45 protein-coding genes and 2 tRNA genes are annotated in these 49128 nt (G+C 46.6%); 26 read left to right on the top strand and 21 right to left on the bottom strand.

Annotation, left to right across the window (positions count from 1 at the left end):
- Nucleotides 1-10: 10 nt before the first annotated feature.
- Together ACWIP2_RS13375 and ACWIP2_RS13380 are read right to left on the bottom strand one after the other, a co-directional pair.
- Nucleotides 11-697 (bottom strand): GNAT family N-acetyltransferase, encoded by a 687-nt coding sequence (locus ACWIP2_RS13375; RefSeq protein ID WP_448520447.1) that lies wholly within the window; start codon nt 695-697, stop codon nt 11-13.
- Nucleotides 694-1632, bottom strand: a complete 939-nt coding sequence (locus tag ACWIP2_RS13380; RefSeq protein WP_448520448.1) for a glycosyltransferase family 2 protein — start codon at nt 1630-1632, stop codon at nt 694-696. Before ACWIP2_RS13380 ends, ACWIP2_RS13375 begins: the two co-directional genes overlap by 4 nt.
- A 67-nt stretch (nt 1633-1699) precedes the next feature.
- Between ACWIP2_RS13380 and ACWIP2_RS13385 the strand changes: the two genes are divergently transcribed.
- Genes ACWIP2_RS13385 through ACWIP2_RS13395 form a run of 3 tightly spaced genes read left to right on the top strand, consistent with a single transcriptional unit; the run spans nt 1700 to nt 5880 of the window.
- Nucleotides 1700-2434: a glycosyltransferase gene (locus ACWIP2_RS13385; RefSeq protein WP_448520449.1), complete on the top strand. Its 735-nt coding sequence runs from the start codon at nt 1700-1702 to the stop codon at nt 2432-2434.
- Complete coding sequence (locus ACWIP2_RS13390; RefSeq protein WP_448520450.1) at nt 2435-3919, top strand: hypothetical protein; 1485 nt, start codon at nt 2435-2437, stop codon at nt 3917-3919.
- A gap of 2 nt (nt 3920-3921) precedes the next feature.
- On the top strand, nt 3922-5880 hold the full coding sequence (locus ACWIP2_RS13395) for a hypothetical protein (protein ID WP_448520451.1): 1959 nt from the start codon (nt 3922-3924) through the stop codon (nt 5878-5880).
- A gap of 179 nt (nt 5881-6059) precedes the next feature.
- Here ACWIP2_RS13395 and ACWIP2_RS13400 read toward each other — a convergent pair whose 3' ends face one another.
- Complete coding sequence (locus ACWIP2_RS13400) at nt 6060-7196, bottom strand: glycosyltransferase family 2 protein (RefSeq protein ID WP_448520452.1); 1137 nt, start codon at nt 7194-7196, stop codon at nt 6060-6062.
- 283 nt (nt 7197-7479) lie between these two features.
- Here ACWIP2_RS13400 and ACWIP2_RS13405 point away from each other — a divergent pair, with 283 nt between their 5' ends.
- Both ACWIP2_RS13405 and ACWIP2_RS13410 read left to right on the top strand, forming a co-directional pair.
- Complete coding sequence (locus tag ACWIP2_RS13405; RefSeq protein ID WP_448520453.1) at nt 7480-8493, top strand: bifunctional phosphoglucose/phosphomannose isomerase; 1014 nt, start codon at nt 7480-7482, stop codon at nt 8491-8493.
- Nucleotides 8490-9398 (top strand): class I SAM-dependent methyltransferase, encoded by a 909-nt coding sequence (locus ACWIP2_RS13410; RefSeq protein WP_448520454.1) that lies wholly within the window; start codon nt 8490-8492, stop codon nt 9396-9398. Before ACWIP2_RS13405 ends, ACWIP2_RS13410 begins: the two co-directional genes overlap by 4 nt.
- Before the next feature lie 111 nt (nt 9399-9509).
- Here the strand turns inward: ACWIP2_RS13410 and ACWIP2_RS13415 are convergent, their stop codons facing one another.
- Nucleotides 9510-9875 (bottom strand): hypothetical protein, encoded by a 366-nt coding sequence (locus ACWIP2_RS13415; RefSeq protein WP_448520455.1) that lies wholly within the window; start codon nt 9873-9875, stop codon nt 9510-9512.
- A 95-nt stretch (nt 9876-9970) separates the two neighbouring features.
- Nucleotides 9971-10273, bottom strand: a complete 303-nt coding sequence (locus tag ACWIP2_RS13420) for a hypothetical protein (protein ID WP_448520456.1) — start codon at nt 10271-10273, stop codon at nt 9971-9973.
- Nucleotides 10274-10494: 221 nt separating this feature from the next.
- On the opposite strand from ACWIP2_RS13420, the gene ACWIP2_RS13425 reads away from it, so the two are divergent.
- The 3 genes from ACWIP2_RS13425 to ACWIP2_RS13435 all read left to right on the top strand — a co-directional run bounded on the left by ACWIP2_RS13425 (nt 10495) and on the right by ACWIP2_RS13435 (nt 13426).
- Nucleotides 10495-12417, top strand: a complete 1923-nt coding sequence (locus tag ACWIP2_RS13425; protein WP_448520457.1) for an alpha/beta fold hydrolase — start codon at nt 10495-10497, stop codon at nt 12415-12417.
- Between the two features lie 36 nt (nt 12418-12453).
- Nucleotides 12454-13143 (top strand): tRNA (adenosine(37)-N6)-threonylcarbamoyltransferase complex dimerization subunit type 1 TsaB, encoded by a 690-nt coding sequence (tsaB, locus tag ACWIP2_RS13430; RefSeq protein ID WP_448520458.1) that lies wholly within the window; start codon nt 12454-12456, stop codon nt 13141-13143.
- Nucleotides 13144-13237: 94 nt separating this feature from the next.
- Entirely contained in the window at nt 13238-13426 is a 189-nt protein-coding gene (locus ACWIP2_RS13435) for a hypothetical protein (RefSeq protein ID WP_448520459.1), read from the top strand.
- A 12-nt stretch (nt 13427-13438) separates the two neighbouring features.
- Here ACWIP2_RS13435 and ACWIP2_RS13440 read toward each other — a convergent pair whose 3' ends face one another.
- Nucleotides 13439-14758: a dihydrolipoamide acetyltransferase family protein gene (locus ACWIP2_RS13440; RefSeq protein WP_448520460.1), complete on the bottom strand. Its 1320-nt coding sequence runs from the start codon at nt 14756-14758 to the stop codon at nt 13439-13441.
- A gap of 185 nt (nt 14759-14943) precedes the next feature.
- Here ACWIP2_RS13440 and miaA point away from each other — a divergent pair, with 185 nt between their 5' ends.
- The 7 genes from miaA to rfbD all read left to right on the top strand — a co-directional run bounded on the left by miaA (nt 14944) and on the right by rfbD (nt 26089).
- Complete coding sequence (gene miaA, locus ACWIP2_RS13445) at nt 14944-15855, top strand: tRNA (adenosine(37)-N6)-dimethylallyltransferase MiaA (protein WP_448520461.1); 912 nt, start codon at nt 14944-14946, stop codon at nt 15853-15855.
- 319 nt (nt 15856-16174) lie between these two features.
- A complete protein-coding gene (locus tag ACWIP2_RS13450; RefSeq protein ID WP_448520462.1) occupies nt 16175-17518 on the top strand; it encodes a dihydroorotase in 1344 nt (447 codons plus the stop codon).
- A gap of 38 nt (nt 17519-17556) precedes the next feature.
- Nucleotides 17557-17632 (top strand) — tRNA-His (locus tag ACWIP2_RS13455).
- Nucleotides 17633-18045: 413 nt separating this feature from the next.
- Nucleotides 18046-20544, top strand: coding sequence for a M14 family metallopeptidase (locus ACWIP2_RS13460; RefSeq protein WP_448520463.1), 2499 nt, complete (start codon nt 18046-18048; stop codon nt 20542-20544).
- 86 nt (nt 20545-20630) lie between these two features.
- Nucleotides 20631-22076, top strand: a complete 1446-nt coding sequence (hemN, locus tag ACWIP2_RS13465; protein WP_448520464.1) for an oxygen-independent coproporphyrinogen III oxidase — start codon at nt 20631-20633, stop codon at nt 22074-22076.
- 481 nt (nt 22077-22557) lie between these two features.
- Nucleotides 22558-25215 (top strand): M1 family aminopeptidase, encoded by a 2658-nt coding sequence (locus ACWIP2_RS13470; protein WP_448520465.1) that lies wholly within the window; start codon nt 22558-22560, stop codon nt 25213-25215.
- Nucleotides 25208-26089, top strand: coding sequence for a dTDP-4-dehydrorhamnose reductase (gene rfbD, locus ACWIP2_RS13475; RefSeq protein ID WP_448520466.1), 882 nt, complete (start codon nt 25208-25210; stop codon nt 26087-26089). Before ACWIP2_RS13470 ends, rfbD begins: the two co-directional genes overlap by 8 nt.
- Here the strand turns inward: rfbD and ACWIP2_RS13480 are convergent.
- The 3 genes from ACWIP2_RS13480 to ACWIP2_RS13490 all read right to left on the bottom strand — a co-directional run bounded on the left by ACWIP2_RS13480 (nt 26086) and on the right by ACWIP2_RS13490 (nt 28063).
- Nucleotides 26086-27156 (bottom strand): sensor histidine kinase, encoded by a 1071-nt coding sequence (locus ACWIP2_RS13480; RefSeq protein WP_448520467.1) that lies wholly within the window; start codon nt 27154-27156, stop codon nt 26086-26088. The genes rfbD and ACWIP2_RS13480 overlap by 4 nt on opposite strands.
- Nucleotides 27156-27851 carry a response regulator transcription factor gene (locus ACWIP2_RS13485; protein ID WP_448520468.1) on the bottom strand — a complete coding sequence of 232 codons (696 nt, stop codon included), beginning with the start codon at nt 27849-27851 and terminating at the stop codon, nt 27156-27158. The genes ACWIP2_RS13480 and ACWIP2_RS13485 overlap by 1 nt, the downstream gene beginning before the upstream one ends.
- Before the next feature lie 80 nt (nt 27852-27931).
- Nucleotides 27932-28063 (bottom strand): hypothetical protein, encoded by a 132-nt coding sequence (locus ACWIP2_RS13490; protein ID WP_448520469.1) that lies wholly within the window; start codon nt 28061-28063, stop codon nt 27932-27934.
- Nucleotides 28064-28118: 55 nt separating this feature from the next.
- On the opposite strand from ACWIP2_RS13490, the gene ACWIP2_RS13495 reads away from it, so the two are divergent.
- The 8 genes from ACWIP2_RS13495 to dnaK all read left to right on the top strand — a co-directional run bounded on the left by ACWIP2_RS13495 (nt 28119) and on the right by dnaK (nt 34810).
- Nucleotides 28119-28715, top strand: coding sequence for a methyltransferase domain-containing protein (locus ACWIP2_RS13495; protein WP_448520470.1), 597 nt, complete (start codon nt 28119-28121; stop codon nt 28713-28715).
- 74 nt (nt 28716-28789) lie between these two features.
- Nucleotides 28790-29158 (top strand): transmembrane 220 family protein, encoded by a 369-nt coding sequence (locus ACWIP2_RS13500; protein WP_448520471.1) that lies wholly within the window; start codon nt 28790-28792, stop codon nt 29156-29158.
- Nucleotides 29159-29656 (top strand): 5-(carboxyamino)imidazole ribonucleotide mutase, encoded by a 498-nt coding sequence (gene purE / locus ACWIP2_RS13505; protein ID WP_448520472.1) that lies wholly within the window; start codon nt 29159-29161, stop codon nt 29654-29656.
- Nucleotides 29653-30303 (top strand): carboxypeptidase-like regulatory domain-containing protein, encoded by a 651-nt coding sequence (locus tag ACWIP2_RS13510; RefSeq protein ID WP_448520473.1) that lies wholly within the window; start codon nt 29653-29655, stop codon nt 30301-30303. The genes purE and ACWIP2_RS13510 overlap by 4 nt, the downstream gene beginning before the upstream one ends.
- A 72-nt stretch (nt 30304-30375) precedes the next feature.
- Nucleotides 30376-31401 carry a rod shape-determining protein gene (locus tag ACWIP2_RS13515; protein WP_448520474.1) on the top strand — a complete coding sequence of 342 codons (1026 nt, stop codon included), beginning with the start codon at nt 30376-30378 and terminating at the stop codon, nt 31399-31401.
- A gap of 36 nt (nt 31402-31437) precedes the next feature.
- Nucleotides 31438-32271, top strand: a complete 834-nt coding sequence (mreC, locus tag ACWIP2_RS13520) for a rod shape-determining protein MreC (protein WP_448520475.1) — start codon at nt 31438-31440, stop codon at nt 32269-32271.
- A complete protein-coding gene (locus ACWIP2_RS13525; RefSeq protein ID WP_448520476.1) occupies nt 32268-32774 on the top strand; it encodes a Rod shape-determining protein MreD in 507 nt (168 codons plus the stop codon). The genes mreC and ACWIP2_RS13525 overlap by 4 nt, the downstream gene beginning before the upstream one ends.
- 140 nt (nt 32775-32914) lie before the next feature.
- Nucleotides 32915-34810: a molecular chaperone DnaK gene (dnaK, locus tag ACWIP2_RS13530; RefSeq protein ID WP_448520477.1), complete on the top strand. Its 1896-nt coding sequence runs from the start codon at nt 32915-32917 to the stop codon at nt 34808-34810.
- 799 nt (nt 34811-35609) lie between these two features.
- Here dnaK and ACWIP2_RS13535 read toward each other — a convergent pair.
- From ACWIP2_RS13535 to ACWIP2_RS13555, 5 genes are all read right to left on the bottom strand, one after another.
- Nucleotides 35610-36137: a metallophosphoesterase family protein gene (locus ACWIP2_RS13535; RefSeq protein WP_448520478.1), complete on the bottom strand. Its 528-nt coding sequence runs from the start codon at nt 36135-36137 to the stop codon at nt 35610-35612.
- 7 nt (nt 36138-36144) lie between these two features.
- The gene (gene rny, locus ACWIP2_RS13540) at nt 36145-37740 is read right to left on the bottom strand and encodes a ribonuclease Y (RefSeq protein ID WP_448520479.1); all 1596 of its coding nucleotides are present in this window, start codon (nt 37738-37740) and stop codon (nt 36145-36147) included.
- Between the two features lie 98 nt (nt 37741-37838).
- The gene (locus ACWIP2_RS13545) at nt 37839-38111 is read right to left on the bottom strand and encodes a cell division protein ZapA (RefSeq protein ID WP_448520480.1); all 273 of its coding nucleotides are present in this window, start codon (nt 38109-38111) and stop codon (nt 37839-37841) included.
- Between the two features lie 31 nt (nt 38112-38142).
- Nucleotides 38143-38496: a hypothetical protein gene (locus ACWIP2_RS13550; protein WP_448520481.1), complete on the bottom strand. Its 354-nt coding sequence runs from the start codon at nt 38494-38496 to the stop codon at nt 38143-38145.
- Nucleotides 38497-38831: 335 nt separating this feature from the next.
- Nucleotides 38832-40649 (bottom strand): TrkH family potassium uptake protein, encoded by a 1818-nt coding sequence (locus tag ACWIP2_RS13555; protein WP_448520482.1) that lies wholly within the window; start codon nt 40647-40649, stop codon nt 38832-38834.
- Between the two features lie 88 nt (nt 40650-40737).
- Between ACWIP2_RS13555 and ACWIP2_RS13560 the strand changes: the two genes are divergently transcribed.
- Nucleotides 40738-41445, top strand: a complete 708-nt coding sequence (locus ACWIP2_RS13560) for a cell division ATP-binding protein FtsE (protein WP_448520483.1) — start codon at nt 40738-40740, stop codon at nt 41443-41445.
- 90 nt (nt 41446-41535) lie between these two features.
- Here ACWIP2_RS13560 and ACWIP2_RS13565 read toward each other — a convergent pair whose 3' ends face one another.
- Both ACWIP2_RS13565 and ACWIP2_RS13570 read right to left on the bottom strand, forming a co-directional pair.
- Nucleotides 41536-42114, bottom strand: coding sequence for a hypothetical protein (locus ACWIP2_RS13565; protein ID WP_448520484.1), 579 nt, complete (start codon nt 42112-42114; stop codon nt 41536-41538).
- A gap of 179 nt (nt 42115-42293) precedes the next feature.
- Nucleotides 42294-43718 carry a hypothetical protein gene (locus tag ACWIP2_RS13570; protein WP_448520485.1) on the bottom strand — a complete coding sequence of 475 codons (1425 nt, stop codon included), beginning with the start codon at nt 43716-43718 and terminating at the stop codon, nt 42294-42296.
- A gap of 103 nt (nt 43719-43821) precedes the next feature.
- On the opposite strand from ACWIP2_RS13570, the gene ACWIP2_RS13575 reads away from it, so the two are divergent.
- Nucleotides 43822-44439 carry a NifU family protein gene (locus ACWIP2_RS13575; protein WP_448520486.1) on the top strand — a complete coding sequence of 206 codons (618 nt, stop codon included), beginning with the start codon at nt 43822-43824 and terminating at the stop codon, nt 44437-44439.
- Nucleotides 44440-44444: 5 nt separating this feature from the next.
- On the opposite strand, the gene rdgB is transcribed toward ACWIP2_RS13575, so the two are convergent.
- The 4 genes from rdgB to ACWIP2_RS13595 form a co-directional block, all read right to left on the bottom strand.
- Entirely contained in the window at nt 44445-45026 is a 582-nt protein-coding gene (gene rdgB / locus ACWIP2_RS13580; RefSeq protein ID WP_448520487.1) for an RdgB/HAM1 family non-canonical purine NTP pyrophosphatase, read from the bottom strand.
- A complete protein-coding gene (locus ACWIP2_RS13585) occupies nt 45023-45538 on the bottom strand; it encodes an FKBP-type peptidyl-prolyl cis-trans isomerase (protein ID WP_448520488.1) in 516 nt (171 codons plus the stop codon). The genes rdgB and ACWIP2_RS13585 overlap by 4 nt, the downstream gene beginning before the upstream one ends.
- A gap of 123 nt (nt 45539-45661) precedes the next feature.
- Nucleotides 45662-45735, bottom strand: a tRNA-Asp gene (locus ACWIP2_RS13590).
- A gap of 90 nt (nt 45736-45825) precedes the next feature.
- The gene (locus ACWIP2_RS13595; protein ID WP_448520489.1) at nt 45826-47331 is read right to left on the bottom strand and encodes an oligosaccharide flippase family protein; all 1506 of its coding nucleotides are present in this window, start codon (nt 47329-47331) and stop codon (nt 45826-45828) included.
- Nucleotides 47332-47370: 39 nt separating this feature from the next.
- Between ACWIP2_RS13595 and ACWIP2_RS13600 the strand changes: the two genes are divergently transcribed.
- Entirely contained in the window at nt 47371-47907 is a 537-nt protein-coding gene (locus tag ACWIP2_RS13600; RefSeq protein WP_448520490.1) for a GNAT family N-acetyltransferase, read from the top strand.
- Between the two features lie 268 nt (nt 47908-48175).
- On the opposite strand, the gene ACWIP2_RS13605 is transcribed toward ACWIP2_RS13600, so the two are convergent.
- Nucleotides 48176-49066, bottom strand: a complete 891-nt coding sequence (locus ACWIP2_RS13605) for a DUF58 domain-containing protein (protein WP_448520491.1) — start codon at nt 49064-49066, stop codon at nt 48176-48178.
- Between the last annotated feature and the right edge of the window lie 62 nt (nt 49067-49128).

The raw sequence follows: 49128 nt of genomic DNA on the forward strand, positions 1-49128 counted from the left end.
TATTTATAAGTTACAACCAAAAATGATAAATGTACTCTATTTTTTCAATAAGAAAGCCTTGTTTATGATAAAAATTACATGCGTTGCTGTTCTCTTTCTGAGTAGCCACTTGTATGATTGAACAACCTGCATCTTTACTCATTTGCAATGCTTTGACTACCAGACTTTCCCCTATACGCTTACCCCGATAACCTCTATCAACTGCTAAAATACCTATATCAGATCTATCATTAATAAATTTTAGCGTAAGTAATCCGATAATCTTTTCCTTATCATAGCAAACGAGAACATGATCTGCTATTTCTTTTTTTACAGATCGCTCAATCCAAGTATAATATAACTTTTTAAATTCATCCTTTATAAATTTCTTATCTGTAAAAAAACGTGAATGTTCTCCACTCTGATATGCAAGTTCTAATAAATCATTATTAAGAGATAAAGAATCATACGTGTCTACACCAAAAGACAAAGATTTTGTACTATCTGTATTTTTTGTAAAAACTACCTTAATATCAGCTAAGAATCCATGATTAGATATGATTTCTGTTTTATCAAAAATAGTTTCGGATTTCAAATACAAGAGCTTATAATTCTCTTGTTGAGCGATATATATTTTTTTTGATAAATCTGTGCAATTATTTAAAAGCCCTACTTTATATCCAAATAAATCTGAATCAAAAGAAAGATAACTAATCATAATAAATTTTCTGATTGGCTTAAAATATAAATAGGTCTCTTTTTAACACCTTCAAATGTTCTTCCGATATAGAGTCCAATGACTCCCAAAGTCATAATAATAAGTCCTGAAAAAAACCAAATAGATAAAATCAAACTTGCATAGCCGGGAATAGTAATAACACCTGTCAGATACTGTATTAATGTAATAATGCCTAAAACAAATGCTGCGATGGAAATAATAAAACCCAATTTAATAGTTAATCTAATAGGTTTATCGGAGTAGGCAAGTATAATATCCATTGCAAGATATAACAGCCGCTTAAAATTGTAAGATGTTTTACCTATTTCTCTTTCGGCATGTTGTACATTTAGTTTTATAGAGCGAAACCCCACCCATTTGACCATTGTTGGAAAATAGCGGATACTCTCCCGCATCTGGCAGACTGCCTGAATAACTTTTTGATGATAAATACCAAAATTAGCAATCGCAGGGTCATGTTTTGTACCAGTCAAATAAGATAATATTTGATAAAATGCCCATGAGAAAAAACGTTTAAAAAGCGTGTCCTGACGTTCGTGGCGACGCGCCAGTACAATATCATAACCTTCTTTTGCTTTGTTGTAAAGGTTGATTATTTCCTCGGGTCTGTCCTGCAAATCACAATCCATGACAACGACCCATTCGCCTTGTGCGTGGTCAAGTCCTGCGGTAATCGCATAATGCTGCCCAAAGTTGCGGCTTAGTTTAATGCCTTTTACGCGGCTGTCCTTTTTGCAATTCCGCTCAATCGCCGCCCATGAGTCATCGGGGCTGCCGTCTTCCACCAGAATAATCTCGTAGTCTGGTGTGATTTTCCCTACCTCTTCGCTGATGCGCCGCACCAGCAAATCCACTATCTGCTCGGCTCTGTAAACAGGGCTGACAATGCTAATGTGGGGTGTTTTTGGCTGCATGGAGCGGTTAAGCGGTTCTTTTTCGTAAAATTAATGCATTTTGCAGGAAAAATACAGGTCATATTTTATGCCAAAAATTGGAGTCGCTGTTCCGTGTTTTAATGAAGGGAGCCGACTGCCGGTTCAAACTTTCCTTGACTTTGCGGCACAACGCCGAGATTTTGTTTTTTGCTTTGTCAATGACGGCAGCAAAGATAATACTTCGGAGCTATTGCATCGCTTAGCCGCTGCCTGCCCTGCGCGGATAGCTGTGATAGATCGCCAGGAAAATAGAGGAAAAGGCGAAAGTATTCGGGAAGGCATTAACTACCTAATAGCTCACTATGAAGTAGCTTATGTAGGTTTTTTGGATGCAGACCTTGCCACGCCGCTTACCGAAATGCAAGCGCTTGCTGATATTATCGCCCAAAATAGTTACAGTATGGTTTGCGGCTCGCGCGTCAAACGCATGGGGGCCACTATTGAGCGACGCACGATGCGGCATATCATCGGTCGTTTTTTCGCTACGCTAATCAGTTGGTCGCTGCAATTGCCTTTCTACGATACCCAGTGCGGCGCTAAACTATTTTTGACCAATGATGTGCGACAGGGTATCTTTGAGCAGCCTTTTATTTCGCGTTGGCTGGTAGATGTGGAAATAATCAAGCGCTTGCAGCAAAAGTTAGGTTATCAATATTCTTTTGGCAGGATCTATGAGCATCCGCTTAGCGAATGGTATGAAGTGGGCGCTTCTAAGATTAATTTTTCTGACATGTTTAAAATCCCGTTAGATTTATTGAAAATACACCTGTTTTATCGCTAAATGTCTTATTCTTTTGTTTTACCTCCCCCTAACCGCGTTTATTTTTGGCTGGCGGTTGTGTTTGTATTGCGCCTGATAGCGGCTGGAGGACTGTTTTGGCTGGGGGAATATAGCCTTAGCGACGGGCTGCTGGGCAATTTGGCTACTGATTCTCAAGACTATCTGCATACTTCATATGAGTTGGCAAAACATGGAACTTATGCCAAAATAACGGGCATACCCTATGCAGGCAGAACGCCGGGCTATGATTGGGTGATTGCGCCGCTCCTGTTTTTCTTTGAGGAAACAACCGCTCTTAACATAATTTATTTGCTGCAATGGGGACTGGCGACGCTTGCCGCTTATGCGCTGGCGCTTATCGCCTACAGGCTGTTTGCGCAAAAGTGGCTTTTCGTGGCGGTAGTTATCAGTTACAGCCTCAATACTTTCGTAGCCTACTACGACTGGATTATTCTCACGGAAAGTTTTGCCGTCTCGGCGCTGATTTTGGGCTTGTATTTCCTAACAGGCACACAGTCAGAGAAAGCGTTAGTCGCTGCAAGCGCTTTTTTTACTTGGGCTGTTTTTTTGCGTCCTTACTTGTTGCCGCTGTTTTTTTTGCTGGGTGTGTCGCTGCTCTGGGAATGCCGCCGCCACTGGCGACGAGCGCTGGCGAAAGGAATTGCTTTCGCATCGGTATTTGTTGTTGTGGAAACCGCATGGATTGTTCGGAATTATTTGCATTTCGGACGCTTGATACCATTAGTTACCGATGCACATGCCGGATTGCCTGAGGGGCGTTTTCTGGCGCTGATGGAGTTTGTGCAGGCATGGGGCGGGGATTTTGTATCCTGGAATCCGGCGGCGGAGATGATGCTTTTTGTAGATGTGCGAACACGGCAAACCGTTCCTAACAAGTATCGGCAAATGGAAGATTTGCCCGATTATGTGTTTACCTCCGCCTACAATGCCGATTCGCTCAGGATACTCAAAAAATGGTATCATTTGGCCGACTCGGCGGGCATATCGCCTGCGCTCGCTCGCTACGCCGATTCGGTAGCCTATGCCAAACTGCGCGCTTACAGGCAAGCGTTTATCACAGAAAAGCCGATTTATTATCACATTATAGCGCCACTGCGATTATTGCCCAAATTTTTGCTGCATAGCGGCACTTATAATTTGACGCCGCAAACCTTTGCAGCTTTATCAACAGAAAAACAAATTTTCCGAATATTATACAGCGCTTTGTACTACTTTGTATGGACAGGCGGATTGCTTGGCTTGCTTGTTTACATAACGACTAACCGCCGCCAATTATCGGCAAAAGACCTGATGCTGGCTTCAATGGCGCTCTATGTTGTATTATTATGCCCATTAGTTCTTAGGCGCATTGAATACCGCCATTTTGTGATGAGCTATCCTTTTTTACAGATTTATGCCATCGTACTGGCAGGTTATATTTATCACTTTATTTTCAGAAAATCCTTAACCCCGACTGCTGATTAGCCATGAATATTTTCCCCGAAGTACTGCTGCACTATGGTCAGTTGTTGCTGGCGCTTCTTGTTTTTTTCCTGACAGGCAGACTGGTTCGCTGGCGACTGGGTATTACCGATCGCTTTTTCTCTGAACTGTTCTTCAGCGCCTTTATCGGGATGACCGTATGGATTGCGCTATATGCAATCATCAAATCAGGCGGACGTACCATTAATATTTTGTGGTTACTCCCTGCCGCCTACTTTTTGTACCAATATTGGCCTAAGCAAGATACTATTCGTAAACCTTTTCTGGGATTTGAAATTACAGGCAATCATATAGGCGCACTGTTGCTGGGTACGCTATTGTGTTATGGCTGGGAGGCTTATTTTTTCTTCTGGCCAGGCGGCCCGATGAAGTATCATATTCCTTTTGGGGATAGTGTTTTTTACACAAGAGTAATTTCCTCGTTAGTTACTACTGGAATTGAAAGCGCTTGGGGCATAGATATGAAACTAAGCGGCGCTTATGAGGGAATAACATTGTATCATTATTACGAATTATGGCTTAATGGTTTATTTATTGAGGCATTTCAAACGCCTTCACTTGTATTACTTATGGCAGTTAATGTGCCTCTGTTTCACTGCCTCGTTCTAATAGGTATTTTGGCATGGATAGAAAAAAGCCACTCAATTACATGGTGGTTATCTATACTTTGCTTTGGGCTTTTATTCGTTAATGGTGTGTTTTTAGAGTGGTACAAGGCGCATCCATTTTTAGCACTATCAGAAGATATTCGTAGTGATTTATTAGATTTTATTGGAAAGAAAACCGGACCCTATTACTTGTATGCCATTGCTTTTTTATTGCTTTTACAGCGTACAAAATACAAAGAAGCGACAGTATTAATATTATCTATTAGTATTGTTACCACAGTAGCGCTACCCACTGTAGCTGGTGGAATTATGTTAAGCGCTTTAATTCTTTGGCTAATTCGTCAAACTAACATGCGAGATTGGCTCTGGGATACAATCGCCGCTCTTTCAGCCTTAGCTATCATAAGCGTTTTCTTTTTGATACTGGGACTACGAGGTGTGGAATCAGGCGGACCAAGCGAACTGCTTGCTAACGTCATTAAATTAGATTGGCTAACTATTAAAACAAAGTTTAACCTATTTATTGGCTTATTCATTCATATTGGCGTATTATACTGGTCGTGGCTATTACTATTAATAGTTTTAGGTTTTCAACCTCTTCAAAGCATCTCTTTACGCAATTTTATAGTAATTGGCTCTGTTATAATTGCTGGCGCCACTAACTGGGCATTGCTTTCACCGAATTTAGAAGCATTTCAGTTTTTTACACATCCCACCTTTAGTATGCTGAATCTGTCGCTTATTCTTCAATTGAACACATTAATTATAAAGCCTCATGTAAACACATTCCGCTATGTAACCGCCCTTATTGGCTTAATTTTAATTATAGGCATCAATTACAATAGGCATTATAGTACGCAAAAGTACTACTTTAGTCATGACCGTTCATATGATTTTAGCTTTCTAAGTAGGCTTGCATCACAAAAAATCACATCAAAAATTAACGGTTGGGGTGTGTCTATTTTACATGCTAATGAATATGTTAAAACCTTTCAAAGTCATTTGCCAATTATGGTACAAATGGGTGAATATTTACCTTTGCTGCACCCTACGGCACAATCGTTTTCTATTTCTACATTTGAAGTACCAGAAGTTCCGCGCCTACGTCGTTACGACCTCGCCCTCATGGCCTTCACCCAATTCGTCAATCAGCAGAAGGCCAAGGGTACGTTTCAAAGCATCCCGCAGAGTCAGGCGGACTTTATTCGCAAGCATCGCATGGGCTATCTGATTGCTTCTAAAAGCGCAATTGTTCCGCCGACCATCCAGCCGATGATTACCGATAGTATTGTAGACAGCAAATCAGGCGAACGTTTTTACCTGCTCAAACCCTAAATTTAACCAATCCCGCTAATTCTTTGTCTCGTTGTATCAGTGAATAGACCTTTTGGTTGCTGATTATCAATGATTTATTTTATGTTGAAAATCAATCATCTACCGTGCAGTTTTTATCCCGTAGGAACTGTCTAACTACTGATCCGCATTGCCGGTAAACTTTTACATGGTATCCCCATCTACCTCAACAACCGCAACCCACGAATCAGCCACGCAGGGAGTTTGCTGCGAATACCTATTTGTATTATTTCGGGATGCAGCTTGCAAAAATCAGGGGCATGGCGCGACAGGAAACCCGCTAGTTTTTGCGCTTCGTGCAGCGCCGCCGCTTCATAGAGAAAACTCAGCCGCGCAAGCGCATTTTCTAATAAAGCTGCCTGCAAAACAGCATTTGATAGTGTCCTTTTGATAAGGTATTTTACTGTTTCATTTGCTACAGGCAGAGCGGCGGTGCTTGCCTGACACATCAGTTGTTCGTTTGCAGGAAGACTGTTAAGCAATCGAGCAAAGATGCGGGCATAATCCTGTGCAAATCGCGCTTGCACCGCCACCCCCTTTGCGTCTTTGTGCAGGCGGTAGCCTGAAAGCAGCGCATCGGTGGCGATAAACGCGCCTCCCTGCAAATACATCCGCAAAAAAAAGTCATAATCCATGCCATAGTGCAGGGAAGTATCTATCAGCCCGACAGCTTGCAACGCCTCGCGGCTGAAAAAAGAAGAAGGCTGCGGAAATGGTAATTTTCCAAGATAGAGTGCTTCCGGGCAAGGCACCGGTGCGCCCTTTTCCTGTATGGGAAAACCCTCGCCGAAGAGCTGTGTTTTACCATGTACGACCCAAGCCTGCGGGTGCGCGACAAAGAGTTGCGCAACTTTGTGCAGTGCATCGGGCAGCAGCAAATCATCGCTGTTGAGCCAGGTGATAATATCGCCCGTAGCCCGTTGCAGCCCCTTGTTGATGGCATCGCTCTGCCCTTTGTCTTTTTCGGAGACCCACCAACTGATGCGCGACTCATAGCGGCGAATAATCTCCACCGAACCATCGGTACTGCCGCCATCTATCACAAAAAACTCCAAATCGGGATAGTTCTGCGCTAATACAGACGCAATGGTTTGCTCTAAGAAGTGTGCCTGTTGGAACGAAGGGGTAATGATAGTAATGCGGGGAAGCATGGAATCGTAGATGATTATTTCAGATTGGTTTTGTTGGCAAGCATTTATTACATACAGGCGCGAGTGCTTTGCGTGCAAATGAAAGTCAATCGTTGCACGTCGCTCCATTGTCCATAAGTAAGGATGAGGGTGTCCAAAAAGTAACATGGACTTTAGTCTGTAATTTTTTAATTGATTGATAATCAAGTATTTACAGGCTGAAGTCTGTGCTACATTCGTCTTTTTGGACAGCCTCTGTTTGAAATCATCGAAACGCTCATACCGAAATAATGCCATTGTGAATCTTGCAACGGGTAATATTTCTCTGCTGACTTTGCGAAAAATTATTGCGCTCTTTTCGGTAGAGCCTTTTTAACCGCAAAGCCCGCGAAGTATGCTTTGTTTCAATGATTTGCAGACAAAGTAAGTATTTTTGCACGAATCAAACACCATGAGCGAACTCATCCGTACACTGATTGAAGGCTATCCTGCGCAGGTTTCGCAGGCTGTTACCTTAGGCAAATCGCAACAGCTGACCGCCCCTGTTACCGAAATCCGTCAGGCAGTAATTGCCGGGCTGGGCGGCTCGGGCATTGGCGGCAGCATCGTTAAAACGCTGACGGCGCAAACCCTGCCCGTACCTTTGGAAATTCTGAAAAGCTATGATTTGCCTGCATGGGTAGGCAAAAATACCCTGCTGCTGGCTTCGTCGCATTCGGGCAATACCGAAGAAACGCTGACTGTGGTACGACAAGCGGCGCAAAGAGGCGCAAAAATCGTGGCAATCACTACGGGTGGGCAACTGGCAGATTTGGCAAAGTCCAAGGGCTGGGATTTGGTGCTGATGCCTTTTGAAAAACCCTGTCCGCGTCAGTTTCTGGCTTATTCGCTCATCCAACAGTTGTATGTGTTGATGAATCTTGGGCTGGCTCCTGCCTCGCTCGCTGCCGACATAGACGAAGGCGCGGCGCTGGTACACGCCTCGCAAAACACAATTCAGGAAAGCGCCCGCGAAATTGCCGCCAAGTGTGCCGGACGATTGCCGTTTATTTATTCCGATGAACGTTTGGGCGCATTGGCGCTGCGTTTTCAGCAGCAAATCAACGAAAATGCCAAGCAGATGGCGCACGTGAACGTGTTCCCTGAAATGAACCATAACGAATTAGTTGGCTGGCGATTACCTGCGCAGCACCTGCAACAGTCGCTGGTGATTTTGCTGCGCTCTACACACAACCACCCCCGTGTGGACATTCGGCTGGCGGTTTGTGAGCCGATATTCCGCCAACTGACTGCCGATGTGGTGCATCTGCATTTGCAAGGACATTCGCTGGCAGCCCAAACCCTGCATTTTATCCACCTGACCGACTGGGTGTCTTATTTCCTTGCCGAAATCAACGGGGTAGATGCCTACGAAATTGACGTAATTAACCATCTGAAAAACGAACTCGCCAAAGTAGCGCAATGATTGACCGTATCCGACAGGTAATTGAACAGGTAGAAAAAAATCCTGTCAATGCTTTTCCGTCTCCTTTGCTGACGGGCTATTCAGGCAAACGCATGATAGCCGCTTTGCAGGGTTTTACCGCGCTTCTGGAAGGCAAAGAAGATGCTTGCTATCTGGAAATTGGTGTTTTTCAGGGGCTTACGCTGCTTTCGGTGGCGGGCGCGAACCCGACAGTGCCTTGCTTTGGCATTGACAATTTTCAGGCGCACGACCCTGAAAAGAAAAACATGAACATCCTATTGGATCGTCGCCAAAAGCTGGAGCTGACCAATGCGCATCTGATTAATATGGACTACGAGGATGCGCTGGAAAATCTTGCCGAATATACGCAAGGGCGCAAAATCGGCGTGTTTTTCATTGATGGACCGCACGACTACCGCAGCCAACTGATGTGTCTGCAATTGGCCATGCCCCACCTGACCGACGAGGCGGTAATCATCGTGGATGACAGCAACTACTTGCACGTGCGCCAAGCCAACCGCGATTTTCTGGCGACGCATCCCGAATACAAACTCATTTTTGAGTCCTACACCCCTTGCCATCCAACCAACATGACGGCAGCGCAGGAAGCCGAAGCCCGCGAAGGCTGGTGGGATGGGGTGAATATCATCGTCCGCGACAAGGAAAATAAGTTGCCCGTTCAATTTCCGCCGACGCGCCGCAACCGCGTGCTGTTTGAAAACGACCACCTGACCCATGCCTCGCGCATCGGCGAATTGGCTCCGCGTGCGCTTACGGTATTGAATCTGCTCTTTACAGGGCGTTTTTTGCGGGCTGCCAAAAATTTGTGGGTCGCCTATAAGGAGTACGACAGGCTGCGCTTCAAAGGGCAGTTTGATGATGCCAATACGTTTTGGGAGAAGTAATTATTTGATTGTCAAGGGGTAGGTTTAGAAAAATTGAGGTAGGCCACATTACGCACGCTAAAAAGGCGCGTTACGCTTTATATCATAGCTTACCGCGGCTGAATTTTAGCATTACATCACCAGCCCAACTAACCAGTCTATCAGCGAAATGAGCGCCCAAAGCGCGACCATGATGCCTGCAAAAGCGATCGGGTAAACGGCAGCGATGAATGCGCCTTTGTACTCCTCTTTTTTGAAACGCGACCAAGTGGCAAACAGTGACCAAATAATCAGGGAGGGAAAACCCAGCCCGGCAATAATGACGACAATGGTTTCTATCCAGTTGCCTTCCAGAAAGTAAGTTTTGAGGGGTTTGACCAATGCGGCAAGCGTTCCGGCAATAATGACAAAGGGCAACAGCAGCCCCATCAGGATGTTGATAACAATGAGCGCCGGCTTGATTTCAGGATTGAAAAAAGGGTGGTCGTAGCGGTTCATGGTGCTAAGAAAGCGAAAAAATACCAATTCCCCGCAGGCGGGTTGGTAACGGCAGGAGAGCATTAAAAAGTGCCGTTACCGAAGGGAAATGCAAATCATAAACTCTTGCTAATCAATTGTTTATTTACCAGCGCATCTTGCAACTTGTTCAGTTTGCGCTGCATCTTTCTGCTGGCGCGTACATAATCACCTTTTAGCTGTTCTTCGTATATAACCTCGTTTTGTTCGTTATAGATACGAATGATAGAAAGATTCGGGTTTTGTTCGTTGTTTTCAACTACCCAAGTGCCTTTGCCGGCGTTTTTAACTACTTTGTTTTGAGGATCGTCAGCTGCCATTGCTACGCTGCTGAACAGTACTACTGCTGCAGCAGCAACCATCATTTTTGCTTTTTTCATCATGTCTAAGAACTTGTTTTAGTGATTTATTAACGCAAATTTAACACAAAATTAATATTGAGTAAAATAAAAGGCAAGAAAAAGGTTGGCGACAGCGGCGAATATCTTGGCTACAGGAAAAGTTTGGTACTTTACCAACGAAATACTATCTTTTCGTGCTTATCAACCTCACTGCTATTTTAACCGGCTTTTTTGCTTTATCCTTTAACTGCACGAGTTTCATGCAGCATTATTTACGACTGGCTTTCTGGGCAGGTCTCGCCGCCGTCTTATGGGCATGTGATGATAAAAGCTCCTCCTCAGACGATGCATCCAAAGTGCAAACCTATACCGTTGAGCAGTTTCTAAATACGCGCAAAATATTTGGCAGCGCGTTTTCGCCCAACGAACTGAAGATCATGTACTCCAGCAATGAAACGGGCATTATCAACGCTTTTGAGATAGACATAGACGGCATCGGACAGCCCAAGCAACTAACTTTTTCTAAGGAAAATGCCATTTACGCGCTTTCTTATTTCCCTGATGATGAGCGCATTCTGTTCAAAAGCGACCGTGGCGGCAACGAAATCACTAATCTTTTTGTGAAAGAAAAGAACGGTACGCTGCGCAACATTACGCCCGATTCTACGGCTAAGTCTGAATTTCTGATGTGGGCGGCAGACCGCAAAAGTTTTTTTTACATCTCTAACCGCCGCGACAAAAAGCTGTTTGATTTGTATGAAATGAATATTGCCGACTTCGGAGCGCAGATGATTTATCAAAACGAAGGCGAAATGAAGCCCATTTGTGTATCGGACGACAAACGCTACGTAGCCCTGCAAAAAACGATCTCGCGCCGGCGATCGGAAATGTATGTTTACGACACACAACAGAAAAAAACCCTTCCTGTGAATCCTTTGGCAGGGGATGTAGTACAAAACCCGCTCAACTTCACGCCACAGTCGCATGTACTGAACTTTATTACCGACGAAGATTCGGAGTTCCTATATGTCAAAAGTTACGACCTGAGCAGCGGCAAAACCGAAGAAATTGCACGCGCAGCGTGGGATATTTACAAGATGTACTATTCGCGCACAGGCAAGTATCGCGTAGTGGTGATTAACCGCGATGCAGGTACAGCAATCAAAGTGTATGAAACTGCGACCAATCGTCTGCTGGAACTACCACGCCTGCCTGAAGGGGAAATCACTTCGGTCAATATTTCCGACAGCGAGCAACTAATGGCCTTCTACGTAAACAGTTCCAAAGCACCTAATGACCTATATGTGTACAATTTTTCGACAGGCAAATATACCAAACTCACGCGCTCGCTGAGCCGGGAAATAGACCCCGACGACCTTGTGGCTGGTCAGGTGATTCGCTACCGCTCTTACGACAGCCTCGAAATTCCTTCTATTCTCTATCAACCTCATGCAGCAAAGGCAGCAGGTGTGAGTTTACCGGCAGTTTTGTGGATTCACGGCGGGCCGGGAGGACAATCGCGGCTCAGCTACACGCCGCTGATCCAGTACATGGTCAATCAAGGCTATGTCGTGTTGGCAGTCAATCATCGGGGCAGCCTCGGCTATGGCAAGACCTTTTTTGCTGCCGATGACCGCAAACACGGCGATGTTGATCTGAGGGACTGTATCGCTGCTAAAGGCTACCTGCAAAGTCTGGGCTATGTAGATACTACCCGCGTTGCTATTGCCGGCGGCAGCTACGGCGGCTATATGGCGCTTGCAGCGCTGGCTTTTACGCCCAAAGCCTTTGCCTTGGGAGTTGATATTTTCGGTGTTTCCAACTGGCTGCGCACGCTCAACAGCATTCCGCCCTGGTGGGAGGCTGCACGTAAAGAACTATACAGTGAAATTGGAGACCCACAAGCCGATTCTGTCATGCTGTACAACAAGTCGCCGCTGTTTCATGCGAAAAATATCAGCCGCCCGCTCATTGTTATTCAAGGAGCTAACGACCCGCGCGTATTGAAGATAGAATCAGACCAGATTGTAGAGGCTGTTCGCAAAAACAACGTTCCGCTGGAATACGTCTTGCTGCCTGACGAAGGGCATGGCTTCAGCAAGCGCGAAAACGAGCGTTTAGTCTATGAAAAAATTGTCCGCTTTATGGACAAACACCTGAAAAATGCCCCGCCTGCGCAATAGCTTTGCAAGCCCATGACTCATTTTTAGCACAAAGCCTTGGATACAACAGCAAGCATACTGCTCAGTATGGAAACTTCCGGCGCAAGTTGTTCGGTAGCCCTGCACCACAACGATCGCATGATCGCTTATGCGGAGTTGAACCAAGAAAAATCGCATTCGGGCAGGCTAACGCTGCTGATTGAGGAATTAATGCGCCACAGCGAACTGCCGATGCAGGCGCTTACTGCTGTTGCTGTTTCCCAAGGGCCGGGATCTTATACAGGGCTGCGGATTGGTATTTCAACCGCCAAAGGTCTGTGTTTTGCGCTTGGGATTCCTTTGTTGGCAGTGGATACTTTGCAGGCGATGTGCTATGGAGTTGCTGTGCAGAGTATTGTCCCGGAAGACGTACTGCTTTGCTCCTGTGTAGATGCACGACGGATGGAAGTTTACAGGGCAGTATGGGATGCTGCGGGTGCGTGTCTGTTGCCCGCCGAACCGCACGTGCTGCAAGCCGACTCGTTTGCTGCCTTTGCCAATCGCCCTTTGTGGCTTTTCGGCAGCGGTGCGGAGAAGACTTTTGCCGCCATTGAACATCCGCAAAAGTATATGCTACCCAATGTGCAGCCTTCGGCGCGTTTTGTGGGCGAACTGGCGCTCAAGTATCCCCGCAAAGTAGATGTCGCCTATTTCGAGCCACTGTATATCAAGCCGTTTTACGCGCCGCCGCCTCGGCAGGCAAAATAATTTTGTTATACCATTATGAATTGCACGAGGCTGTGTTGTTTTCGCTGTTTCTCTTTTTTGCGGAAGTCATAAAAACAAACGAGGCATTGAATCAATGCCTCGTTTAGCCCTCATCATTTCTAACCAAAACTATAATTTTCAATCACTTCAGGCGAATAGCGGAAAAGCAATTCGAACTTTTGATGTAATGCAAAAATATTTTTTATTTAGATACCAAATTTTCAGTTTCGGTCAGTTGCCGTTTTTGGGTGGTAAACCGCAAAAAACAGGCGGTAAACGGTAGGTGAATATATTATTACAATTCTGTTTTCACGTCAAACTTCTCTAAGTAGTCTGCCACGCGACGCACAAACATACCGCCCAGCGCCCCGTCCACAATACGGTGGTCGTAGGAATGTGAGAGGAACATCATATGGCGGATGCCGATGAAGTCACCTTGCTCGGTTTCAATTACCGCCGGTTTTTTTACAATAGCACCTACCGACAGAATTGCTACCTGTGGCTGCATGATAATCGGCGTACCAAGCATATTGCCAAACGAGCCGATGTTGGAAACAGTGTAAGTGCCGCCGCTCAAATCGTCGGGTGTCAGTTTGTTTTCGCGGGCGCGTTTAGCCAAATCGTTTACCCGATATGCCATGCCGCGCAGGTTCAACTGGTCAGCATTTTTAATCACAGGCACAATCAGGTTGCCGCTTGGTAGCGCTACAGCCATCCCTATATTGATATCTTTCTTCACAATGATGTTATCCCCTTCAACAGATGCATTAATCATTGGGAAGTCGCGCAGGGCTTTGGCTACTGCCCAGAGGAAAATCGGAGTATAGGTTAGCGTTTGTCCCTCACGCTCTTTGAAAGAGCGAACATTGGCGTTGCGCCAGTTCACTACATTGGTCAGATCAGCTTCTACGAACGAGGTAACGTGCGGTGAAATGCGCTTAGAGTCCACCATGCGTTGAGCAATCATCTTGCGCATTCTGTCCATTTCGATAATTTCTACATTTCCGCTTACCGATGTGGCAGGTTTTACTTGTTCCACAGGGCGCTCTTCAAGTACGGTAGATTTTTCTACAGCCGGCTGGGCAACAGGTGCCGCCGCCGCGAGTTGTTGTTTGCGCTGCTCTAAGTAATTCAGCATGTCATTTTTGGTAACGCGTCCGTCTTTTCCTGTGCCGGGAATGCGATCAAGCTCTTGCATGGAAATATTTTCGGCACGCGCCATGTTCAACACGAGTGGCGAATAGAAGCGCCCCGAAGGCGTAGCAACTTCCTCCACCTGAGGGGAAGCCGCTGTAGTAACAGCCGGTGTAGCAGTTTGTGCAGGTGCAGCCGTCGTTTGTGCAGGCCGGCTAACAGGCGCCGAAGGGACATCGCCTTCGGTTTCGATGAGTGCGATGGGCTTGCCAATCTGCACCACCTGACCTACCTGTGCCAGAATTTCTTTTAATACACCCGCATGGGTCGAAGGAATTTCGGTATCTACCTTGTCAGTTGCTACTTCCAGCACTGCCTCATCCTGAGCGATGCGATCGCCGGGCTTTTTCAGCCAGTTGAGGATTGTGCCTTCCATTACGCTTTCGCCCATTTTGGGCATAACCATTTCTATAAGCGCCATAGTAAAATATGTATTGTGTGGATGTTCCCTGTTCAAAAGTTGTGGCAAAGATAGCGTATAAAGACTTGAACCGAAGCGTTCGTTAAGATCCGAAAAACGCAAAGTTCGCTGAGATACATTACGTCCTGCCAAACTTTTGTATTCTTTGCGAACTTTGCGGTAAAAAAAGGCTGAACGGGTGTAAAATGAGTCGTAAAACACTGATTGTGATAGGCGGGCCGACGGCATCAGGTAAAACGGCTACCGCTATTGCGCTGGCACAACACTTTGATACTGAGATAATTTCTGCTGATGCGCGGCAGTTTTACCGTCAAATGTCCATCGGTACAGCCAAACCTACACCTGAGGAATTGGCTGCTGTACCGCATCACTTAGTCGGACACTTAGACGTTTGGCAACCTTACAATGCAGGGGCTTTTGTACGCGATGCGCTTCAATTATTAGAACAAATTTTCACCAAAAAAGACATTGCTATTGCCGTTGGCGGCTCGGGTTTGTACTTGCGAGCGCTTTGCTTGGGAATTGATGAAATGCCTGCCGTAAATGCCCGGATCCGTGCATATACCGACGCACTCTTGCAGGAAAAAGGGCTGCCTTTCCTGCTGGAGGAATTACAGCGCTACGATCCTGCCTATTACGCCGAAGTGGACAAGGCAAATCCTGCGCGGGTCAAACGGGCAATGGAAATTATCTATGCTACCGGACAGCCTTATTATTCTTTTCGCAAAAAGCAGCCGGTTGAACGTCCTTTTCAATCGGTTTGGATAGGCTTAAATTTGCCACGTGAACAGCTCTACGAACGCATTAATCGCCGCGTAGAACAGATGATGGAGCAGGGACTTTTAGCAGAAGTGAACGCGCTGTTACCCTACAGAGCTTGCAACGCGCTGCAAACAGTAGGCTACACCGAGCTTTTTGAACACTTAGACGGAAAAACTACCTTAGAAGAAGCCGTAGCACTTATCCGGCAACACACCCGCAACTATGCTAAACGACAACTGACGTGGTTTAGACGCGAGCCTGTACATTGGTTTGTACCCGACGACATAGCAGGGATAATCCAGCATGTGAACTTAGTTACCGCAGTCCATAAGTAACTCATTAATTATTAAAATTATATCATCCATTTCGTCAGCAATATTTGCTTATGAGCACATCAATGCATATTATTGTTAAAGATGCGTATTGATACTGTAAATAATACTGAAATGAAGCATCTACCACGTAGATTTTGGTAGCATGGAAATCAACCCTACCCCCTTTCCCTGCTCCGTAGGAGATATTGAACCTGTTTGACATAAGCCCGCTCCAAAGGGCGTGTTGCAAGGAAATTGTACTAAAATTAATTTAATCTCTGTGTTCGCTGCGTAAAACTTTGCGTCCTTTGGGGTAAAAATAATACGATACAACAGCATCATGTCATCTATTCTAATTCTGAACGCACAGGTGGTTAATGAAGGTAAAACCGCCGAACTGGATATTTTTATCAACAACGGGCGCATTGAGCGCATCGGCAGCGATTTGGCACACCTGAAAGCCGCGCATGTAATTGACGCAACAGGCAAGCACCTGCTGCCCGGCGTCATTGACGATCAAGTGCATTTCCGCGAACCAGGATTGACGCACAAGGCAACTATCGGTACAGAATCCCGCGCAGCCGTAGCCGGCGGAACAACCACTTTCATGGAAATGCCTAATACCGTTCCCAATACGCTCACACAGGAACTTTTGGCTGATAAATTTGCCATTGCAGCCCGCACTTCGCTTGCCAACTATTCATTTTTCATGGGTGTTTCCAATGATAACATTGAGGAAGTGTTGCGCACCAATCCGCGCGATGTTTGCGGCGTGAAAATTTTCATGGGTTCATCTACGGGCAATATGCTGGTGGACAATCCTGCTACGCTGGAAACGATTTTCAGCCAATGCCCGATGCTGATTGCCACGCACTGCGAAGACGAGGCAACCATTCGCGCACAGTCTGCCATTTACCGCGAAAAATACGACGACGATGTGCCGATGCGCTGTCATCCCGAAATCCGCAACGTAGAGGCTTGCTACAAATCCTCTTCTATGGCGATTGAATTGGCAAAAAAGCACAACACGCGCCTGCACATTTTGCACATTTCCACTGCTGAAGAAACGCAACTGTTCGATAACAGCCTTCCGCTGGCGCAGAAGCGCATCACCGCCGAAGCATGTGTACATCATCTGTGGTTCGATGCGGCGCAATACGATACGCTCGGCGCGCAAATCAAGTGCAACCCTGCCATCAAAGAGGCGCGCCACAAGCCTGTGATTCTGCAAGCCGTGCTGGACGACCGCATAGACATCATCGCCACCGACCACGCGCCGCATACTTGGGAGGAAAAGTCGCAAAACTACTGGAAAGCGCCTTCGGGCTTGCCGCTGGTGCAGCACAGTTTGCAAATGATGCTTGATTTTGTCGCACAAGGCAAAATCTCATTAGAGCGCATGGTAGAAAAAATGAGTCATGCTCCCGCCGTTTGCTTCCAGATTGAAGAACGGGGTTTTATTCGCGAAGGCTACTGGGCAGATCTCGTGCTGGTGGATTTGAGCCGTCCCTACACGGTCAGCAAAGAAAACCTGCTGTACAAGTGCGGCTGGTCGCCGCTGGAGGGGCATACCTTCGGCGCAACCGTTACGCATACTATTGTTTCCGGTCATTTGGCATTTGCCAACGGGATATTGAACGATAGCCAATTGGGCGAAAGAATTTTGTTTGCGCGCAACATTTGATTTTGCAAACACATTGCGCTAAATTTGCAGCCTCAAACGGAGATTGTAGCTCAGTTGGTTAGAGCGCCAGATTGTGGCTCTGGAGGCCGCGGGTTCGAATCCCGTCTTTCTCCCGTTGAAAATTTAGCAGCCGTTCCAAAATTTTTGGAGCGGCTGCTTTTATTTTTAAGCAATTACTCAAATTAATACCATTATGAGTCTTACAATAGGTAATACTTCTCTGCGGACTTTGCGAGAAATCATCGCGTGCTTTGTGGTAGAGCCTTTCTAACCGCAAAGCACGCAAAGTTTTACGCAGAGAACACTGAGGTTAAATGAAGTTTAGTATAACATTCCTGAAAATAGACATATGCCATGCGCAAAGCCGCCTTAGTTTTCGACCCGTCTATAAATGTCTTTTTTCTCATCGGGGCAAACCCTTGCGCCATGTATGCCGTTGTCGCAACCTCACAACTTAAATCTCATAGAGAGAAGATGAAAACGCCCGAAAAATTAGTTAGCATTGTACCCAAACCATTTGCATACTTATGAAGCACTTTTTCATCACTTTGCTGTGTGTGGTCGTAAGTTTTACAGCCGTGGCACAGTTGCAATCGCCAGATGCCTTTCTGGGCTACCGCATCGGCGATAAGTTTACACCTCACCACCGCGTAGTGGACTACTTCCGCCATGCAGCGGCGCAGGCTTCTGCTCAAGTGAAGTTAGTAGAATACGGCGCCAGCTACGAAGGTCGTCCGCTGATTGTCGCTATTGTTAGCTCAGCAGCCAATATGTCGCGGTTGGAGGACATTCGCCAAAATAACTTACGCCTAACGGGGCTTTTAGAAGGTCAGGGCAATGTCAATGCGCCTGCTATTGTATGGATGAGCTACAACGTACACGGCAACGAGGCAGTATCTACAGAGGCTGTGATGCTGACGCTGCACGAACTGCTGACGCAGCGCGGCACATGGCTGAATGATGCAGTAGTCATTTTAGACCCTTGTGCCAATCCCGACGGACATTCGCGCTATGTGAACTGGTATGTACAAATGCTGGGCGCAAAGCCCAACGTACATGGGGATGCACGCGAGCACTACGAACCTTGGCCGGGCGGTCGGTACAATCACTATAGCTTTGACCTGAACCGCGACTGGGCATGGCAGAGTCAGCAGGAAACACGCCAGCGATTGGCTTTGTACCAGCAGTGGATGCCGCAGATACACGGCGATTTTCACGAAATGGGGCCCGAGCAGCCTTATTATTTTGCGCCCGCTGCCGAGCCTTACCACAAGGAAATTACCAACTGGCAGCGCGAATTTCAGCAGATTGTCGGTAAGAATATCGCCCGCTACTTTGACAGCAACAATTGGATGTACTTTACCCGCGAAACTTTTGACTTACTCTATCCCAGCTATGGCGATACATGGCCAACTTTCAACGGGGCAATCGGCATGACTTACGAACAAGGCGGCTCGGGGCGTGCCGGGCTGGGCATCCTGCTCAACAACGGCGACACACTGACCCTGCGCAAACGCATTGAACATCAACATGTGGCAGGCATCGCTACTATTGAAGCCGCCGTGCAACAAAAAAATCGCCTGATGCAGGAGTTCAAAAACTATTTTGAACAGGCGCGTACCAATCCAAGTGGCGCTTACAAGTCGTTTATCATTGCCGGTACGAACGATGCCTACAAGCTCAAAATGCTGACCGAATATTTAGACCGCAACCAAATCCGCTACGGACTTGCCAACACAAATGTTTCTGTTAAAGCGTTTAACTTCCAAACAGGGCGCGACGAAACGGTCAATATAAGTCGCAACGATTTGATTATCAGCACCTCACAGCCTAAATCTGTATTGGTAAAAGTGCTGTTCAATCCGCGTACTACATTGGCGGATTCTGTTACTTACGATGCCACCGCTTGGTCGTTGCCTTATGCAATGGGCTTGCAGGCTTATGCCTCGCCCGAACGCATCGCGCAAAACGCCTCCCCGGCGGTGTCTGCCTTTACTAAAAACGTACCGATGCAAGGGGGAGCTTATGCTTATCTCTCAACATGGAAAAACTTTGGACATGCGCGCTTGCTGGCCGCACTGATGAAACAAGGCGTTAATGTGCGCTTTGCCAAACAGCCTTTTAGCATCAACGACAGGGCCTACGAACGCGGCTCGCTGATGATTAGCCGCGCGGACAATATGCACATCAGCAATTTTGATGAGGTCGTAACTAACGCGGCCAACACAGTAGAAGTCGCCATTCAGGGAACGGCTTCTGGTCTGGCAAGCAAAGGCATTGACCTTGGCTCAAGCAATTTTCAACTGATAAAAGCCCCCCGCGTTGCGCTAGTGGCGGGCGATGGGGTTTATCCCACTTCTTTTGGCGAAGCATGGCACTATTTTGACCATTGGTTAGATTATCCTGTAACAGTGATTAACAGTTCTATGCTGAACCGCATAGACTGGAACAAATACGATGTGGTTATCTTGCCTGCCGGCAGTTATAACAGCAACTTAGACGTAAGCGCCGCCAAAGCATGGATGCGCAACGGCGGCAGGCTCATCGCCTTAGAAAATGCAATGAACACCTTTGCCGATAAAGAAGGCTTTTTGCTCAAAACCAAACAAGACGACAAAGGCAAAGATGAAAAACCTAAGCCAGAGGAAATGCTGAAAAAATACGGTGACCGCGAGCGTAGCGCGCTCGCAAACAGCGTGGAGGGCAGCATTTTCCGCGCTACTATGGATGCTACTCATCCGCTCGCATTTGGCTATCAGGAAAACTATTTCACGCTGAAACACATCAGTAATTTCTACGAGTTCCTGAATGGGGGCTGGAACGTAGGCGTGCTTCAATCAGACGCTTATGTAGATGGATTTGTGGGCGGTAAAGCGAAAGAAAAACTCAAAAACAGCCTCGTGTTTGGTATGGAAAATATCGGCAGCGGTGCAATTATTTACTTAGCCGATAGCCCTATTTATCGCCATTCGTGGCAGGGTGGACACCTGCTGTTCAGCAATGCTATATTCTTCGCAGGTCAATAATTAGCAAGGCACACAACCCCCAAGAACGTATTACAGGGACTGCTTGGCATTGTCGGGCAGCCCCAATTTTTAGAACGCTGCCACAGGTGGTAAAAAACGTTCAGCCACAAAGTCAGGAAAAAATACCCGACAGAAGTAAATTTGCCAATAAAGAACAAACTACTGCCATGAACGAAGCCGAACTCAAAGCGCTATTGCATCGCTACGATGTGGCGTTGCCGCGCTACACGAGCTACCCGACCGTTCCCTACTGGAATCATGCGAGCCTCAACGTGCAGCTATGGGCATCTGCGGTGCGCGAACGGTTCGCAGCAGAAAACCAAACCCTTTGCCTTTATATTCACCTGCCTTTTTGTGAAGAACTCTGTACCTATTGCGCCTGCAATAAGCGCATCACAAAAAACCATGCTGTAGAAACGCCGTATCTGGAAAGTGTGCTGCAAGAGTGGCAAATGTACCTGCAACTGTTTGAGAGCAAGCCTGTTATCAAAGAAATTCACTTGGGCGGCGGTACACCTACGTTCTTTTCGCCGGAGAATCTGCAACGCCTCATCAAAGGCATTATGCAACACGCCGAAAGAGCGGACGACCACGAGTTCAGTGTAGAGGTGCATCCCAACTATACCACAGCGGCGCACTTGCGGGCCTTGCAAGAAGTAGGATTCAATCGGATCAGCCTTGGCGTACAGGACTTCGACCCGCAGGTGCAGTACATCATCAACCGTCCGCAGACCTTCGAGCAGACCAACCGCGTCGTACAATGGGCGCGTGGACTGGGCTACGAAAGCGTGAACGTAGATTTGGTGTACGGGCTGCCCAAACAAACCCTGCAAAGCATTGCCATGACCATTGGCAGGCTGTCTGAATTTAAACCCGATCGGATCGCGTTTTACTCTTATGCTCATGTACCTTGGAAAAGCAAAGGACAGCGCCGCTATACAGACGAGGATGTACCGAAGGCAGACGAGAAGATCAGCATGTACAGCCTCGGCAACCACCTGCTGACCGATATGGGATACGAAGCTATTGGCATGGATCACTTTGCTTTGCCATCAGATAAGTTGCTGAAAGCCTATCACAGCGGCAAACTGCACCGCAATTTTATGGGCTACACTACTACCAACCACAAATTAGTAATTGGCTTGGGCGCATCTTCCATCAGCGACACATGGACAGCTTTTGCACAAAACGAAAAAACGGTAGAAGGCTATCAGCAGGCAATTGCTGAGGGGCGCCTGCCGCTGGTTGGCGGACATCTGCTGAGCGAAGAAGACCTGCACCTCCGCAGGCACATTTTAGACCTGATGTGCACCGATCGCACGAGCTTTACGCATGAATACTTCGACGCAGATTTTGCAGCGCATATTCGGGCTAAACTGGCCACTTTCGCCGCTGACGGGCTTGTCAGCACCACAGAAGATACAGTAGAGGTGCTGCCCAAAGGACGGCTTTTGGTGCGGCATATCTGCGCAGCCTTCGATGCCTTTTTATATCGGAATGAGGCACAGGCATTGTTTAGTAAGGCTATTTGAGGGTAACTTATCCGGTTTTCACTCAACTTGTTTCCAAATGAATATTTTTTTGCAGCACTTAAAAAATAGATGTTTTCTAAAAAGGGGGCGCGTTATTTATTATTTTTTTAGTGAAAGCTACTTTTTACAGTAAACTATTCAATATTAGGCAGGTTTTTAACACTTTTTCATATCGCGCGTTTCTTATTACCGATTACAGATGTTTTGCATCTTTGTTAAGAGTATATATATTTGAGACAAGTTCATGCTCTCTCCAGTAAATGTGCAAACGCTCTGGTTAAAGAATTACGACCTTGATCAACAAGCAACAAAAAACCCTGTTAGATACTAACAGGGCTTTCTCAATAGTAAATATGAAAATGAAAACAAACTGATAAACGCAATAATGGTACATATGTTGTGCGTTTGATCAGAAATTAACAGAACATTAACAAAAAAGCCCTCGAAAAGGGCTTTTTTTATTGAGTTAATCACCAAACAAATGATTACAAGTAACATCCGACCTGCAACACTTAGTGTTTTAAGTCTGATCATTGCTCTGTTTATTTATGCCTGTCAGCCAAAAATGAGCCGGTCGTCAGGTAGTAGTGGCAATGTGGCAAAGGGAAAATCCAAAGAGATTCCAGTTGCAGTAGAGGCAGCCGACTCTGAGGAGAAAGATTCGATCAACACATGGGACACAAGTGTAGGTGTGTGGGCGCCTACGCGCTGGCAATACAATCCTGAACGCACCCGACACTTCAAGTTGAAGCATACCAAACTCGAAGTATCGTTCAACTGGCAAAAACGGCATTTAAACGGTGTTGCGACGCTAACCATGCAGCCGCACTTCTTCCCGCAAGACAGTGTTATTTTAGATGCGAAGGGTTTCGATCTGCACGAGGTGCTGCTGGCAGACAAATCGGGCAAGGCGCTGGGCTATTCCTACGACGGCAGTCAAATCCGCATTGGCTTAGACAAGACCTATACCCGCAACGACGAGCTGACACTGCGCATCCGCTATACAGCCAAGCCCTACGAACTGAATACACAGGGCAGCGCTGCCATTACCGATCGCCGTGGTTTGTATTTCATCAACCATACGGGCGAAGATCCGCACAAGCCGCAGCAGATCTGGACACAGGGCGAGACCGAAGCAAGTTCCTGTTGGTTTCCGACCTTTGATGCGCCTAACGTAAAAACTACGCAAGAGATGTTTATTACGGTAGATACTGCCTTTGTTAGCCTGAGCAACGGGCGTTTGGTGAGTTCTAAGATCAACAAAGATGGTACGCGTACCGACCACTGGAGGCAAGACCTTCCTCATGCGCCTTATCTTTTCATGATGGCTATTGGTAAATATGCGGTTATCAAAGATACCTGGCGCGGCAAAGAGGTGAGCTACTACGTAGAGCCTGAATATGCGCCCTATGCAAGGGCAATTTTTGGGCGTACTCCTGAGATGATGACCTTTTTCTCCGACCTGTTAGACTATCCTTATCCTTGGGACAAGTATGCGCAGGTTGTTGTACGCGACTTTGTATCGGGTGCCATGGAAAATACCTCTGCCTCCATCTTCATGGAGCAACTGCAGGTTGACAATCGCTACCTGATAGACGACAACTGGGACAATATTATCGCGCACGAGCTTTTCCACCATTGGTTTGGCGATTTGGTAACTTGCGAAAGCTGGGCAAACCTGCCGCTGAACGAGTCGTTTGCCACCTACAGCGAGTACCTCTGGCAGCAGCATAAATACGGGCAGGATGCGGCAGACGAATTCTGGCAGACAGAGTGGGAGCAATACCTGAACGAGTCGTATTCCAAGCGCGAGCCACTGATCCGCTACTATTACCGCGACAAAGAGGACATGTTCGATAGCCATTCCTATGCCAAAGGTGGGCTAATTGTGAATATGTTGCGCAATATTCTGGGGGATGATGCCTTCTTTGCTTCCCTGCGCCACTACCTAAAGAAGCATCAGTACGGCAAAGCCGAGATCCACGACCTGCGTCTGGCTTTTGAAGAAGTTACAGGCATGGACATGAACTGGTTCTACGATCAGTGGTTCATGAGTCCGGGACATCCTGAGTTAGACGTAAACCATACCTATGCCGATGGCTTGCTGACGATTAATGTAAAGCAGGTACACGATACTACCTATACCCCCGCTGTCTATCGTTTGCCGATGATGCTGGACTATTGGGTAAACGGTCAGAAAATCAGACAGAAGATCGAAATCAACAAGCGCGAGCAGAGTTTCCGTTTTGCTGTGGCGCAAAAGCCCGACGCAGTTGTATTAGACGGCGATGCGCAATTAGTAGGCATTATCCGCCATGAAAAAACCAAAGAAGAGTGGATGTACCAACTTAAAAATGCTGAAAGAATGCTTGTGCGTCGTAAAGCCTTAGAAGCACTGCAAAAGATGTGGGAAGAAGCAGATCAAGACAAGGCAGGAGCTAATGAGACAGCCTACAACGAAGTGCTGCTTGCTGCTGCTGTAGAGGCGCTGAACGACCGCACTTGGCAGATCCGTCAAATGGCAGTACAGATGCTCGAAAGTCAGGAGCAATTAGAAGAAAATCTGATTGATAAGATCAAGAATATCGCGCTCAACGACGAGCATTCGCTGGCGCGCGCTTCTGCTGTTAATACCCTTTCGGGTAGGGTTAATCCTTCATTTTTTACCCATACCATGAAAGACAGTTCTTACACCGTATTAGTCAATTCCTTGTATGCTTATGCAAATTCGGGCGGCGAGGATGCGATTAGCTATGTAGAGCAGTTTGAAGGTTTACAGAACTTTCTGGTTGTCAAAACATTGGCAGAATTTTACAGCTATTTTAAAGTATTAGACAAATACGATTGGTTTGTGAAGGCGATGGCCCGCCGCAGTGGCTTTGAACTGAACTACATGTTCAACTACTTTGGCAGTTACCTTGCCGAACAGCCTGAGGCAATGCAGTTGGAGGGGGCAAAAGTGCTGGCAGACTATGCCCGTCGCCACAGCAACTACGAAACGCGTATTTCTGCCTTTGGTGCGCTTGTTTTTATTGACGAACTACCGAGCGTTAAAGCGATGATGGAAGACATTAAAAAGTCAGAAAAAGACGAGCGGGTATTAGACTATTATCGCATCATGTTCAAATCTAATGAGTAAGCCCGTGCTGCTAATAACGGGCGCAAATGGACAATTGGGGCAAACCCTGCGCCAGATAGCGCCCGCCTACGATGCCTTTGCATTCGTTTTTACAGATATTGATACCTTAGATATTACCGATACGCAAAGTATAGCCGAAGCCTTTGAACGCTATCGCCCCGATTGGTGCGTCAACGCCGCCGCCTATACGGCTGTTGATAAGGCAGAAAGCGCGCGCGAGGCGGCTTATGCTGTCAATGTGGAAGCGGTACAATTGTTAGCTGCGGCTTGTAGAAATTACGGCGCAACTATGCTGCATATTTCTACCGATTTTGTATTCGATGGCAGCAAGTCCGTTCCGCTGAGAGAGGAAGACCCAACTGCACCGCTGAATTACTATGGCGAAAGTAAGCGACAGGGCGAACTTGCGTTGCAAGGAGCCGGAATCCCCCATATAATTGTACGGACTTCATGGCTGTATTCGCCGTATGGTAATAATTTTGTGAAAACCATGCTGCGCCTTGGCAAGGAGCGCGTCGAACTTAAGGTCATTGACGATCAGATAGGTACGCCCACTTTTGCCGAAGATCTTGCCCATGCTATCATGACAATAGTCGGGCATGACCACAGTGCAGCGCCCGCTTACGGTTTGTATCACTACAGCAACGAAGGTGTGGCTTCATGGTACGATTTTGCCCATGCAGTTTTTGAGTTTGCCCGATTAGATATTCGCTTGCATCCAATACCGACGAGTGAGTATCCTACGCCTGCGCGCCGTCCGCATTATAGCCTGATGAACAAGGCTAAGATTAGAAAGGCTTTTGATTTGCAAATTCCGCATTGGCGCGAAAGCCTGCACAGGTGTTTGTTGCAAATGGATATGCAGCAATTTTAGGACTGCGGCTTGTCGGCTGCTATGGCTTCGGGTTTGGGCAGGTAAAAAGTGAAAGTAGTGCCAACGCCTACTTCGCTATGTAGTTCTATATCGGTATTGTGTTTGTCGAGGATGTGCTTCACAATTGCCAGCCCCAGCCCGGAACCACCTTGTTTGCGCGATCTGCTCTTTTCGATGCGGTAGAAGCGCTCGAAGATCCGTCGCTGATGCTCGCGCGGAATACCCGGCCCGTCGTCGGAAACCCTGACCTGTACGCGGCTGTTGTCTGCCATAAAGCCCACTCTGACCTGCCCCTGTTCATTGCCGTATTTGATTGCATTACTAATCAAATTGGTAAGCACCTGCACGATTCGGTTATAGTCTGCGTGTACGAAAAAGCGCTCGTTAGGTGGGTTTTCCAGATATAATGCTATAGCGCGGCGAGCGGCTTTTTCCTCCAATTGCTCAAATACATTGAGCGTTAGTTGTACGATGTCAAAATCTTCGAACTGCATCGTAATTTGCCCCGACTCTATCTGTGTGAGTGTGAGCAGATCTTGTACGAGCATACTCAATCCGTCCAGACTGCGGGCGGCTTTTTTGAGGAATTTGTACCGCACGTTTTCGTCGTCAATTGCCCCGTCGAGCAGCGTAAGCACAAAACCCTGTGCTGCAAACAAGGGTGTTTTCAATTCATGTGATACATCGGCAATAAACTCCCGCCGAAAAGCCTCCATTTTTTTAAGTTCGTCAATTTCTGACTGTTTTTGAGAGGCATATGCCAAGATCTGCTGATTTGCGCGTTTGAGCGGGTTGCCAGAAGGTTTCAGATTGTCTAACAGTTCGGCAGCAGCCTTAAAATCCTGCCGGTTGATTTTGTCAATGGCTTTGTAGAGGTTTTTGATCTCGCGAAAAATTAGGAATTCGAGCGTGATAAAAGTCAGGATAAAGCAGGCAGCAAAGGCAAGGCAAAACGCAAGCACAATGACAAACGTACTTACATCATTAACTAGAGAAAGAAAAGCTGCCGTAATAGCAGCCACTGAAACAGCCAAGAGCAGGGCGACTGCACGCGAATTAATCAGCATTATTCGGGCGCTTCAAATTTGTAACCTACACCTTTAATGGTTTTGATATAGTGTTCGCCTATTTTTTCGCGGATGCGGCGGATATGTACATCTACCGTGCGTGCCAATACGTACACATCATTACCCCAGATGTTTTGCAATAACTCATCGCGATTGTACACCTTACCGGAATTGCTTGCCAGAAAGAAGAGTAGTTCAAACTCTTTTTTGGGCAATGCTATCGGCGTATCGCCTTTATAGAGCGTGTAGCTATCGCGGTCAATAGATAAATCGCCAATCTCAATCAAATGGTGCTCTTCAGAAGAAGTTTTTTGCGATTCGCGGCGGAACACAGCATTGATGCGGCTCATCAGTGCGCGCGGCTTGATGGGTTTGGTTAGGTAATCATCAGCCCCATTGTCAAAGGCAGCTACTTCCGAGTACTCTTCCGAGCGCGCCGTGAGGAAGATAATAAACGTATTGCGCATTTCGGGCATTTCTCGGATTTGGCGGCACGCTTCCACGCCATCCATCACAGGCATCATAATGTCCATCAAGATCAGTTCGGGCTGGAAAGATTGGGCCAGCGTTACTGCTTTTTTACCATTGGTAGCAGCTTTGACCTCATAGCCCTCCTTTTCGAGGTTATAGGTGAGCAATTCGAGAATATCCGGCTCATCGTCCACCACCATCACTTTATGGGCTTTTGTCGTCATGTAGGTCATGGTTTATTCATACAAAGTTACTTGCTTGCGCTTTACTTTTGGTTGAATGGAGCGTAAAGAATTGGTTAAATTTAGGGCTTGAGCAGGTAAAAACGCCTGCCCGATTTGCTATCTGCAATGCTGTCTGTAATCACATTGGTTGGATAGTCGGTGAAACGAGCGCGTGCTGAGGAGTAATCAGGTAGCCCGTGCGATGTTTTCAAAGAAAGTCTTCTTGACTTTTCAGAATAGTAAAGTGTGTATTTAAATTGCTTACCTATGACAACACTCAATTTAGACAAATCTTATTGGAGCAGCCGCTATCGCGCTTGCGAAACAGGCTGGGACATTGGCCGCATCAGCACCCCGCTAAAAGAATACATAGACCAGCTGCCTGAGGCTGCAAAAAGTAGCCGTATATTGATTCCCGGGGCAGGCAATGCGTACGAGGCAGAATACCTTTGGCAACAGGGTTTTAGTAATGTTTTTGTGGTGGATATTGCCGCCGAGCCGCTGACGAACTTGCGAAATCGCATTCCTGATTTCCCTGAAAATCAACTCATAGAAGCCGATTTTTTTACCCTGCGCGGCAATTTCGATTGGGTGATCGAGCAGACATTCTTTTGCGCATTGCATCCTACATTGCGCGCCGATTATGCCCGTAAAATGCACGAACTAATCGTACCCGGCGGCAAACTGGCCGGAGTGCTGTTCAATGCCCCAATGAACAGCGACCGTCCTCCTTTTGGCGGCCATGCAGAGGAATACCGCCAATATTTTGATCCTTATTTCCGCTATAAACATTTTTCACCTTGCTACAACAGCATTAAACCACGTGCAGGCAGCGAGTTGTTCATCTGTTTAGAGCGTTTTTAACTAATTTTAGGCTGTAGGGTAGCTGCCAATCGGGGCATAGTTCGTAAATTGCTGCATTAATTGCCTCAATACGTATGTTGCTGAAAATCTTCAATGGTTTTTTGGCAGGTATTTTTGCCTTGTTTGCATGGTTCCAACTCGACGATCCCGATCCTTATTTGTGGACAGGCATTTATGGCAGTGTGGCAATAGTTTCGCTTATGGCGCTGTTTCGCATTTACAAGATGTGGACGATTGTTACAGGCGGAGTGATTTGTACAGGTGGCGTGCTTTATCTGCTGCCCAGCGTTTTCGACTGGCTAATGAATCATTCGGAAGTAAGTCTGATAACAGGCATGTCGGCAGATCGGATGTATATCGAAGAATCTCGCGAATGCTTTGGACTGATGCTGGCATTGGCTTGTTTCATTTTTCATTACTTTTCGGCAAAAAAATTGAATTAAATGGTTGGTATTATCATGGGGAGCAAATCTGATCTGCCCGTTATGCAACAGGCAGCAGCAGTGTTAGACGAGTGGCGGATCGCTTACGAGCTTACCATCGTTTCGGCACATCGCACCCCGCTGCGCATGGTAGCCTATGCGCAAACTGCCCGCGAAAGAGGGCTGAAAGTAATCATAGCAGGTGCAGGTGGTGCAGCGCATCTGCCGGGCATGGTGGCCGCTATTACCACTTTGCCCGTTATTGGTGTACCAATAAAATCATCCAATTCCATAGACGGTTGGGACTCGGTACTTTCTATTTTGCAAATGCCTGCCGGCGTTCCCGTAGCTACTGTAGCGCTGGATGGGGCTAAAAATGCAGGCATTCTGGCAGCGCAAATCATCAGTACCTACGACTATCGGGTAGCAGAAGCACTGGCAGCTTTCAAACAGTCGCTTAACGACAAGGTGCTAGAGACCGTTGCGGAAGTAGAACACATAAAAGACGTGAAACAATGAACCGCATTATTCAACTCATGGCAGGGCTGCTCTTGCTGGCAGGGCTGCTGACTGCAGAAAATGCGCAGGCACAAGGCGAGCGCAAAGTGATCACCTTTTCGGGTATTATCGTGGATGGCGACAGCTCCTACGGTGTGCGCGGCGTACACGTGTACGTTCCTCGTGCAGGACGCGGAACAGTAACCGATCCGTTGGGCTTTTTTACTATGCCTGTGCTTGTAGGCGATACGGTCGTTATCAGTGCCATAGGCTACAAGACGCATAAATTGGTGATTCCGCGCCGCGAAGACAACGCCTTTTCAGTGATGATTAACCTCAATATCGAAAGCACATTCCTGCCTGAGGTAGAAATCTTACCTTTCCCTACCGAAGAGTTGTTCAAAGAAGCCTTCATTGCCCTGAAACTTCCCGATCAGGAAAAGTACGAAAATATGGAGCGCAATCTGGCACAGGAGCGCTTAGTGCGCATGTCGGCAGCTATGCCAATGGATGGTAGCCTAAATTACCGCAACTATATGAATACCAGTATCAATACGATGGCCAATCGAAACTTTGCCACCACGCTGCCTTTGCTTAATCCTTTTGCATGGGCGCAATTCATTCAATCTATCAAAAGAGGGGACTTGAAGAAAAAGAAAAACGATTAACCAAGTTAAATTGCATAATTTTGCACCCCAAGTAATAAATCATCAAGAAACGCCGAAATGCAAAGTAAATAAATGGGACTTTTTGACATATTTTCAAGCGATATTGCCATTGACTTAGGTACGGCCAATACGCTGATCCTACATAAAAATAAAATAGTAGTAGATGAGCCATCCATTATTGCGATGGATAAAGCTACTAACAAGGTGATCGCCATTGGCAGAGATGCCATGATGATGCACGAAAAAACGCACGAAAACATCAAGACAATCCGCCCGCTGCGCGACGGGGTAATTGCCGATTTCCATGCCGCTGAACATATGATTCGCGGTATGATCAAGATGATTGATACCGGAAAGCGGCTCATTTCTCCCTCTCATCGCATGGTCATTTGTATTCCTTCGGGCATTACCGAAGTAGAGAAACGTGCGGTACGCGATTCTGCCGAGCATGCAGGCGCAAAAGAGGTCTATATGATCCACGAGCCTATCGCCGCAGCCATTGGTATCGGTATTGATATCGAAAAGCCTGTTGGAACGATGATCGTTGATATTGGAGGCGGTACAACTGAGATTGCGGTTATCGCACTTTCAGGCATCGTTTGCGACCAGTCAGTACGCACGGCCGGCGACGTATTCAATCGCGATATTCTGGACTATATGCGCCGCCAGCACAACCTGCTGATTGGCGAGCGTACTGCAGAGCGAATCAAGATAGAAGTAGGTTCTGCACTTGCAGAGTTAGACAATCCGCCCGATGACTATGAGGTACGCGGGCGCGATCTGATGACAGGTATTCCAAAGGTAGTGAAGGTTTCTTATCCCGAAATTGCCTTTGCAATTGATAAGTCTATTTCCAAAATAGAGGAAGCCGTACTTAAGGCATTGGAAATATCCCCGCCTGAACTTGCTGCGGATATTTATGACAATGGCATCCACCTGACAGGTGGCGGTGCATTGCTGCGCGGCTTAGACAAGCGACTGTACATGAAAACTAAACTGCCAATTCATGTGGCAGAAGATCCTTTGCGTGCTGTTGTGCGCGGTACAGGCGTGGCTCTTGCTAAGTTGAATGAGTATAAGAGTGTTTTGATGACCTAATTCTCAACCGAAACAGTGCGGCAATTACTGCTTCTGTTGGCTCGTTACAGAAACTTCTTTCTGTTTTTATTGTTAGAACTGCTTGCCTTCGGACTAATCGTAGGCAATAATGCCTATCAGCGTGCAGCATTTTTTAGCTTTATTTCGAGCATTGCTTCTTCATATAACCGTACGCGCGAGTCCGTCCGGCAGTATATTTATTTGCAGCAACGCAACGAAATTCTAGCAGAGGAGAACGCGCTTCTGTTGAAAAGACTCAACCAACGCAGCCAAACCGGCGAGAGTCGGTGCGATTCGCTTTACATTAGTGGCTATGATTTTATCCCTGCGCGTGTAATTGCGAATTCTACAGCCTTGCAAAATAATTATATCATGCTCGACAAAGGCACCAATGACGGTGTAGCACCGGGTATGGGCATTATCGTAGCTAATGGAGTTGTCGGTAAGATCAAGACCGTTACCGCAAATGCTTCAATTGCCTACTCTTTCCTGCACAACGACCTGAGCGTATCTGTCAAAATCAAGCGATTAGGTGTTTTGGGTACGCTCCGATGGGGTAAAAGTAATATCACGGAGGCAGACCTTTTATATGTTGGACAACACGAAAAGGTAGCTTTGGGAGATACCATCGTTACGGCAGGTTTCAATGCGGTGTACCCTCCCGATTTGCCTATTGGTATCATATCCGGCATCCGCTATGGTACCTCTGCGATTAGCGGAAATGCCTTCTTAGATCTGCAAGTGCGACTGAACACCAATTACGCCGCATTGAGTCAGGTGTATATTGTCGGGCATAAGCAGGCAAAAGAGATAGAGGAGCTAAAGAAAAAAGCAGCTATTCCAAAAGCAGCTCAAAATAGTGCCTTATGATTAAACAATATTTCGCTACGTTCGTCCGCTTTGCTGTTTATGTTTTGCTGCAAGTCGCTTTTTTTAAAGATGTAGTTCTCTTCGATCAGGCGTTGTGCTTTATTTATTTAGTTCCGCTCTTGCTGCTACCCTTCGATACCAAACCCTGGCAACTGATGTTACAGGCTTTTTTACTGGGCTTTTTGGTAGATGTTTTTTACACTACCGGTGGACTACATACGGCAGCTTGCACACTAATCGCCTTTCTCCGCCCATATTTGCTGAACCTCATTGTTCCCAGCGGAGGTTATGATACTTCTGCACAGCCTCTTTTATCAGTTATGGGTACGCGCTGGTTTCTGACCTACAGCAGTTTGATGGTCGCCATACATCATTTGGCACTTTTTCTCATCGAGGCTTTTCGTCTGTCAGCAATTACCCATGTACTGCTGACAACTTTGTTCAGCAGCATTTTTACAGTAGTCGTAATTACCGTTTTTCAGATCCTGTTCCATCGCAATTGAGTTTTATTCTGCCATTATGTCAGTTTGGCTGCTGAAACACGGGCGTGGCATATGCCTTGTGAAAATCATTGGGAATGAATGATTAAACATCTTCAACCATTGTATCTGATCTCACAACAGCAATAAAACGACAAACAATTATGGGAAAAATTATCGGTATTGACCTTGGCACCACAAACTCATGCGTGGCAGTAATGGAAGGCAATGAGCCTACCGTTATCGTGAACAGCGAAGGCAAACGCACTACACCGTCTATTGTAGCATTTATGGACAACGGGGAGCGCAAAGTAGGAGACCCTGCCAAGCGTCAGGCAATTACCAACCCCAAGAATACGGTAATGTCTATCAAGCGTTTCATGGGTAAGAAATTTAACGATGTGCAAGGTGAACTTGCCACTGTTTCTTATACAGTAGAACGCGGCAACAACGATACTCCTCGCGTGCGTATCAAAGATCGTCTTTATACACCACAGGAAATTTCTGCGATGATCCTCCAAAAAATGAAGGCAACCGCAGAAGAATATCTGGGAACTACGGTAACTGAAGCCGTTATTACGGTGCCTGCTTATTTTAACGATGCAGAGCGCCAAGCCACTAAAGAAGCCGGACAAATTGCAGGTTTAGATGTAAAGCGCATCATCAACGAGCCTACTGCTGCTGCACTCGCCTATGGCTTGGATAAGAAGCACAAAGACATGAAAATCGCTGTATTTGACCTAGGTGGCGGTACGTTCGACGTGTCTATTCTGGAACTGGGCGATGGCGTATTCGAAGTAAAATCAACAGACGGCGATATCCACTTGGGTGGCGACGACTTTGACCAGTGCATCATCAACTGGCTGGCTGATGAGTTCCAGAAAGACGAAGGCGTTGACCTGCGCAAAGACCCCATGGCATTGCAGCGCTTAAAAGAAGCAGCAGAAAAAGCTAAAATTGAACTTTCAAGTTCTTCTACAGCAGATATTAACCTGCCGTATATTATGCCGGTAGATGGCATTCCTAAACACTTGGTGCGCACCCTGAGCCGTGCTAAATTCGAGCAATTGGTAGATCATCTGGTACAGCGCACATTAGAGCCATGCCGCCGCGCAATGAAAAACGCAGGATTGACTCCCGCCGATATTGACGAGGTGATTTTGGTGGGCGGTTCTACTCGCATTCCAAAAATTCAGGAAGAAGTTGAAAAATTCTTTGGTAAGAAGCCTTCCAAAGGTGTCAACCCTGACGAAGTAGTGGCTATCGGTGCGGCTATTCAGGGCGGTGTACTCACCGGTGAGGTAAAAGACGTGCTTCTGCTCGACGTTACCCCGCTTTCGCTGGGTATTGAAACCATGGGTGGCGTATTTACCAAACTGATTGAAGCAAACACCACTATCCCAACCAAAAAATCGCAGATATTCTCTACTGCTGCCGACAATCAGCCTTCAGTAGAAATTCACGTATTGCAGGGCGAGCGTGCGATGGCCAAAGACAACCGCACCATTGGTCGTTTTCACTTAGACGGCATTCCACCTGCCCCACGCGGTGTGCCGCAAATCGAGGTAACGTTCGACATTGATGCCAATGGTATTCTGAACGTTTCTGCAATGGATTTGGGTACACAGAAAAAGCAGCATATCCGCATCGAAGCCTCCTCAGGTCTGACCGAGCAGGAGATCCAACGGATGCGCGAAGAGGCACGCGCCAATGAGGCAGCTGATAAAGCAGAAAGAGAAAAAATAGAGAAAATAAATGCCGCAGATTCTATGATTTTCCAGACAGAAAAGCAGTTGAAAGAATACGGCGACAAACTATCTGCGGGTAACAAGTCGGCTATTGAGGCAGCACTGGCAGATTTGCGTAATGCACACGCACAAAAAGACGTAGCAGCAATTGACCGCGCGATGGAAGCCTTGAACGGCGCATGGAATGCCGCTTCGCAGGAGATGTATCAGGCGGCAGGAACTAAGGGCTCAGCAGCAGGTGCAAACGGCGCAGCGGGTAATAGCGAAAACCCTGACGTTACTGACGTAGATTACGAAGAAGTGAAAAAGTAATTGCTGAACAGCATATCAAAAGCCATTCCGATTATTGTGGGATGGCTTTTTTTGTAATTAGCCTCAGAAAGAACTCATCCTAAAATGAATCATCTACCATGCAGTTTTTATCCCATAGAGATTTCATATTGGTAGTAGCATTGAAATCATCCCTGCCCCTTTTTCCTGACTTCCGCGTTTTAACACCCAAGCTGAAAAAGTCGCGCAAGTAATCTTTGTTCCTCGGTGAGCAGTAGTATTTTCTTTTTGGCTTGCTGCTTTTGGGGTAACAAAACAGTTATTTCGCAGATAGTTTCAGTTATTTCAAGTGCTTTGGCAGGGCTGAATGGTGCTTGTACGGTTTTTAGTTGCCGTTCCAGTTCTTTGTAGATTTTGTAGGCGGCAAAAGAAATACAGATATGTGCCTCAATTCTTCGCTGCAACCGGTGATCAATCGGTCTGATTTTCAGGTCTGATTTGGGCCTGCTCTATTTGCCAGAGTTGCCCGTAGTATTCTATAATTTGTTGGGCTGACAGATTCGTATTGGTCAGATAACCTTTCAGACCGTCCCAACGCTCATCCTGTCTGAGTTTCTCGCGGTCAATGCTTACAGTGGCTTGCCCTTCAATGGTAAGGAATTAAATTAACACCCAAAAACCATTACAGCAACATGTTAACTCATTGATTTTATTGTAGTTGCAAAATTGTACGCAAAAAAGCGCGGAAGTCAGGAAAATGATCGCCCCAACTACCTACCCATAAGCGAATCCATGTCCACTATCGGAAGGTAAATACTCTTTGTAGTGGAAGGTGCCATAGCTAAGACTGCTTGCCGCGTTTGCCCAACTCAATTACCTCTAACTGACTGATAGCAGCCATACTGTATTGGGTTGCATCAACGGCAAATCGCAACAGCGTGCGCATCTGATGGAAGCCCTCGTGTCCGGCAGCACCCGGGTTGAGATGCAGGAGGTTTCGTGTAGTATCGGGAATGATCTTTAAAATATGCGAATGCCCGCAAATGAAAATATCAGGGCGAATGCTGTCTAGTTGTTTCTTGATCGCTGCCGTGTATCGCGGCGGGTAGCCGCCGATATGCGTCATCCAGATTTTCAGGTTGCCGCATTCAAACAACTGGTGTTCGGGGTAGGTTTGGCAAATTTCGCGGTTGTCAATGTTGCCGTACACAGCCCGCAGCGGCTTGATAGCAGCCAGTTGCGCTGCGACTTCGAGGCTGCCGATGTCGCCGGCATGCCAGATTTCGTCGCAGCCCATAAAAAAATCTGATACGCGCGGATCTAAATAACCGTGCGTATCAGAGATCAGTCCGATGCGAATCAATGACATTAGACTTTTATTTTGCGAAGCTCACCGAGCGGGTTTCGCGGATGACCGTAACTTTGATCTGACCGGGATACTGCATGTCCTTTTCGATCTTTTGCGAAATATCGAAGGACATTTGACTTGCTTTCTTGTCTGATACGTTATCCGCATCTACAATTACGCGCAATTCCCTGCCTGCTTGGATTGCATAGCATTTGTTTACACCCTTAAACGAAAGGGCAAGTGCTTCCAGATCTTTGAGGCGCTGTACGTAGCTTTCCATCATTTCGCGGCGAGCGCCCGGACGCGAGCCGGAAATAGCATCGCAAGCCTGTACGATCGGTGCGATGATAGATGTCATCTCAATCTCGTCGTGGTGCGCACCGATCGCGTTGCAAACTTCCGGATGTTCCTTGTATCTCTGCGCCAGTTCCATTCCCAGCAGTGCATGCGGCAGTTCGTGCTCTTCGTGCCATACCTTGCCAATATCGTGCAGCAAACCTGCGCGTTTAGCCAACTTCGGGTTCAATCCCATTTCGGCAGCCATAATGCTACACATTTTAGCTACTTCTTTGGAGTGTTGCAGCAAATTTTGTCCGTAAGACGAGCGGAAACGCATCCGTCCGACCATTTTAATCAGTTCAGGATGCAGTCCATGAATGCCTAACTCGATTACCGTGCGCTCACCAATCTCAACAATTTCATCTTCGATGGCCTTTTGGGTTTTGGCAACCACTTCCTCAATGCGGGCAGGGTGTATGCGCCCATCGGCTACGAGGCGATGCAGCGCCAGTCGGGCAACTTCCCGACGCACAGGATCGAATCCTGAGAGAATAATTGCCTCAGGCGTATCATCAACGATAATTTCGACACCTGTTGCAGCTTCGAGTGCACGAATATTGCGTCCTTCCCTACCGATGATTTTGCCTTTGAGATCGTCGCTGTCTAAGTGGAATACCGAAACACAATTTTCGATGGCGTGTTCGGTAGCTGTGCGCTGAATGGTATTGATAATAATCTTCTTAGCCTCCTTTGTTGCTGTGAGGCGCGCCTCTTCCATGATATTTTTAATCTCGGCGGCGGCTTTGGTTTGTGCTTCGCTCTTGAGCGCATTGATGAGCTGCTCGCGGGCCTCGTCTGCTTTCAGATTGGCAATGGTCTCTAATTGCGACACCTGTGAGAGCCGCAGTTGCTCGGCTTCTTCGATCTTTTTAGCAGCAATATCCATTTGCTTGGCAATGCTTTCGCGCAACTTCTCGTTTTCCTCTAACTTCTCTTTGAGTTGCTCTTGTGCCTTAGTGAGGCTTTGCTCTTTCTTTTTCAGATTGGCTTCTATCTGCTTGAGCCTGTTCTCGTACTGCTTGATCTTTCCTTCGTTAGTGATGATTTGCTCTTTGCGGCGGTTCATGTCGTTTTCAAACTCAGCTTTCTGCTTAAGGAAACGCTCTTTGTATTCGATCTCCTTGTTTTTCCAAACACTTTCTGCTTTCAACTCAGCTTCTCTGATGATCAGCGATGCTTTTTCGGCAGCCTCATACTCTTTTTGTTTGAAAACCCGCATCAACAGGAAGTACCCGATGCCAATACCTACTAGCAGGGATACGATAGCAATAATTACGTCCGTCATTGTCAAACTGTATATATAAAAATGATACCATCATGCAGGGTGCTGCCGGCAACGCAATGAACGGACGGTTAGAAGAAATCAGAACGGGAGAACAGTAACTATAATGTATCAGGGATCAGGCGTTCCAAATCTATAATTTTCTGCATAACGGCTGCTGTACTTTCTCGGAGTGTCAACTCCTCCACTACTTTATCAAAGGCTACCATTGCCAGTAGATCCTGCTTATCGTAGAGGCGCATCCGTTCCTGTTTATCCTGAATACGTTGTCTGAGCAGTGCAGCAGCTTCCTCAAGTAATGGCGCGTCCTCAGGTGCAACCTTGAGGCTGTATTCCCGATTGGCAATCATTACTTTTACACTTTGGATCTGCATACCTACACTCAATTATTTATTCAAATACTGTTTACTCATTTTTGGGTAGTTGATCGGATAAAAAAAATAACGCGTGATCTATTTTTTTTATGTATTGATCCAGCCACTCTTTTAATTCTTCCACTGTCAGATCATTGGTTGTCAGTGATGCAGCTAATTTACCTACTAGTATATCTGCCTTTTGAGCAGCTTTGTAGGAAGTTTCCTGCATATTGCTAATCGTTGCGCGAAGGTTGCTAACTTCTTCTGCTAACTGCAAACGCTGCCGCTCTGCTTCCCTGTAGGCACTCAACAGACGGATTATTTTATCTTCCAGCCGTTGTAAGGCAGCTTCAGGGCTGTCAGGAGGATATTGTGTTACAGGTATCTCAGACGAGGTAGTCAACTCAACAGCAAACGATTACTTTGATTCTTAACTAACAAAAATACAAAGTCGGTTTTAATAATGCAAAAACAAAGGTAGAGATCTTGTTAAATTAGTACTGAAATGAATCAGCTACCACGTAGATTTTTATTCCGTAGGGATTGCATATTGGTAGCATTGAAATCAACCCTGCCCCTTTTTCCTGAGACTGTCCAAAAAGGATGAATGTAGCACAGACTTCAGTCTGTAGCTATTTGATAATCAAGCGATTAGCAAATTACAGACTAAAGTCCATGTTACTTTTTGGACAGCCTCGATTTACCCATCATGCAATTCATACTGGTATAAGGTTAAAATCAACCAATCATTAGGTAGGTGCGCGGGTACTTGAGCAGGTTACTTTTCGGTGTACCACTAAGGGCAATAGCCAGCGTAAGCGGGCCAATTCGCCCGATGAACATGGAGAGGATAATAACAATTTTGCCACCTACACTGAGCGAAGAGGTCAAGTTCATGCTTAGCCCTACGGTAGCAAAGGCAGAAATCTGCTCAAAAACCAATACGTGGATAGGCTGCCCCGCTTCGGTGATTGTGAGCAGCAACACGGCAAAACTGTTGTAGGTAAATGCAAAAAGCAACAGCGTAAAGGCGCGGCTGACCAACTCGTTGGGAATATAGCGCTGCTCGATAATGATTTTTTTCTCGCCGCGAATGTTGCGAATGGCAGAAAGCAAGACAAGTGCAAAGGTATTGATCTTGATCCCGCCTCCCGTACTGCCGGGAGCCGTCCCGATAAACATCAGGAAGATGCACAAAATAATCGTTGGATTTTGCAAAGTGCTAAAGTCCATCGTATTGAAGCCGGCTGTGCGCGTTACTGCTGACTGAAAAAGCGCCGTAACAAAGGCTTGCCCGATGTTAAGCACCCGCAGCTGATCATACTCCAAAATCATAAAGGCCAGCGTACCACCTGTCAGTAGAATAAGCGTTCCTGCCAGTGGAATCTTGGTGCTGAGTTGGAGCTTTTTCCAAGGTCTGGCAATCCGCTCGCGGATATTAGCAGGTGAAAAAATATCTTCGATCACATTAAAGCCCAGCCCACCAAATACAACAATAATGACGGTAACGAAATGAAGACCGAACATTTCATGAATGAAAAAATCGTGGTTGTAATAGCCATCGGTAAAAAGGCTAAAACCTGCATTACAGAATGCGGAGATAGAATGAAATACCGAGTAAAAAATGCGCTCCCCTGTATTGGCAAAGGGACTTGCGCCGCCTTCCCAGCGATCGTCGCCCCATGCATTGTAAATCGCAATCGCACCTAGTAGCTCAATGATAAAAGTGATCGTAACAATTTTGCGCAAGGCAGCCTTTGCCTCTGTGAGCGACTCGGCGCTGAGGTGGTTTTGTAGCATAGACTGTTGCTTAATGCCTACCCCACCACTCATAAAAGTGGCGAAAAACGTGGCGAAAGACACCACTCCCAAACCACCCAACTGGAATAAGAGCATGATTACGACCTGTCCTTTAGTTGTAAAAAAAGTGCCGGTATCTACCACAATCAGACCCGTTACACAGCTGGCGCTGGCCGCGGTAAACAAGGCATCCAGAAAAGTAATTTCTCCCTCAACCGTCATTGAGGGAAGCATCAGCAGCCCCGTGCCTATTAGAATGAGTAGCGCAAAACTGGCAATGAAAATAACCCCCGGCTTTACCTTGATCTCTGCCAGCAGCGTTGAAAGCCGCGCCAGATCCAGTATCGTTAGCAGGAGCATAAAGACCCCCGTCAAGTGCTCGTATATCAGCGGTGCAGGATTAATGGAAAACAGAAGCAGATAGTACAAAACCGGTGGTATGCCTATCAATTGCTCCAGAACGATATGCGCCACCAGTAGCCCATACAAAACCGATTCCAGCGGCGATTGCTGCAAAAAGGTCAAACGATTGATACTGAAAAACCAGCGCATAAGAAAAACGAGCAGGAACAGCAGCAGCAGCATTTTGTACATGTACTTTATTTGCTCATATGCCTGCGGCGCATGTATGAATCCGTAGCGATAGATCAGCAGCAGCACAGTCAGCACAGAGGTCAGGTAAGAAAGCCACCGCAGCAAGCGATTGACGGATTCGCTGTATTGAAAAAAGAAACTATCGAAACGGCTCCAAGCCATAATTTAATTTTTTCTTACTTTGCAAATGTAAGCAACCTGTAAGTAGTACACCTGAAGTTAGCTTTTATTTGACCTACCCAACTTTGCTATGTCGAAAGATACAATCATTCGCCTGCATGATGTTGTTATTATGCACAACCAACAACAGCCCGTCATCAAAGGTGCAGGTTTTGCAATTGACAAAGGGGAGTTTGTTTATCTGCTGGGAAAAACCGGCAGCGGCAAAACCTCGCTGCTGCGGGTATTGTACGCAGATCTGCCGCTGGCAGGCGGTACGGGCGAGGTAGCAGGGTATCGTTTGGGGCAAATCAGTCGCAAAGAAATGCCCTTTCTGAGGCGTAAATTAGGGATTGTTTTTCAGGATTTTCAACTGTTCAACGACCGCAGCGTAGCAGATAACCTCCTGTTTGTGATGAAAGCCACCGGATGGACAGACCGCGTACAAATGAAAACACGGCTCAGCGAGGTGTTGATGCAGGTAGGGTTACTCAATACGGCAGCAAAAATGCCGCATCAACTCTCGGGAGGAGAGCAACAGCGCATTGCAATCGCTCGTGCGCTCATCAACGAGCCGTACATCCTCCTTGCCGACGAACCTACGGGCAACTTAGACCCGGCAGTAGCTTCTGATATTTTGGATTTGTTTGTGCGCATCCACCAGCGCGGAACAGCCGTACTCATGGCAACGCACAATCACAGTTTCCTGAGACGTTTTCCTGCCCGCGTGTTACTCTGCGAGAATCATACCGTGCGCGACATTCCCCGCGAGCACATCATCCGCAAAATCAACGAATAACAATAAAATTAGCCAAAGAGGGTCTTCATTTCCACATTTGTTACAATGAACAAATCCCCTTTGGCTTGAAAAAGTAATTAGTGATGGAAATTAGCGAGCGATGCGGATGGTTTGAGAAAGAACTTGCTCGCCACAGGTAATAGTGAAGGTGTAGTTACCTGAAGGTTGTTTGGAGAGGTTAAAAAAGCGGGAGAAATCTTCGGCAGTTGAGCTACCGCTGTATATTTCGTCGCCTTTTTCATTGAAGATCCGGATGTACACCTTCTCTTGGGCAAAATTCTGGAAATATGCCAAATGGAACATTCCTTTTTGTGCTCCTTCGGTAACGTTCATCACTAAGTTATTGGCTTCTTTGCCACTTACCTCTACCATTCTGCTGGTTACACCATTCTTGCCAACCAGTTCGAAGCGGTAAGAACCTTTGCCCAACATGCTCACGTCGTACAAGCGAGCAGCCGATTGTACAATGGTTTCCTGATGTACTACATTTCCTTCTTTGTCTCTGATTTTCAGGACTAATTTCTCACCTGCCGAATTGTCGCAAGCAAAAACCACTTTTTCAGCATTTTTAACTGCTGCAACGTTGAATCTGGGTCCGTCGGCGGCCCAAAGCGGAGCAGCAACCATTCCGGCTGCAACTACCAGTACTGCTTGAATCAACTTTTTCATTTTTGTAATGAATTAGGTTAAACATTTAATTCATTGCAAAAATAATCTGTTATTTTAAAAAAGTTGCAATTTTTGAGCAGTTAATTTTTTAAATTGCTGATTATCAATATATTAAATTTTAATATTTAACAATTGTGCAATAATAGATACATATTACTGATTATTTTGCAAATCGCTACTTATGGATCAGATTTGTCAGGTGCTCGATTAACAGTTACAGCAGCTATTCCAAAGTAGCTCGCAAATGAACGGTTGAGCCAGTAATTGCTGTTAACTTCCAAATCTCCTTTGTAGATCATCGTGGGCATAGCTTGCAGGCTATCCAACACAAGTACCTTTTTTTCCGCCCGGGATAGACCGATGACGTGATAACGACTTTTTACCTCTGCATCGTATCGGGCAGCAGTGCCGGATCTGATATCAACCCAAAGAAATCGCATATTGGACACGTACTGCGGCAAAAGCAAGGTTGCGATCATCGCCGCAAAAACGACAGGCCGCAACCATGTGCCGGTTTCTCCAACAACCCATTGCCGCCGAATAAAAGCCGCCACATAGACTAATGAAACCAACCAGCCTGTTAGAAAGAATGCTATCCCCGTATCAATTTGTCGCAGGGCAATGTAATTCACCAGCAACTTGGGCACTGCAAACCACATATACCCAAAGCCAAAAGTCAGTACAAAGGGCAACCACAAAGGCATCGGCAGGCGGGGAGTGATGCGCTTCTCTATCAGCCACGCTACCAGGGCAAGCGAACTAAGCATAAAAAGACTGTCCGACAACCACTTGGCAACGTAGTCCCTGTACATATTGAATGCAAAATATAAAGGCGACAGCACAGGACGATCCAGCCAGCCCTGATGCCCGCTTTCGGATATGCGACGCAACGAACCGGGTGCTGCCAGTATCAATCCTAATAGCACCACAGCCACCACAAGCAGCAAGCCTAAAGGCAGGTATAGCTGGCGTTGCCCCTGCCAGCCTGCATAGCACAATGCACCTACGCACAGCCCCACAATCAGAAGCGACACAACAGGATGCGTACCCAAGGCCGCAACCATCGCAAGAAAAAGTAATCCGAACTGAGTTATTCTTGCCTGCTCGCTGCTCAGATAACGTCCAAGTAATACCAAGAATACAATCGCCAATGTGTATGAAGAAGCATAGGCAATAGCGGACATGCTCCAAAAAAACGTTTGCGCGGGGCTTTCCATTAGCCTGAAAAAGACAGCGAAAAAGCCGAGCGCCAACAACCCGTAGGTCTGTAAAGAGTTACGGGACAAAAGCGACCTTATCCCTACAAAAAAGGTAGCCAGATAGGTTAATATAATTGCGACGGGCACTACGCGGAACCCAATCCCCTGCACATCTGCGGGTTGAAAAATAGCCTGTGCGAAAACGCCTGTATATGCCGCAGAGCGCTCCATCAGCGCCATTGCAGTTTGCCATATACTCTGTGTGCGCACCAATAGACCACTCACCTCAAAATCGTCAGCGCCGGCATGGTTGTATCGCGCAATGTAGAAAAGCGGCAGGATCATCCATACAAGCACAAACGCACCATACACCCAAGGCAAGCGGTTCAATAATCTTTCTAGCATTCCGCACCTGTTTTACAATTCGTAAACTAAAATAATTTCACGGCCAAATCGCACAAAATGACCTACTTTTGTGTTTGTATTTAGTCTAAATCCCATTGTATTTATGAAACCTGCCTATAACGTTGAAAATCTGTATAAGAAGTTCATCAACATCTACACAGAAGCCGTTCCGAATCCTAACGCTATGAAGTTCGTTGCCAACACGATGCTGGCTGTCAACGAAGAGACTGTTAAAGATTATCCCGATGCGGCTTCGGCTACCGATTCGCCTCTGGCGCAGGAGCTGTTCAAGTTTCCATTTGTGCAGCGCGTATTCATTGCCAGTAACTTTGTAACCATCACCAAAGACGAGGCTTCAGACTGGGCGGAGCAAGTGCCCGTTATACGCCACTTCTTGAAAAACTACTTAGAAGAAGGCAGCCCTGTTTTTGAAGGAGGCGAAAGCGCAGCGCAAAACCCTGCGCTCAACCCCGACGACTCGGAAGCGGTGAAAAAAATCAAAGGCATTTTGGACGAGTATATCCGCCCTGCAGTTGAAATGGACGGCGGACATATCATGTTCCACTCTTTCGAGCCTGAAACAGGGGTGGTGAAAGTGCTACTGCAAGGTTCATGCAGCGGTTGTCCTTCTTCTACCATTACACTCAAAGCGGGTATCGAAAATCTGCTGACGCGCATGATGCCGGGCGAGGTTAAAACCGTTGTGGCAGAAGGTGTATAAGCGCTTTATTGTTTGAGAAAGTCTAACAACTGTTGCATAGCGCGTGCGCGGTGACTGATTTGTGTTTTCAGCGCTGCCTCCATCTCACCAAATGTAACGGCATAGCCATCGGGTTGGAAAATAGGATCGTAGCCGAAACCATTGCCGCCGCGCGGCGATTGTGTGATTGCTCCTGTAATAACTCCCGTAAAAAGCCGCACAGTGCCATCGGCTTGTGCTAATGCAATAACTGTTTTAAATTGCGCCCTGCGATCGCTGACATTGCGAAGTTCTTGCAATACGCGCTCATAATTGGCTTTAAAATCGCGCGAAGGGCCTGCATAATAGGCAGAATGTACGCCCGGTGCGCCGCCTAAGGCAGCTACCTCTAACCCGCTGTCATCTGCAAAGCACGGTATCCGATACTTTTCCCATACGTAACGGGCTTTGTATGCTGCATTCCCTTCGATTGTTGCATCAGGTTCGGGAATTTCTTCTGTGCAGCCTATTTCGTCTAAGGTTAGTAAGCGGAAATTGCCGCCTAATTGAGCGGCAATTTCTTCACGCTTGTACTGGTTGCGTGTAGCAAAACAAATCTCCTGTATCATTGCTGACGAACGACATTGAGTATCTCAATATCAAATTGCAGAATTGCATTAGGCGGGATGGTAACCTGTCCTGTACGCGGATCGGTTTGGCTTTGGCTGCCATAGCCCAGCGACGAAGGAATAATCAGAATACCTCGCTCGCCAAGGCGCATCAGTTGCAAACCTTCTGTCCACCCTGCAATGACCTGCGTGCGACCAATGCGCACCCCAAACGGCCGATTGGAAAAGCGACTGCTATCAAATATCCTGCCGTAGAGTAGATTGCCTGTGTAGTGTACAGTAACCGAATCATTGACACGCATCTTTGCGCCAACGCCTTCTGTGGTTGGAATGTAAACCAAGCCGGAGGGGGTGCGCTGAAAATTCGTGATGTTGTTTTCGGCCAGCCAGTCGTTGATAATGCGATCTTCTCTCTCGCGCAATACCTCTACACTAACGCTATCCCTATTTCTACAGGCGCCTAAAATAGCCACTAATCCCAAAAAGAGTATGAAACAAACAGTTTTGTGCATAGTTGTTAAATGGTGTCAGGTATGGCAAATTTATACCAAAAAACTGACAGATTAGGTACAGATGATTGACAGGCAAATTGCCATAAATAAAAAAACACTTACAAATGCTTGTAAGTGTTTTTGCGGAATGGACGGGGCTCGAACCCGCGACCTCCTGCGTGACAGGCAGGCATTCTAACCGACTGAACTACCACTCCGAACGCCTTTTTGATACCACAAAATTAGAATCCAATATTTATTTGTACAATACCCTGCATGAAAAAATCGTAATTTTTTTGAGGAAGCCCTTAAAGACAGCGTAGTAAAGGACGAATCTCTCGCATGAAAACAGCTACTGCAAAAGCGACCGACATTGCCAGATTTGCCACCTGATTCCAAATAAAATTTTGAAAATCAATTAGTTGTGCTGCATACACAACTACTATCCCCCCAATTGCATAGGCAATAGCAGGCTGCCAACGGTAGGGAATCGGGTAGAACTTTTGCCCGTAGTAAAGACATACTGCACTCATTGCAGCATAGCAAATCAAGTGCATCAAGGCAGCACCCATGTAACCCAGAACCGGAATCAGCAGATAATTGCCGCCAACCGTAAGCGCTGCACCCAGAGCCGCAAACCATGTTCCGTAGTGCGTGCGATCGGTAATTTTGAACCAAACGGTCAAGTTATAGTAAATGCCCAGCAGACAGTTGGCGAGCAGCAATACAGGCACTACGGCAAGTCCCTCGCGGTACGCATCGCTGCCCAGCAGCAGGTACTGTACCCAGTTAATATTTGCACCAATAACCACATACATCAGCAAGCAAACGATAATAAAATAGTGCATAATGCGGGCAAACAGTTCGGGCGAGTTTTTATTGGCAGCCTGCGCAAAAAAAAACGGCTCGGCAGCGTAGCGAAAAGCCTGCACGGCCAGCGTGATGAATACGCCGAATTTGAAACAGGCGCTGTAGATACCAATAGCCCCGTCGGTACTGATACCTGCATAAAAGCCTTCGGGCAGAAGCCATTTAAGCATCTGGCGGTCAATCACTTCGTTTACAATACCTGCCAGCCCCATGAACAGCAGCGGATAGGCATAGCGCAACATCGGCTGCAGCGTCTGCCAATGCCACTGCAAGCGAAAACCTTTGAATACAAAAGCAAAAGCAGGCAACTGTGCAGCATTAGCAATCAGGTTGGCGAGGAAAATATAGCCAACAGCCCACTCAGGCTTAAAAATCTGCTGCGCAAAATCCTGCATGAATAGGAAACTTTCCCCCGCGACAGCTTTCCGGCAAACATAAAGAAAGAAGAAATTCAGCCCTACGTAAAGGGAAATACTGCCCAGTTTGAGCGAAGCAAACAACACCGGACGACCTTCCAGCCGCAAGCGGGCAAAGGGAATAGCAACTATCGCATCAATGGCAAAAAGCAGGGCAAAACAGCGCACATACAGCCCCAGTCCGGGGTAACGGATCAGCGCTGCCAACTCATCAGCAAAAAGCCAAAGCAGCCCCGAACCCAATAGCGCCACAACGATAATAACTGTAATTGACTGATTAAAATAGCTTTGCAAATGCTGCCGCTCGCGGGTAGCAAAGCGAAAAAATGCGGTTTCCATCCCAAAAGTGTAAACAATATTGAAAAAAGCAGCATAGGCGTAAAAAACTGAATTAATACCGTATTCGCCGGGATCTGTAAAAACGGCAGTGTGGAAAGGAACCATCAGCACACTATTGACAGCACGCCCAATGATGCTGCTCAGTCCGTAGATAGCGGTTTCAGAACCAAGTTTTTTCAGAAGTCCCAATGCAATTTGTAATTTGAGCCAAAAATACAGTAATCGCTGATGCAAACCATTGCCCTGATTCATATTCGCATTGCCGATGCGGAAGACGCAGCCTTGTTAGCACACGTAGGGCGCACCTCGTTTTACAGTGCTTTTATTGATACGAGCGATGCAGCAGATATGGCCGACTACCTCGAAAAAGCCTTCAACGAAACGCAGATAGCAGCAGAACTTGCCGATCCTGATAATTATTTTTTCATTATGGAAAGTTTGCAGCACGAAGTAATGGGTTATGCAAAGCTCATTGCAGGCAAAACACACGACTCGCTGCCTGAGGGTAATTGGTGGAAGCTCCATCGGTTCTACCTAATGCCTGACTTCATTGGCAAAGGCACAGCAAACCTGCTGATGAACGAACTTAAGGATTTTATCAGCCAAAAAGGTGCAAAGGGTATGTGGCTGGCTACTTGGACCGAAAACGCCCGCGCCATTCGTTTTTATGAAAAAAACGGCTTTGTGGTTTGCGGCAACGACCGGTTTGTAATGGGCAATAGTGTTACTTGTGATTACGTGATGAAATGGGAGATGAAACAATAAGACAAGGCAGGAGCAGCGCACATCCTATCCCTGCAAATTTGACAAAAAATCTTATGTTTATACCATTATGAATTGCATGATGGGTCAATCGAGGCCGTCCAAAAAGTAACACGGGCTTGAGTCTGTGATTTGTTAGTCACTTGATAATCAAATAGCTACAGACTGGAGTCTGTACTACATTCAGCCTTTTTGGACAGCCTCAAGTAATCAACGAGCATGAGGAGGCGTTTTATTTTGACTGAATACACAGCAAATCAATAACTGGGAATCAAGGTTTCCTTGTGGTATTATTCCTAATTTTAAACAGTTTCACCAAGCGCGGTACGTAGTCTTCCGAAGTATCTATAAACAAGTAGTTAGCATTAAGTTGGTGGCATAACTTTTCAAGGACTTCGCGTTTCTGGCTGAATTGTCCTGCCACGCGCTCGCGGAACTCATCCGACGAAGTATTGACCCATATTGTGCGGCGCGTTTCTTTGTCCAACAGCGGTACAATCCCCATGGGTGGCAGTGTACTCTCTCTGTGGTCTGCCAAGTGAATGACGATCAGGTCGTGCTTTTTTGCCATAGCTTTCAGGTTGCGCTCGTAGCCCTCGTCCACAAAGTCGCTGACCAGCACTACGATACTCTTGCGGCGGATAATATTCATCGCCATCGCCATGGCCTTATCCAAACTTGTTTTGAAAGAGGCAGGCTCCAGCCGAAACATCGAACTAAGCAGTTCATAGACGTGTTTCGTGCCTTTTTTGGGTTTGATATATTTTTCGCGCTGATTGCTGAAGCAAAGTAAGCCTACCGAGCTGTTTTCTTTGAGTGCTGAAATTGTCAAAATGCCACAAATTTCGCGTCCGTAGTCAATTTTTTGTTGCTGAGGCTTGCCAATGTATTGCGAACCGCTGACATCTAATATCAGGAACACGTTCTGTTCCTTTTCTTCTTTGAAAGTTTTCACATAGATGCCGTGCCCTTTGGCACTTACGTTCCAGTCGATTGTACGGACATCATCGCCGTATTGGTAGGCGCGTACATCGTCGAACTCCAACCCCGAACCTTTAAAGACCGAGTGGAAGTCGCCCTGCATCTGTGTGTTGACCGCCTTGCGTATCTTGAGTTCGTAGCGGCGCAGTTTGAAAAATAGCTCACGAAGATTGTTTTCCAAGATCTGTCAGTTGTTATAAGCAAATCTACATAATCGGACAGGCTTTAGCAAAAAGCCTTCTT

Source organism: Rhodoflexus sp. (genome assembly GCF_053489755.1).

Excerpts from the sequence above, each read along its gene's own strand:
- rdgB (WP_448520487.1), bottom strand. The coding sequence starts at position 45,026 with ATGATACAGGAGATTTGTTTTGCTACACGCAACCAGTACAAGCGTGAA.
- ACWIP2_RS13560 (WP_448520483.1), top strand. The coding sequence starts at position 40,738 with ATGTCGAAAGATACAATCATTCGCCTGCATGATGTTGTTATTATGCAC.
- ACWIP2_RS13390 (WP_448520450.1), top strand. The coding sequence starts at position 2,435 with ATGTCTTATTCTTTTGTTTTACCTCCCCCTAACCGCGTTTATTTTTGG.
- ACWIP2_RS13375 (WP_448520447.1), bottom strand. The coding sequence starts at position 697 with ATGATTAGTTATCTTTCTTTTGATTCAGATTTATTTGGATATAAAGTA.
- ACWIP2_RS13510 (WP_448520473.1), top strand. The coding sequence starts at position 29,653 with ATGAACCGCATTATTCAACTCATGGCAGGGCTGCTCTTGCTGGCAGGG.
- ACWIP2_RS13405 (WP_448520453.1), top strand. The coding sequence starts at position 7,480 with ATGAGCGAACTCATCCGTACACTGATTGAAGGCTATCCTGCGCAGGTT.
- ACWIP2_RS13420 (WP_448520456.1), bottom strand. The coding sequence starts at position 10,273 with ATGAAAAAAGCAAAAATGATGGTTGCTGCTGCAGCAGTAGTACTGTTC.
- ACWIP2_RS13565 (WP_448520484.1), bottom strand. The coding sequence starts at position 42,114 with ATGAAAAAGTTGATTCAAGCAGTACTGGTAGTTGCAGCCGGAATGGTT.
- ACWIP2_RS13515 (WP_448520474.1), top strand. The coding sequence starts at position 30,376 with ATGGGACTTTTTGACATATTTTCAAGCGATATTGCCATTGACTTAGGT.
- ACWIP2_RS13545 (WP_448520480.1), bottom strand. The coding sequence starts at position 38,111 with ATGCAGATCCAAAGTGTAAAAGTAATGATTGCCAATCGGGAATACAGC.
- ACWIP2_RS13410 (WP_448520454.1), top strand. The coding sequence starts at position 8,490 with ATGATTGACCGTATCCGACAGGTAATTGAACAGGTAGAAAAAAATCCT.
- ACWIP2_RS13470 (WP_448520465.1), top strand. The coding sequence starts at position 22,558 with ATGATTACAAGTAACATCCGACCTGCAACACTTAGTGTTTTAAGTCTG.
- ACWIP2_RS13570 (WP_448520485.1), bottom strand. The coding sequence starts at position 43,718 with ATGCTAGAAAGATTATTGAACCGCTTGCCTTGGGTGTATGGTGCGTTT.
- ACWIP2_RS13585 (WP_448520488.1), bottom strand. The coding sequence starts at position 45,538 with ATGCACAAAACTGTTTGTTTCATACTCTTTTTGGGATTAGTGGCTATT.
- ACWIP2_RS13500 (WP_448520471.1), top strand. The coding sequence starts at position 28,790 with ATGTTGCTGAAAATCTTCAATGGTTTTTTGGCAGGTATTTTTGCCTTG.
- ACWIP2_RS13575 (WP_448520486.1), top strand. The coding sequence starts at position 43,822 with ATGAAACCTGCCTATAACGTTGAAAATCTGTATAAGAAGTTCATCAAC.
- ACWIP2_RS13600 (WP_448520490.1), top strand. The coding sequence starts at position 47,371 with ATGCAAACCATTGCCCTGATTCATATTCGCATTGCCGATGCGGAAGAC.
- rfbD (WP_448520466.1), top strand. The coding sequence starts at position 25,208 with ATGAGTAAGCCCGTGCTGCTAATAACGGGCGCAAATGGACAATTGGGG.
- dnaK (WP_448520477.1), top strand. The coding sequence starts at position 32,915 with ATGGGAAAAATTATCGGTATTGACCTTGGCACCACAAACTCATGCGTG.
- ACWIP2_RS13485 (WP_448520468.1), bottom strand. The coding sequence starts at position 27,851 with ATGACGACAAAAGCCCATAAAGTGATGGTGGTGGACGATGAGCCGGAT.
- ACWIP2_RS13555 (WP_448520482.1), bottom strand. The coding sequence starts at position 40,649 with ATGGCTTGGAGCCGTTTCGATAGTTTCTTTTTTCAATACAGCGAATCC.
- ACWIP2_RS13435 (WP_448520459.1), top strand. The coding sequence starts at position 13,238 with ATGCCTCGTTTAGCCCTCATCATTTCTAACCAAAACTATAATTTTCAA.
- ACWIP2_RS13425 (WP_448520457.1), top strand. The coding sequence starts at position 10,495 with ATGCAGCATTATTTACGACTGGCTTTCTGGGCAGGTCTCGCCGCCGTC.
- ACWIP2_RS13395 (WP_448520451.1), top strand. The coding sequence starts at position 3,922 with ATGAATATTTTCCCCGAAGTACTGCTGCACTATGGTCAGTTGTTGCTG.
- purE (WP_448520472.1), top strand. The coding sequence starts at position 29,159 with ATGGTTGGTATTATCATGGGGAGCAAATCTGATCTGCCCGTTATGCAA.
- ACWIP2_RS13460 (WP_448520463.1), top strand. The coding sequence starts at position 18,046 with ATGAAGCACTTTTTCATCACTTTGCTGTGTGTGGTCGTAAGTTTTACA.
- ACWIP2_RS13535 (WP_448520478.1), bottom strand. The coding sequence starts at position 36,137 with ATGTCATTGATTCGCATCGGACTGATCTCTGATACGCACGGTTATTTA.
- ACWIP2_RS13415 (WP_448520455.1), bottom strand. The coding sequence starts at position 9,875 with ATGAACCGCTACGACCACCCTTTTTTCAATCCTGAAATCAAGCCGGCG.
- miaA (WP_448520461.1), top strand. The coding sequence starts at position 14,944 with ATGAGTCGTAAAACACTGATTGTGATAGGCGGGCCGACGGCATCAGGT.
- ACWIP2_RS13480 (WP_448520467.1), bottom strand. The coding sequence starts at position 27,156 with ATGCTGATTAATTCGCGTGCAGTCGCCCTGCTCTTGGCTGTTTCAGTG.
- ACWIP2_RS13450 (WP_448520462.1), top strand. The coding sequence starts at position 16,175 with ATGTCATCTATTCTAATTCTGAACGCACAGGTGGTTAATGAAGGTAAA.
- ACWIP2_RS13400 (WP_448520452.1), bottom strand. The coding sequence starts at position 7,196 with ATGTTACTTTTTGGACACCCTCATCCTTACTTATGGACAATGGAGCGA.
- ACWIP2_RS13440 (WP_448520460.1), bottom strand. The coding sequence starts at position 14,758 with ATGGCGCTTATAGAAATGGTTATGCCCAAAATGGGCGAAAGCGTAATG.
- ACWIP2_RS13380 (WP_448520448.1), bottom strand. The coding sequence starts at position 1,632 with ATGCAGCCAAAAACACCCCACATTAGCATTGTCAGCCCTGTTTACAGA.
- ACWIP2_RS13385 (WP_448520449.1), top strand. The coding sequence starts at position 1,700 with ATGCCAAAAATTGGAGTCGCTGTTCCGTGTTTTAATGAAGGGAGCCGA.
- ACWIP2_RS13525 (WP_448520476.1), top strand. The coding sequence starts at position 32,268 with ATGATTAAACAATATTTCGCTACGTTCGTCCGCTTTGCTGTTTATGTT.
- ACWIP2_RS13495 (WP_448520470.1), top strand. The coding sequence starts at position 28,119 with ATGACAACACTCAATTTAGACAAATCTTATTGGAGCAGCCGCTATCGC.
- rny (WP_448520479.1), bottom strand. The coding sequence starts at position 37,740 with ATGACGGACGTAATTATTGCTATCGTATCCCTGCTAGTAGGTATTGGC.